The sequence below is a fragment of the Streptomyces atratus genome, from assembly GCF_014648655.1.
In the GTDB taxonomy this organism is placed as follows: domain Bacteria; phylum Actinomycetota; class Actinomycetes; order Streptomycetales; family Streptomycetaceae; genus Streptomyces; species Streptomyces atratus.
In genome coordinates this window covers 56,109-109,422 of the sequence record NZ_BMRN01000019.1, presented here as the reverse complement: position 1 = coordinate 109,422, position 53,314 = coordinate 56,109, and the positions used below count along the sequence as shown (strand labels likewise).

Genomic DNA, 53,314 nt, shown 5'->3' with positions numbered 1-53,314 from the left:
CCCCTTCCGTGGCTATCAAGAGTAACACGAGAACAGCTTCTCCTGAATGGCGTTTTCGCAGGTCAGGGCATATCTCGGGGCTTGACAACAGCAACACGAACGTGCTGCGGAAGGCTCACGGGAGACGGTATTCGCAGGTCGGAGCCGCTGTGCGGGCGAGGTGAAACGCGCACGTTACACACATCCGAACCCTTCTCCAAAGTGGCCGAACGTCCCGTTTTGCCGGATTCCGGATGATGAACTTTCCGTACTCCGTTCGGACATCGATCACCCGTACGGATGTAAGTGTGATGGATCAATGGAATTGATCAACCCCCGATGCGATCGGTTATGCGCGCGGAATGCGCCACGCTCCATGAATTGATCACCGGCGATATGTGAACGGTGCGTGTCGACCGGTTTCGGGATGCGCGGGTCCGCAAACCTCGGCCGGGTGCGGACCCCGAACGGCACCGGCCCCGGGAAGTGCCGATACGCGAAGGGGCGGGTCGGGTGCGGGGCGGGGTGGGCGGCTCGGTAGCCTAAGCCCGCTGACACACCCTTAGGGCGGCTTTACGTCGCCCGCCCCACCCGTCCGCAGTCCGAACGTTCAAGGAGTTGCCGCCGCCGTGAGCCGCAGCCTTCGACACGGCGCTCTCGCCGCCACAGCCATCGCGTTCTCGATCGCCTCGCTCTCCGCGTGCGGTGCGGGCAATGACGCCGCGACGCTCAAGATCAGGCCGGACACTGCTGCCACCACCTCCGGTGACATCAGCATCCAGAACGCGAACGTCATCACCCAGCCCGAGCGCAACGCCGAGGGCCCGGCCGTCGTCTCCGCGACGCTGTTCAACAACGGCACCAAGCAGCAGACCCTGGACTCCGTCACCCTGCCGGGTACGAGCGCCGCGGTGAAGCTGCACGCCGCCAAGGGCACCGGACCGGTCGTGGTCCCGGCCGGCGGCAGGGTGGTTCTCGGCGGCGAAGGCAATGCGTCCGCCGTGATCGAGAACAGCCGCGAGGCCGCGCAGGCCGGCAATGTGCAGCCCGTCGTCTTCAAGTTCAGCTCGACCGGCGAGATCCCGCTCGACGCGTTCGTGGTGCCGGCGACCAGCTACTTCCAGGGCTTCGGCCCGAGCTCGCTGCCGGTGGCGCAGTCGCCCGCGACCTCCACCACACCGTCCGGTACCGCCTCGCCGGCCGCGGGGGCCCCGGGCGCGTCGGATTCCGAGAGCGACACAGTCGCCCCGAGCGACGCCTCGTCCGCCTCGGCGCAGACCGACTGACCGTACGCGGGTACGCGGACGGCGTAGGGCGCTCCCCCGAGGGGAAGCGCCCTACGCCGTCGCACACGGGCCGGTTTACGGCTCGAACTTGTACCCCAGGCCCCGCACCGTCACCAGGAAGCGCGGTGCACCCGGGTCGGGCTCGATCTTGGCGCGCAGGCGCTTGACATGGACGTCGAGGGTCTTGGTGTCGCCCACGTAGTCCGCGCCCCAGACCCGGTCGATCAGCTGCATGCGGGTCAGGACCCGGCCCGCGTTGCGCAGCAGCATCTCCAGCAGGTCGAACTCCTTGAGCGGGAGGTCGACCTTGCCGCCGGAGACCGTGACGACATGGCGGTCCACGTCCATCCGGACCGGGCCCGCCTCCAGCGCGGCCGGCGTGACCTCCTCCGGCTCGCCGCGGCGGCGCAGCACCGCGCGGATGCGGGCGACGAGCTCCCGCGAGGAGAACGGCTTGGTGACGTAGTCGTCGGCCCCTATTTCCAGGCCGACGACCTTGTCGATCTCGCTGTCCTTGGCCGTGACCATGATCACGGGGACGTTGGACCGGCTGCGCAGCTGACGGCAGACCTCCGTACCGGGCAAGCCCGGCAGCATCAGGTCGAGCAGCACGAGGTCGGCGCCGTTGCGCTCGAACTCGTCAAGCCCGTCCGGGCCCGTGGCCGCGATGGCGACCTCGAAGCCCTCCTTGCGGAGCATGTAGGACAGGGCGTCGCTGAAGGATTCCTCATCCTCGACGACAAGCACTCGGGTCACGGAAGGACCTCCGGGGCAGGGAATGGTTCAAGGGTGTCGGGGTGAGCTGGTCCGTAGGGGCCCTCGTCGCCGTTGACGATGAGCGGTCCGCCCGAGCTGCGGTCCCGTTCCCGTACGGAGCCCGCTTCGGGCAGCCGCAGGGTGAAGGTGGAGCCCTGGCCCTCCGAGCTCCAGACCGTGACCTCCCCGCCGTGCGAGGCGGCCACGTGCTTGACGATGGCGAGGCCGAGGCCGGTGCCACCGGTGGCCCGTGAGCGGGCCGGGTCGACGCGGTAGAACCGTTCGAAGACCCGCTCGCGGTCCTTCTCCGAGATACCGATGCCCTGGTCGGTCACGGCTATCTCGATCTGGTCCCCGCCGGGTACGGACAGTCGCCTGGCGGCGATGCCCACTCGGGTACGGGCGGGGCTGTAGTTGACGGCGTTCTCGACGAGGTTGCCGAGCGCCGCTGCGAGCTGGCCGCGGTTGCCCCAGATTCGGAGCTCCGCGGTGCCGCCCGCCGCCATGGTGATCTGCTTCGAGCCGGCCTGCTGGCGGCAACGGTCGATGGCCTCGGCCACCAACTCGTCCACCCGGACCGGCTCGGCGTCCTCCAGCGGGTCGTCGTTCTGCACCCGGGAGAGGTCGATGATCTCCTGTACGAGGTTGGTCAGCCGGGTCGCCTCGATCTGCATCCGCCCCGCGAACCGCTCCACCGCCTCCGGGTCGTCGGAAGCGTCCATCACGGCCTCGGAGAGCAGCGAGAGCGCGCCGACCGGGGTCTTGAGCTCATGGCTGACGTTGGCGACGAAGTCGCGCCGTACCGCTTCTATGCGGCGGGCCTCGGTGAGGTCCTCGACCAGCAGGAGCACCAGACGGGAGCCCAGCGGGGCGACCCGGGCGGAGACCGCGAGGGCCTCGCCACGGCCCGTACCGCGCCGGGGGAGGTCCAGTTCGACCTGCCGTATCTCGCCGTCCCGGCGGGTGTCCCTGGCCATGTTCAGCATCCCGTCGACGGCGAGCCGCCCGCCCCTGACCAGGCCCAGCGCATAGGCGGCGGAGCTGGCCTTGACCACGCTGTCGCTCTCGTCGAGCACGACCGCGGAGGAGCTGAGCACGGACAGGACCGTGTCCACCCCCGGGGGCAGGGGGGCGTTGCTGTCGGGCCGCAGGGAGGTGCGCGTCGGCTTCTTCTGGTCGCGCTCGCTCCAGCGGAACGCCAGCATGGCAATCACGCCGGTACACGCACCGCCGATCGCCGCAGCTGCGGCGACTGCCGCGTTCACGTCCATACGTCAAGGTTATGCGGGTCCGGGAGGACTCTCCCAGCCATCCGAGTGCGGATCCGAACACTCGTCGCCCAGAGTTCACCGAGGAGCAAGGGTTGGTTCACTTGGGTGGCCGGAAGCCGACGCGTACGCCGCCCATGGTGGCAGCGTGGGGTTCATACCTGGCCCCGGCCTTAGTAAGGACTGGAGAGGGACTTCCATGCGTGACGCGTACCACGAGGAACTCGACTCGATCGGCGAGGGACTGGTCGAGATGGCCCGGCTCGTCGGGTCGGCGATCGGCCGGGCGACGACGTCCATGCTCGATGCCGATCTCAAGCTCGCGGAGAGCGTGATCGCCGCGGACCAGAAGGTCGACGACCTCCAGCACGACCTGGAGGCGCGGGCCATCGCCCTGCTCGCGCGCCAGCAGCCCGTGGCGACGGATCTGCGGATCGTGGTCACCTCGCTGCGGATGAGCGCCGATCTGGAGCGCTCGGGCGACCTCGCCCAGCATGTCGCCAAGCTGGCCCGGCTGCGGTTCCCGGAATCGGCGGTGCCGCAAGACCTGCACGCCACCATTCTGGAGATGGGGCAGCTGGCGCAGCGCCTGATGGCCAAGGCGGCCGAGGTGATCATCACCAAGGACGTCGATCTGGCGCTCCAGCTGGAGCAGGACGACGACGAGATGGATCTGCTGCACCGCACGCTGTTCCAGCACCTGATGGACGACCGCTGGAAGCACGGCATCGAGACGGCCGTCGACGTGACGCTGCTCGGCCGCTACTACGAGCGCTTCGCCGACCACGCGGTGTCGGTCGCCAAGCGTGTGGTCTACCTGGTGACGGGCGAGCACGCCGACGAGATCCAGCAGCAGACATCGGTGGAGGGCGCGTAGCGGCGTACGCCGTCGCATCCCGTCGCGCATATGTCTCTGCGCGTGTGCGCCGTTGATGCGCCCGCCCGGTTGGGCATGCAATGGGGTGGGGCGGCACGCCTTGTCCGTACGCCCCGGTCGTACGCGCGTCGTCGTGGCGTACGGCCCTGTCGTGCGCAATGAGGAGGAACCATGGCAGATTCCCCCACGACCGCCCCCCAGCAGGAGGCACCCGCTGAAGTGGTGCACCTGACCGTGCTCGGCGCCTGCGGCTGCGGCTCGGGCTGCGGATGCGGATGCCAGTCCGGGGCCCCGTGCCAGTGCGGTGGCTGCTGCGGCTGACCGGCGGGCCTGTACGGAGCCGGAAAGGCGCCCCGCGCGGAGCGGACTGCTCCGCGCGGGGCGCCCTTCGTGTGCCGCTGCGGTGTCGGGCGGCGTCCGCGCGTCCCCTAGGCGGCAGGCCCGGGCCCGGCATCGGCGTCGGCCCCGGGACCTACCGGGACGACATCCCCCGCGCCCCGGCCACTTCCCGTCACCGTCCGGACGCTCTCCGCCACCGGGCTGTCCTCCGGCGCCGCCGCCCCGTGCTCCCCCGGCAGATTCCGCATGAGCAGCCAGTACCCGAGCGCGGCCCCGGTACCCAGGACCGCACACGTCCCCCACAGCCACTGCGCCCCGAACCGGTCGATCACCACACCCGACATCAGCGGTGCGACCAGCGCCGCCGCGGACCAGGACATCGTGTACATGCCCTGGTAGCGGCCGCGGCCCTGGGCGGGCGAGAGCCGGACCACCAGACCGGTCTGGACGGGCGAGTTGACGATCTCGGCGACCGTCCAGACGCAAATGGTCAGCGCGTACACGGCGACCGAACCGGCGAACGCGGTGAGCCCGAATCCGTACCCCGCCAGCAGCGACGACACGATGAGCAGACGGCGCGGATCACGGTGCTGGATGAAGCGGGTGACCGGGATCTGGAGCACCACGATCAGCACACCGTTGACGGCGACGGCGGTGCCGAAGTCGGAGCTGGAGAACCCGTCCGCCCCCATGGCCACCGGCAGCCCCACGTACCCCTGCTGGAAGATCAGGGCGATGACGAAGGACAGCCCGACGACGCTCATGAACCGCCCGTCGCGCAGCACGGTGGAGAGCCGGACCTCGTCGGCGCCGGTGACCGCACGCCCGGCCGACGCAGACTTCTCCGGCCGTGACTCGGGCACCTTCATGAAGACGACGAAGGCGCAGACGAGCGTCATCGCGGCCTCGCCGAGGAACCCGGCGAGATAGCTGTACTCGGCGACGAACCCCGCCCCGGCCGACGAGACGGCGAAGCCGAGATTGATCGCCCAGTAGTTGAGCGAGAAGGCCCGCACCCTGTCCTCGGGCCGGACGATGTCGGCCATCATGGCCTGCACGGCGGGCCGCGAGGCGTTGCTGGCCATGCCGACGACGAAGGCGACGGCCGCGATCGCCACCGGATGGACCATGAACCCGAGCACGGCCACGGACACGGCGGTCGAGGTCTGCGCGATGAGCATGGTGGGCCGACGGCCGAGCCGGTCGGTCATCACCCCCGCCCCGAGCGAGGAGATGACCCCGCCGAGCCCGTGCAGCGCGGCGACCAGACCGGCGTACGAGGCGGAGTAGCCCCGGTCGAGGGTCAGGTAGAGCGCCATGAAGGTGGCGACGAACGCCCCGAGGCGGTTGACCAGCGTGCTGGTCCACAGCCACCAGAACTCCCTGGGGAGGCCGGACACGGATTCGCGTGCGGCCCGTCTGAGACCGTCGACAGACATATGGAATCCCCCCAGGGAAGTACAGAACGAACATCGACGGTAAGAGGCCCGTCGGCAATCCGAACGTTACGAATCCCGGATTCCGGTCCGCCAGTCAATTGACGTCGGCCGTCAATCGTCACGCCCCCGGCCCCTCACCCGCCCCGCCTGTCCGCCCTGTGACCGGCCGCGCAACGCCCGTACGGCTTCGATTACGCTCGGGCCCATGGCCGACGCACCGTACAAGCTGATCCTCCTCCGCCACGGCGAGAGCGAATGGAACGCGAAGAACCTGTTCACCGGTTGGGTGGACGTCAACCTCACGGAGAAGGGCGAGAAGGAGGCAGTCCGCGGCGGTGAGCTGCTCAAGGACGCCGGTCTGCTCCCCGACGTCCTGCACACCTCCCTCCAGAAGCGCGCCATCCGCACCGCGCAGCTCGCGCTGGAATCCGCGGACCGCCACTGGATCCCCGTCCACCGCTCCTGGCGGCTGAACGAGCGCCACTACGGCGCCCTGCAGGGCAAGGACAAGGCGCAGACGCTCGCCGAGTTCGGCGAGGAGCAGTTCATGCTCTGGCGCCGCTCGTACGACACCCCGCCGCCCGCCCTCGAGGACGGCACCGAGTTCTCCCAGAGCGACGACCCGCGCTACGCGACGATCCCGCCGGAGCTGCGCCCGCGCACCGAGTGCCTCAAGGACGTCGTCGTCCGCATGCTGCCGTACTGGTACGACGGCATCGTCCCGGACCTGCTGGCCGGCCGCACAGTCCTGGTCGCCGCGCACGGCAACAGCCTCCGCGCCCTGGTCAAGCACCTCGACGGCATCTCCGACGCCGACATCGCGGGCCTGAACATCCCGACCGGCATCCCGCTCGCCTACGAGCTGGACGCCGACTTCCGCCCGATCAAGCCGGGCGGCACGTACCTCGACCCGGACGCGGCGAAGGCCGCCATCGAGGCCGTGAAGAACCAGGGCAAGAAGAAGTAGTACGTCGGCAACAAGCCCTCTTCCTGCGGCTCCTCCGCAGGAAGAGGGCTTGTTGCCGCACTGGGCATTTCAAGACCTCTGCCCGACGCCCGGCGAGTCGTCGGCCCGGTTATCGATCGCAGGAAATCTCAGCCAGCCATTCCGGGGCGTAGCACTTGGCGAACGACCACTTCTGGTCCGAGTACTGGTCGTCCGTGCTGTCCGTGTACACCTCAAGCCTGCCCTGCGGCGTCAAGCGGTAGTACTCGCGGATCGAGTCTCCCTCCACGGTGGGATGGGTCACCTTCAGTTCTGCGCTCTCACCGCTCTCGAGGGCTCGCCGGAGGCAGACGATTTCCCGCACTGCCTGCTTCTGCATTTCCTCACCCTGATCCAGGCGCACCTCGCCACAACGTGAAAACTCGGTTCTGGACTCCCAGCGTTCCTTGACCGGATCGTTCACCATGCCGCAACCGGCAGCCAGCAAGGACATGGCCGCTACCGCGATGAGCCGCGCGCGGACCGAATCACCTGCCGCACAGCGGTGGTTGTCCCTTTTCCCACCTGTCACGCCCCGCCCCCTTCCGGCCGTTGGACGCGGCTCCGGAGAAACCGGTTCCGTGCGCGTGCGTGCCGGATCCGTGCCGGACCGAGCGTTCAGCCACGGTCGATCGGGGTGTGTGGCGACGCAGAGACCGTCGGCAGATCCGGCTCCCCTGTACGGCAGTTGAACTGACCGGACCGCTCCCGCTCCGCTCCCTCCGCACCCAACACCCGCTCGATGCGCGCCGCCAGCGTGTCCCACGGGCGGCACGCGACCACCGGCAGAGCGTGCAGGCGGGCCTGGCCGCCGAGCCATCGCGAGTACTCCGCGCTGACCTGCGCCCGATGCCTCTGTTCCCCGCTGTCGGGCTCCCGGGAGGCGTAGTTGGCGGCGATCCGGTCGGGGTCCTCCTCGTGCAGGAACACCGCCCGCACGCGGCGGCCCGCCGCCCGGCCCTCGTGGATCGCCGCCGCAGCGGCGGCCGGGGTGAGGTAGTCGCCCTCGATCACGGCGGGGACGTCGACGGTCAGGCGATTGCGTACGACTCCCGACACCGCGGGCTCCAGGGCCCTGGCGGTGGCGATCTGGAGGTCCAGCACCTGCTCGATGGTGAGTTGCGCGGTGTCGGGGATGTCATCGAAGTGGTGGAGAGCGGGGTGGTGTTCAGCCGTCGTCATGGCCTCCACGGCACTCACCACGTCGTCGAACTCGACCACGAACCCCTTGGTCTCATCGGCCAGTTGCGCGGCGACCCGGCTCTTGCCGACGCCCGACGCCCCACCGAGAAGCAATATGTCCCACGATGTTCCTGTCACGGGGCGAACGTATCGCGTGGGCTCCGCCTCGGCCGTATGCCCTGGCGCTACCGTGGCCCGAGCACCGGCCCGCGCATGGGCGGAGCCGATCGGACGGGCCGTGCGAAGAGAGCAAGGAGAGCGGGGAGAGCAATCATGGGCGAGCCCCTGAAGACCTTCGTCGGCGGTGCCGAAGTCGACGTGCCCAACAGCATTCCGGACATCCGGGCCACCCTGCCCGAAGAGAGACGTGAGGAGTTCGACCGCGCCATCAACGACGCCGGTGTGAGCGAGATCCAGGCGGTCATGCGGCACTGGATGCTGGAGGCCGTACCCGATCCGGAGGCCGAGAAGATCCTGGACCGGCTGGCGCAGGACGAGGCCGAGAGGCGGACCGTCGCTTGAGTTTCCGCATCTCCTACGCCCCGCCGGCCGACGACACCCTGGCCAAGATGCGCGACAGCGAGGTCTTCCGGGACGAGATGGCGCGCACCCTGGGCCTCGACCCGTACGGGCACGGGTCGTCGGCCGTCAAGAGCGAGCGCGACCGCCGCGAAGCGACGGTCGCCGGGGCGATCGTGCTCTATTACGTCTCCGGGTCCGTCCTGATCGTCACCGTGGTGAGGCTCGTCCCGCTGCCCTGAACCAGCACCGAAACGAGGTGATGCCCCGGGCAACCCGGGCGGTCCCGCCTCACTCCCCGGATTCGGCGGGGATGTCGATGGCCTTGCCGTTCTCGTCGACGGTGTGGGTCTCCCAGTACTTGTCCCACTTGTCGCCCACATGCTCGGGAACCTTGCCCTTCGGATACCGGGCGTATCCCTTCGGTGGTGCCTCGCCGTCGGGCACGCACGCCGATCCGGCCTCCCCGACGGCCAGGACCGGATACTCGCCGCCGCCGCACGCCGCGTCCTGCGTCGAGCAGCCCGCGGTCAGCAGCGCCACGGTCACGGAGGCCAGGGCGAGGCCCACCGCGGACCGGCTCGGACGGCGCCCGCTTCCCGCGGGCGCCGATCGGTCAAGTCGGTTGATACTGCGCATAGTTGGCTCCCCCTGGGTGGTTGGTACGACCAGCCTGCCCGGAGGGTGAAGCACCGCCCATGAGTACGAGTACTCACACGTGCCGGGTTGCATACCTGTCCCACGGACACGGCGCCGGCCAACCGGCGCAGGACCACCGCCACAAGGGAACGCGCAGAGCCGCGCCCGGCCCCTTACGCCAGCTTCGCGGCCTGGGCCTCGACCACTGCGGTCGGCAGCTCGAAGCCCTCGCCCTCGCCCCCGCCCATCGCAGCCAGGTTCATCGAGGAGAACGAGGCGAACGAGGGGCCCTGACGCATGGCCACGAGCTTGAACTGGATCTTCTCGCCGCCCTGTTCCACCTGTACCGTCCAGGCGGCCGCATCCTCCCCGCCCTTGACCTGCTCCTCGGTGATCTTGCTGACCTTCTGCTTCTCACCGGCAGCCGTGAAGTCGAACCCGCCCGCGCAGTCGGTGGCGGCGGTGCGCAGCGAGGCGACCGACTCCTCCGCGCCCTTGCCGTCGTACGAGCCGAGGGCCAGCTGCGTCGTCGTGATGTCGAACGCCGCCTTGAACGCGTCTTCGGCGTCCGCGCCGTCCTGCTCCATGCTGCCCTTCTTGGGCTCGCTGACGACCGTCCGCTTGGTGAACGCCGCGGGCTCACCGACCTGCGCCCCCATCAGCGCGTCGGCGAACGGGGCGCAGACCTCCTTCTCGACCTTGATGTCGTCGCCGGAGATCACGTCCTTGGCCGCAGCCTTGGCGATCTTGTGCCCCTTGACGTCGCCCTGGGCCAGCGCCGCCTTCTCCAGCTCGGCGGCGGTCAGCGCCTTGGCGGCCGGCTTCGCGGCGGCGGACTCCTTGCCCTTGGCATCCGCCCCCTTGCCACCGGAACCGGAGTCCGATCCGCCGCCGCAGGCGGTGGCGAGCAGGGCCAGGGACACCGCGGTGGCGGCAACAGCGGTACGGCGTATGGCGGTGGATCGCATGGTCCGGTCCGTCTCTCTGAGCTGGGTCTTCGGGTTTTGCTCACTCTATGAGCGGTAGTTGGTTTGACGATCAATCAACCAGGGCACGGAATGTGATCGTGATGGCGCCGTGATCATCCTGTGAAAGCGCTGTCCGTCGCCGCAAGCCGGATTGAATACCGACACAGAGGGCAATTCATCCCATGCAGCCAGATGACACAACCGCGTCCGTTCTCCGGTCGGTTGGCGTGGCGGAGGACCGTATCGCCGCAGTCGCGCCCCTTGCCGGAGGCACGTTCAACGCCGTCACCCGGGTGACTCTCACCGACGGCAGCGACTGGGTGGTGAAGATACCGCCGCCCACGACCGATGGAACCCTGATGAGCTACGAGCGCGATCTACTGGTCAACGAGGTCGAGTTCTACACCTGCGCGGGCGAGTCGGCGGCAGTCCCCCGCGTCCTGCACAGCCAACTCGATCCGGACGCGCCGACCGGCCCGTACGTGATCATGTCGGCCTGCCCGGGTCGGCCCTGGTACGACATCGCCGGGGCCGCGGGCGATCGCGTCCTGTCCGACGCCGAGGAGCGCCGGCTCAGGAACGAACTGGGGCGCATCGTCGCCCGGCTGCACTCCGTCACGGGCCCCGGCGGATTCGGCTATCCGAGCAGGGCGTTGGGCCCGTTGGCCCCGACCTGGCGGCAGGCGTTCACGGCGATGACGGACGCCGTACTCGCCGACGCGGACACCTACAGCGCCCGGCTGCCGCGCCCTGCAGCCAGTATCCGCGCGCTGATCGCCGCCGCCTCGCCCGTACTCGACGACGTCACCCGGCCCGCCCTGGTCCACTTCGACCTCTGGCAGGGCAACCTGCTCGTCGACGGGGAGCCCGGCGCGCGCACCATCGGCGGGATCATCGACGGTGAGCGGATGTTCTGGGGCGACCCGGTCGCCGACTTCGTATCGCTCGCCCTGTTCGCGAACATGGAGGAGGACGAGGACTTCCTCGCCGGGTACGGGAGCGAGCAGCCGTTGGTCTTCGACGCGTCCGTGCGGCTGCGGCTCGCGCTCTACCGCTGCCACCTCTACCTGATCATGCTGGTGGAGACCGTTCCGCGCCGCGCTCCCCAGGAGCACCTCGACAGGGTGTGGAAGGAAGTCGGTCCGCAGCTCGAATCGGCTCTGGGGGACGTGGAGTCGGCGCTGCGGGCAAGGGACTGACCACCCGCCCGCAGCGCCCGCCCCGTCAGCCGGCCAGCGCCCGCTGTGCCGCATAAGCACACCGGCGCAGGGAAAGGGCCTTACGCTGCCGAACCCGCCGACAACGGAAGGTCAGCCGGTGGGGCGTTGGGTCAGATGCGTGAACGCGTCCAGGTTCCGCGTGGACTCGCCGCGCGACACCCGCCACTCGTACTCCTTGCGGATCGCGCTCGCGAAGCCCAGCTCCAGCAAGGTGTTGAACGAGCCGTCGGCCGCTTCGAGGACCGTGCCGAGCAGCCGGTCCAGCTCCTGCGGGGTGACCACGGAGAGCGGCAGCTTGCCGACCAGATAGATGTCGCCGAGTCGGTCGATCGCGTAACTCACGCCGAAGAGGCGGAGGTTGCGCTCCAGCAGCCAGCGGTGCACCGCCGCGTCGTTCTCGTCCGGGTGACGGACGACGAAGGCATTGAGAGAGAGCGAGTGCTTGCCGACGCGCAGCGAGCAGGTGGTGGACAGCTTCCGCGTGCCGGGCAGCTTGACGACGTAGCTGCCGGGTTCGGGGCTCTCCCATTCGAGCTCGGCGTCCTTCAGGGTCGCCTCGATGATCTGCGCGACCTGCGCGACCTGCGTCGTCACCGCTTCATCGGGTACGTCAGCCATGGTGCGAGCGTACGCGACGGCGGTGTTCGTGCATCGCGGCCGTGTACACGTCGGCGGTCGCGGACGCGGCGGTGTCCCAACCGAAACCCCGGGCGTGCGCGGCAGCCGCCGCACCCATCCGGGAGACCAGCTCCGGCGCCTCGGCAAACCGCCCCAGCGCCTGCGCGTACGCCTGCGGGTCGTGCCCGGGTATCAGGAAGCCGCTGACCCCGTCCCGTACCGCCACCGGAAGACCGCCCACGGCCGCCGCGACGACCGGGGTGCCCGCCGCCTGGGCCTCGATGGCGACCAGGCCGAAGGACTCGCTGTACGAGGGCATGACCAGTACGGACGCGGCCCGGAACCAGTCGGCGAGCCGGTCCTGCCCGACCGGCGGTTGGAACCGTACGACATCGGCGATGCCCAGCCGCGCCGCCAGCTTCTGCAGCCCCTCCGGTTTGGCGAGCCCGCTGCCGCTCGGGCCGCCGACGACGGGTACGACCATCCGGCGACGCAGCGACGGGTCGCGGTCCAGCAGGACGGCGACGGCCCGCAGCAGCACGTCCGGGGCCTTCAGCGGCTGGATGCGGCCCGCGAAGAGCGGAATCAGGGCGTCCTTCGGCAGTCCGAGGCGCGCCCGGGCCGCGGCGCGCCCGTCGGCGGGGCGGAAGCGGTCGAGGTTGACCCCGGGGTGCACGACGGCGACGGACCCGGGATCGGCCTCGTAGAAGCGGATGAGCTCGTCCGCTTCCTCGGCGGTGTTCGCGATCAGCCGGTCGGCCGCGCTGACGATCTGGGTCTCGCCGATCACGCGGGCGGCGGGCTCGGGGGTGTCGCCCTCCGCGAGCGCCGCGTTCTTGACCTTCGCCATGGTGTGCATGGCGTGGACGAGCGGGACGCCCCAGCGCTGGGCGGCGAGCCAGCCGACATGACCGGAGAGCCAGTAGTGGGAGTGCACCAGGTCGTAGTAGCCGGGGCGCTGGCCGGCCCATGCCTGCATGACGCCGTGCGTGAAGGCACAGAGCTGGGCGGGCAGCTCCTCCTTGGCCAGACCCTCGTACGGCCCCGCGTCGACATGCCGGACCAGGACACCGGGCGCCAGCTCCACCGTCGGGGGCAGCCCGCCGGTGGTGGACCGGGTGAAGATCTCGACCTCGATGTTGATCGCGGCGAGTCGCTTGGCCAGCTCCACGATGTAGACGTTCATGCCGCCCGCGTCACCGGTGCCCGGCTGGTGCAGGGGCGAGGTGTGCACGGAGAGCATCGCGATGCGGCGAGGTTTGCGGTGACCGCCGGGGAAGGCGGCGGGGAACCTGAGGCGCGGCGCGACACGGCTGCTGCCGAGCCGGGAGACGTACTGACTCACGTCGTCCGGTCCTCCTCACTCAGGGCATCACACCGAAGGGACCAGAGCCCCTTCGGGGGCTGCAACAGCGGAATCTCTCCTTTCATTTCCGCTTTGCCAAATCATTGCAGTGCGGGGGCCGCATGCCGGGCCGGAAGTCCGGGCACCGGACCCGCCCCCCGGGCCGGGCGGGGGGCGGGCACCCGCGTAGCCTTCCGTCCCCGTTCCATCGTTACGCTCGCTGTCATGCGCCCCATCGGCACCGCGACCCGCGGGACCACCAACCCGAACCGGCTCCGCCGCATGGACCGCTGGATCGCCGCCACCCACGGTCCGGCCCTGCGTCGCGCCGACAACCCCGTCGCCGTCGACCTCGGGTACGGCGCCGCCCCCTGGACCGCCGTCGAGTTGCTGCAGCGCCTGCGCACCGCCGAGCCGCGCACGGCGGTGGTCGGCATCGAGATCGACCCGGAGCGGGTCGCGGCGGCGAAACCGTACGAGCGCGAGGGCCTCACCTTCCTGCACGGTGGCTTCGAGATCCCGCTCCCCGAGCGCCCCGACCTCATCCGGGCGGCGAATGTGCTGCGCCAGTACGACGAGGGCGAGGTCGCCGCGGTCTGGCAGCGGCTGTGCGCGCGCCTCGCGCCGGGCGGGCTGCTGGTGGAGGGCACCTGCGACGAGATCGGGCGCCGGCACGTATGGGTGGCGCTCGGCCCGGAGGGCCCGCGCACGGTGACGTTCGCGACCCGGCTCGCCTCCCTCGACCGCCCCTCCGACCTCGCGGAACGCCTCCCCAAGGCACTGATCCACCGCAATGTGCCGGGCGAGCCGATCCATGCGTTCCTGCGGGACTTCGACCGGGCGTGGGCCGCGGCGGCCCCGTACGCGTCACTGGGCGCCCGGCAGCGCTGGATCAAGGCGGTGCGGGCGCTGTCGGGCGACTGGCCGCTGACGGACGGGGTACGGCGGTGGCGCCAGGGTGAAGTCACGGTGAAGTGGACGGCCCTCCGGCCCGGCCGAGAGCCCGACACGTGCTGAACAGACCCGGCGCGCCCGCGTCCGCAGAGGCGGGCGGGAACGCGGACGGGGCATCATTCGTCAGGACGATGGGGAGCGATTCCCGGGACGCGGGGAGCGATCCCCGGGACGTCGGTCGACCCGTGTGACCGTCAGGACAGCAGGTGTGTGCCTCTGTTGCTTTTCGGTACGGCATGGCACGATCTCGTCATCGGCAACAAGTTACTGACGGTAAATCAGATTCATTCGGAGGGGGATCCAGTGAACCGACGTCACATTGCCGCAGCCGCGATCACTCTGGTCTGCGCGCTGACCGTACTCACCGCGCCGGTCCAGGCTTTCGCCGCGCCCGCACCCCCCTCCCCCTCGGCGACACAGCCCGACACCCGGTCCGGTTCCGGGCCGAAGGCACCGAAGAAGAGCCTCGAAGAGGTACGCGAGGAGATCGACACCCTCTACCGCAAGGCCGGGGCGGCCACCGACGCGTACAACCTCGCCGAGGAGCGGGCCAAGAAGCAGTCCGGTGAGATCGTGAAGCTGGCCAGGGCCATCGTCGAGGGCCAGTCGAAGATCGCCGAGCTCAAGAGTCAGGCGGGCGCCCAGGCCCGCGAGCAGTACCGCACCGGCGGACTGCCGCCCGGCGCCCAGCTGATGCTCAGCGACGACCCGCAGCTGTTCCTCGACGGGGTGAACCGGGTCAGGGAGGGCCAGCAGGCCGCCCAGGGCGTCCTCGGCGAACTGACCAGGACCCAGCAGGACCTGGAGACGTACACCCAGGACGCGAGCACCAACTGGGAGAAGCTCGAAGCCAACCGTCTCAAGCAGGCCGAGGCCAAGAAGAAGATCAACGCGCAGATCGCCGCGGCGAAGAAGCTGGAAGACCAGCTGGAGAAGAAGGAGCGGGCCCGCCTGCTCAAGCTGGAGCAGGCGGCCGAGTACAAGCTGCAGACGGCCTGGCTCAGCTCCGGCGCCCTGAAGGACATCAACCGCGAGGCGAGTGCGAGCGGCAGGAAGGCGGTGGCCTTCGCGGCCGAGCAGATCGGCAAGCCGTACGTCTGGGGGGCCGAGGGCCCCCGTTCGTACGACTGCTCGGGGCTGACGTCACAGGCCTGGGCTGCGGCGGGCCGGCCCATCCCGCGCACCTCGCAGGAGCAGTGGCGGCTGCTGCCCCACATCGCCATCAAGGACATGCGCCCCGGCGACCTGATCATCTACCACGGTGACGCCAGCCACGTGGGCATCTACATCGGCGACGGCGCCATCATCCACTCCCCCCGCCCCGGCCGGAACGTCACGCTGGCGGGCGCGGGCTCGATGCAGATCCTCGGCGTGGTCCGCCCGGACAAGTAGGGGGCTGCCCGGACCGGCAGATCCAGCCCGTCCGGCGATCGAGGACGAAGCGCCCGCCGGGGACGCCCCACGGCACCCCCACACCCCCGGCGCCCCTGCGTCCTCACGGGAGTGACCCGCACCACCCACCCCCACCATCCCGCGTGACCTTTGTCATGCCCCGGCACCCGCCCCACCCCCGCACATCTCGCCGGATCCGTGACCTGACGCGGCTTATGGCGGTGCATATGACAGTGGGCAATTACGGAATGCCGTTCCGTTCCCCCACCGCGGACCGCTATGGTCCCCGTCTGGCGGATCGTCGATCGTCGTTCCGCCGCGCCCTCGGGGGGAGGGAAGGAAACCCGAACCGATGCCCGCACCCGTACCGCAGCAGCGCGCCGTTTCCGCTGCGGAGACCTCCCACGGCGCCGACCTGACCCTCCTGGTGATCGAGAACGACCCGGCGGGCACCTTCACCGTCCCCGAGCTCCCTGCCGCAGCCGGCACGCGGGTCCGTATCCGCACCGCCCGCAACCTGACCGAGGCGGGCCGGCTCCTCACCGACGACGTCGACTGCATCCTGCTGGACCTGGCCCTGCCGACCGGCAGCGAGGCCCGCTCCGCCCCCGCCGAAGGGGCCGACGAGCTCGCCGCCCTCAAGCACGTCCTGCGGATCGCCCCACGCCACGCCGTCCTCGCCCTCACGGCGGAGGACGACGCCGAGCTGGCCGCCGAGGCGGTACGGGTCGGCGCCCAGGACTACCTCTTCCGCGGCGAACTCGACGGACGGCTGCTCAGCCGCGCCATCAGTTACGCCGTCGAACGCAAGCGCGCCGATGTCGCCCAGCACCAGCTCACCGAGTCGCGGCTGCGCGCCCAGGAGAACGCCCGCCTCGAACGCGGCCTGCTCCCCACCCCGCTGCTCGAAGGCTCCGATCTGCGCTTCGCGGCCCGCTACCGCCCCGGCCGCAGCCGCGCACTGCTCGGCGGGGACTTCTACGACACGGTCCGTACGCCCGACGGCACCGTCCACGCGATGATCGGCGACGTCTGCGGGCACGGCCCGGACGAAGCGGCGCTCGGCGTCGAACTGCGCATCGCATGGCGGGCGTTGACGCTGGCCGGGCTCTGCGGCGACGAACTGCTCTCCACGCTCCAGCAGGTCCTGGAGCACGAGCGGGAGAGCGAGGAGATCTTCGCGACGCTCTGCACCGTCGACATCGCCCCCGACGGCCGGCGCGCCGGCCTCTGCCTGGCGGGCCACCCCGCCCCGCTGCTCGCCCGGCACGGAGGGGCCGCCCTTCTGCCGTACGAGGACGGTGGCCCGGCCCTGGGTCTGCTGCCGCGTAACGCCCTTCCCCAAGCTCTTCGAGCAGGGGATACCCCATGGCCTCGCCGTCAGGTGGATCTCGGCGGCTCCTGGAGCCTGATGATGTACACGGACGGGCTGATCGAGGGACGCGTGGGGCCGGACTGCACTCAGCGGCTCGGCCAGGACGGCATGGTCGCGATGATCAACCGCCAGCTGGCTCAGGGGCTCACCGGCGAGGATCTCCTGGAGGCCGCGGTCACCCAGGTGCGGGAGCTGAACGGCGGCGAACTGACCGACGACGTCGCGGTCCTGCTGCTCGACCGCGACCAGGAACACATCCGCCGACAGGGCCTGAACGCCAACCGGGGCCGGAGCATCCCGCGCCCCCGCCCCGAATCGGCATCACCCACGGCCCCGGCAAACCCTGCGAGCGCTCAGCGCCCGCCGTTGTAGGGCCCGTACGGCCCGTCGCTGCTGGAACCACCGCGCCGGCCGCCGCCACCCGAGACCGCCCTCAGCGCGGGCCGTACGTCCACCAGGAAGACGATGGACGCGACCGCGCCCGCAAGCTGCAGGAACAGCATCGGCACGAAGAGATTCACGGCGACGGTGATACCGAGGATGATCAGCCAGAAGGACTTCTTCTGCTTGTCCGCGGCCCGGTAGGCGTCCTCACGGGCCGTCGCGGCCAAGAACAGTGCGACCACGGCCAGGACGAGCATGACCATGTAGAGCAGCCAGACGAGTGTGCTGAATCCTGTGAGCAACATGGTGCACCGCCTAATAAGTGGATGAGCGCCTCGCGGCCAAGGTACCGGGACAACGCGCCGGGCACCCCGAAGGGTGCCCGCCCCGCGCCCCGGTACACACTCCGGCTGTGAGCCGAAGCCCTACTTCGCGGTCGGCGGAGTGGTCTTCTTCGCGGCGGGCTTGCGCGCGGGCGCCTTCTTGGCGGGCGCGGCCGGGGCCTTGCTCTCCGGCTTGACGGTCTTCGGGGCGGGCGACGCCTTTGCCGGCCCCGGCTTGGCGGCAGGCTCCGTCCTCGCGGTGCCCGTCGGCCTGGACTCCTTGCGCGGCTCGACGACGACGGCGATCTCGACGATCTCGTCGGCCGTCTCACCACGCCAGGTCCGCACGGTCTGCTCGCCGCGCTCGGCGACCTTCTCGTACGTCTCCCGGGCCCGCACCGCGTACTCCGCGGCCACGCCCAGACTGCGCAGCGCCAGGTCCTGGGCGCTCTCGCCCAGCTTCCGCAGATCGCTGTCGAACGACCCGATCACCTCGGTGACCTTGGCCTGCACGGTGGCCTGCGCCTCCTTGGCCTGCGAGGTCACCTTCTCCTGCACGGCCTTGGGGTCGGTGTTGCGCACGGCCTCGATACGCTCCGGCGCCTCGGCACGCAGCTGCTCGATCAGCGCCGGGACCTTGCGCGCCTGCTCGACGGCGATATCGGCCGTACCGGCGGCGAAGTAGAGGGGGGTCGGGTCGGTGAGGGTCTTGCGCAGGTCATCGGTGATGGCCATGACTGTGGTCCTCCCGGATCATCAGACTCAGTGTGAGGGTTTTGAAGGCTTTGAAGCTGTGTCGGCATCGCTGCCGCCGGCCGTGCGGGGGCCGTCGGCACCGGGGCGGCCGTCCGCACCGGCCCCCGATCCGAACTCGCCGCCGGTCTCCGATCCGGCTTCGGAGCCGGATCCCGCTCCGGGCTCGAAACCGTTCTCCTTGCGGAAGGAGTCGTAGATCTGCAGCAGAACATTCTTCTGCCGCTCGTTCATGGACGGATCGGCCAGGATCACCGCCCGGGTCTCCAGCTCGTCCCGCTCCCGCTCATCCAGAATCCCGGCCCGTACGTAAAGGGTCTCGGCGGAGATCCGCAGCGCCTTCGCGACCTGCTGCAACACCTCGGCGCTCGGCTTGCGCAGCCCGCGCTCGATCTGGCTGAGGTAGGGATTGGACACCCCGGCGGCATCGGCGAGCTGCCGCAGCGACAGCTGCGCATTGCGCCGCTGCTCGCGCAGATACTCACCGAGATTGCCGACGTTGAGTGATGCCATATGCCGATGGTGCGCCACCCTTGCTAACTTTTGCAAGCACATGCTTGCAAAAGTGCGCCACACCACTCGCATGGCCCTCTGTGCCTGAGCACGACAGGTGTCGTATGTGCAGGACACCTGTCGTGTCCCGTCTCACGCGATCACAACGGCCCACCCTTTTCGGGCCGCAACTGCGCGCTCAGCCGACGGCAGCGCCGAACCATTCGGGCAGCCGGCTGAGCAGATCCTGCTGCTCTTCACCGACCCACGCCACGTGGCCGTCCGGCCGCAGCAGTACCGCGGGTACGTCCAGTTCCTCGCCGACGTCGACGACGTGGTCGACCCGATCCGCCCAGCCCGCCACCGAGAGCCGGCCGGTCCGGTCGAGCAGCAGTCCGCGGCCGCCGTGCATCAGCTCGTAGAGGCGCCCCCGCTTCAGCTTCACGTCCCGCATCCGCCGGCCGAGCAGATCATGGCCCTCGCCGAAGTCGTAGCGGACCCCGACAGCGGTGATCATCTCGGTCACGTACCGGTTCACCTCCTCGAAGTCCATCAGCTTGGAGAACAGCTCCCGCAGCGCGGTCGCACCCGGATCGGTCCCCAGCAGCGTGATCTGCGCACGGGTGTTGTCCAACACGCGGGCGCCCACCGGGTGCCGTTCGGCGTGGTAGCTGTCCAGCAGCCCCTCCGGAGCCCAGCCGTTGACCGCGGCGGCCAGCTTCCAGCCGAGGTTGAACGCGTCCTGGACGCCGAGGTTGAGCCCCTGCCCGCCGGTCGGCGGGTGGATGTGCGCCGCGTCGCCGGCCAGCAGCACCCGGCCGACCCGGTAGCGCTCGACCTGCCGGGTGGCGTCGCCGAACCGGGACAGCCAGCGCGGCGAGTGCACGCCGAAGTCGGTGCCCGCGACCGCCCGCAGCTGCTGCTTGAACTCCTCGAGGGTCGGCGCGGTCGCACGGTCCTCGGCCACGCCGTCGGCGGGCACGATGACGCGGTACGTCCCGTCCCCGTTGGGGACGGTGCCGAACCGCAGCTGGGTCTTGCGGACTTCCGCGACGACGGCGTCAACCGTCACCGGATCCACGGTCATCTCCATGTCGCCCAGCAGCGTCTCGACCGTGGCGGGCTCGCCGGGGAAACCGACGCCGAGCAGCTTGCGCACCGCACTGCGGCCGCCGTCGCACCCGACGAGGTAGCGCGAGCGCAGGTGTGTGCCGTCCGCCAGCTCGACAGTCACCCCGGCCCCGGCCGCGTCATCGGATTGACTCAGCCCGACCACTTCGCAGCCGCGTCGGATCTCGGCACCGAGTTCGAGCACACGCTCATTGAGCAGCCGCTCGGTGACCGGCTGCAGGGTGGAGAGGCCGTACGGGTGCGCCGTGTCCAACCGGTCCGGCCACGGCTTCATGATGCCGCCGAAGAAACCGCCGGCCTGGAACTTCTCACTGACCGCGAGGAACCGGTCCAGCAGACCGCGCTGGTCCATCATCTCGACGCTGCGTGTGTGCAGGCCGCGCCCGCGGGACTCCCCGGTCGGCTCGGCCAGCTTCTCCAGCACGACCACGTGCACTCCGGCCAGCCGCAACTCGGCGGCCAGCATCAAGCCGGTCGGTCCGCCGCCGACCACGATCACGTCAATCATCAGAACGCCCATTCAACGAGATTGGATTTCGGCCAGCTGCTCCGCGCAGTCCGGCGGCACGCACACCCGCATCTCCGCGCCGAGTCCCCGTAACCGCACCGCGAGTCCCACCGGCGGATCGACGTACCCCGTGACCCGTACATCGACAACGGCACGCGTACTTCGCGAATCTCTGATTTCCGCAGGTTCTGGCCTCGGCCGACGATTCTGCGGCACGACCCGGGCCTTGCCGCAAGCCCCCCGGTGCGCTATACGTTGAGAGTGGCAAGGAGTGGGCAACCTCCTTGCCTTTGCCTTTTTTTGTCCGCTGTGGACGGACAAGCTCCTCCCGAAGCGGTGACGCGCCGCGTAAGGCGATGCCGGAGGGCTGACAGGAGTTCCGGCCGACCCGCGAATCCGACGACGGTTGTCGTGCCCGGTCACAGCCCTCTCGGCCATCGGCCGCACTCGATCACCGGCCCCTGGATGCGCAGCGCGCCCGTCACGCCCGCCGAGCGCATGGACGAATTCGCCACTCTCCTCAGGTTGAGCGGGACAGGTCATCCACCGAGGGGTGGTGCGCCGAGGTCCGTCTCGCGGTCGGCTGCTCGTCGCCGGGCACCTTCAGCAGTCGCTTCACCGCGCCGGCCGGTGTGCCGCCGGCGCCTGTCGTCGCCCCGCGACGCGCGCGACGGCGGGGTCCCGTCGTGTGCCGCGGAACAGGTGACCATACCGATCAGGATTCGAGAAGCGCCGGGCCCCGAGCCGCAGCTAGCGTGACCGCCATGGACATCGCCCCTCACGCGAGCTTCCTCCCGCACGACGACCCGGACGCATCCCCGGCCCTCTGTCGCAACCACCCGGCGGCGGTCCCGGTGGGCTCTCCTTCTCTTGCGGGCCGGGCTCGGTCAAGGCGAACGGCCAACGGCGAAATCCACAACCGAAGCGATCGGGCTGTCGAATTCAGCACTTCCCGTTCGTCTTCGAGCCAGACGATCCCGACCGGACCCACGACTTCAGGAGTGATCATGACCGGCTCTTCCACCCAGGGAATCAAGACCGTGCTGCATCCCGTTTCCGACCTGGCGAGGGCCAAGGAGGTGTACGCCGCCCTGCTCGGCGTACCGCCGCAGGCCGACGAGTCCTACTACGTGGGCTTCGAGGCCGCGGGCCAGCACATCGGACTGGTGCCGGGCGGTGCACAGCAGGGCATGACCTCACCGGTGGCCTACTGGCACGTGCCGGACATCGAGGCGAAGCTGGCCGAGGTGACCGCCGCGGGTGCCACCGTGAAGGAGCCCGCACACGACGTCGGTGGCGGCCGCCTGGTGGCCACCGTCACCGACCCCGACGGCAACGTCCTCGGGCTGCTTCAGGACCGATGACTGCCGCCCCCCGCTCCCGCGATCGGCGTCGTCGCGACACCGAGCATCGGCTCACCCACGACATCGACACCTGGGTGGCCAGTGCCTCGGCGGACGGTGCGCCGTACCTGGTACCGCTGTCCTTCGACTGGGACGGCGAGTCGCTGCTGATGGCCACGCCGACGGACAGCCCGACCGGCAGGAACCTGGCCGCCACCCGAACCGTTCGGCTGGGGCTGGGCCACACCCGCGACGTGTCCATGATCGAGGGCGAAGTCGAGGTCCTCGGGATCGACGCGCTGCCGGCAGCAGCGGGTGACCGGTTCGCCGCGCGCACCGGCTTCGTTCCCCAAGCTCTCAACTTCGTTCGAGCAGGGGAGACCCCATTGCGCAGGCCACCCCGTACCGCTGGTTCCGCATCTCCCCGCGCCGCATCCAGGCCTGGCGCGAGGTGAACGAGCTGCCCGACCGCGAGCTGATGCGCGACGGCCGCTGGTTGGCCTGACGCCTCGGCACGCACGCCGCGTGGCCGGGGCCCAGAGGCTCCACGGGCCGAAGCGAAGAACAACCACACGTACGCTCGAAGCCGGTCAGATCGAGCCGGGCGACGCCGACGGAGACCGGACCGCGAAGGCGGCCCCGCCCAACAGATGGAGACACGATGAGCATGGCCACGAGGACGGACACGCAGTCGCCTGCGCTGCACGTTGCCGACAGCCACGATCTGATCCGCGTGCACGGCGCGCGCGAGAACAACCTCAAGGACGTCAGCATCGAGATCCCGAAGCGCCGGCTGACGGTGTTCACCGGAGTCTCCGGCTCGGGCAAGAGCTCGCTGGTGTTCGACACGATCGCCGCGGAGTCGCAGCGGATGATCAACGAGACCTACAGCGCCTTCGTGCAGGGCTTCATGCCGACGCCGGCGCGGCCCGAGGTCGACGTACTCGACGGGCTGACGACCGCGATCATCGTCGACCAGCAGCGGATGGGTGCCGACCCCCGCTCCACGGTCGGCACCGCCACCGACGCCAACGCGATGCTGCGCATCCTCTTCAGCCGGCTCGGAAAGCCGCACATCGGCCCGCCCAGTGCGTACGCCTTCAACGTCCCCTCGGTCCGGGCGAGCGGTGCCATCACCGTCGAGCGCGGGGCCAAGAAGGCGGTGAAAGCGACCTTCAACCGCACCGGCGGCATGTGTACGCGCTGCGAGGGCCGGGGCACCGTCTCCGACATCGACCTCACCCAGCTCTACGACGACTCCAAGTCGCTCGCCGAGGGCGCGTTCACCATCCCCGGCTGGAAGTCGGACAGCTTCTGGACCGTGCGGGTCTACGCCGAGTCGGGCCTCCTCGACCCTGACAAGCCGATCCGCAAGTACACCGAGAAGGAGATGCAGGACTTCCTCCACCGGGAGCCGACCAAGGTGAAGGTCGAGGGTGTGAACCTCACCTACGAGGGGCTGATCCCCAAGATCCAGAAGTCGTTCCTGTCCAAGGACAAGGAGGCGATGCAGCCGCACATCCGGGCGTTCGTGGAGCGTGCCGTCACGTTCACCACCTGCCCCGAGTGCGATGGCACCCGGCTCAGCGAGGGAGCCCGGTCGTCGAAGATCGAGCGGATCGGCATCGCCGACGCCTGCGCGATGCAGATCAGCGATCTGGCCGAATGGGTCCGCGGCCTCAAGGAGCCTTCGGTGGCGCCGCTGCTCGCCGCGCTCCAGCACACCCTGGATTCGTTCACGGAGATCGGGCTCGGCTACCTCTCGCTCGAGCGGCCGGCAGGCACGCTGTCGGGTGGCGAGGCACAGCGCGTCAAGATGATCCGGCACCTCGGCTCCTCGCTCACCGACGTCACCTACGTCTTCGACGAGCCGACGATCGGGCTGCACCCCCATGACATCCAGCGGATGAACGGCCTGCTGCTGCGGCTGCGGGACAAGGGCAACACGGTGCTCGTCGTGGAGCACAAGCCGGAGACGATCGCGATCGCCGACCACGTGGTCGACCTCGGCCCCGGCGCCGGTACGGGGGGCGGCACCGTCTGCTTCGAGGGCACCCTGGAGGGGCTGCGGGCCAGCGGCACCGTCACCGGCCGCCATCTCGACGACCGGGCCGCTGTCAAGGAGACGGTGCGCAAGCCCACCGGCACCCTGGAGATCCGCGGCGCGACAGCGAACAACCTGCAGAACGTCGACGTCGACATCCCGCTCGGGGCGCTTGTCGTCGTCACCGGCGTCGCCGGCTCCGGCAAGAGCTCGCTCGTGCACGGATCGCTGCCCCGGCAGATGGGGGCCGAGAATGTGGTCTCGATCGACCAGGGCGCGATCCGCGGCTCGCGACGGAGCAATCCGGCGACGTACACCGGACTGCTCGACCCGATCCGCAAGGCGTTCGCGAAGGCCAACGGCGTGAAGCCGGCTCTGTTCAGCGCCAACTCCGAGGGCGCCTGCCCCACCTGCAACGGCGCCGGCGTCATCTACACCGACCTGGCAATGATGGCCGGCGTCTCCAGCCCCTGCGAGGAGTGCGAGGGGAAGCGGTTCCAGGCGTCGGTGCTCGAATACCACCTCGCCGGTCGCGACATCAGCGAGGTGCTCGCGATGTCGGTGACCGAGGCCGGGGAGTTCTTCGGCGCCGGCGAGGCGCACACGCCGGCCGCGCACAAGATCCTCGAACGGCTCGCCGACGTCGGGCTCGGCTACCTCACCCTCGGCCAGCCGCTGACCACGCTGTCCGGCGGCGAGCGGCAGCGGCTCAAGCTGGCCACGCACATGGCCGGGAAGGGCGGCGTCTACGTCCTCGACGAGCCGACCACGGGCCTCCACCTCGCCGACGTCGAGCACCTGCTCGGACTGCTCGACCGGCTCGTCGACTCGGGCAAGTCGGTCATCGTCATCGAGCATCACCAGGCGGTCATGGCGCACGCCGACTGGATCGTCGACCTCGGCCCCGGAGCCGGCCACGACGGCGGCCGGATCGTCTTCGAGGGCACACCCGCCGACCTCGTCGCCGCCCGCTCCACCCTCACCGGCGAGCACCTCGCGGCCTACGTCGGCACCTGACCTAGGCTCTCGCGGACGCCGTGGGACGAGTTCTCTCATCTGTTTCGGCTCGTCCCACCCGGCCGATGGCGAGACGTGTTCGAGCAGGACGAGCAGGACCGACCGCCTTGGGGGAGCACCCGAGGGCTTCGGCCATGACTGCCTCGGACGCGGGCCTCGCGGTCGTCGTCACTGAGCAGGTCGCTCGGCTCGTCCTCGGTCAACTCCGGCTCCAGGGCGTCGCCATGCTTCATCACCGGCCTCGGGAGCTGTGTGAAACTGGTCAGGTGAGACGGCAGAACCTCGACGACCTCGTCCGGCTGCGGCGGGCCCGCGACCGGATGGACCGTGACTACGGCGAGCCGCTCGACGTCACGGCGCTGGCGCGTGACGCCCTGATGTCGCCGGGCCATTTCTCCCGCAGCTTCCGCGCCGCTTTCGGCGAGTCGCCGTACAGCTACCTGATGACCCGCCGCATCGAGCGGGCCAAAGCGCTGCTGCGGCGCGGCGACCTCACGGTGACCGAGGTCTGCTTCGCGGTCGGCTGTACGTCGCTGGGGTCGTTCAGCTCGCGCTTCACCCAGTTGGTCGGCGAGAGCCCGAGCGCCTACCGGGCCCGGAGCCATGACCATGGCGCCGCCATCCCGGCATGCATGGCCAAGATCCACACGCGGCCGGTCAGGAACGGTGGAGCGAGCCCCGCCACCGAGCCGTAGCGTGAACGGCATGGAGATCAGCCTTTCCCAATGCTTCATCGCCGTCGACGATCACGACAAGGCGATCGCCTTCTACCGCGATGTGCTCGGCCTTGAGGTACGCAACGACGTCGGGTTCGAGGGGATGCGCTGGGTGACCGTCGGAGCGCCCTCGCAGCCGGACGTGAACATCGTCCTGGAACCGCCCGCCGCCGACCCGAACGCCTCACCGGCCGACAAACAGGCCATGGCGGAGCTGATGGCCAAGGGCATGCTGCGCGGCGTGATCTTCGCGACGGACGACTGCGACGCCACCTTCGAGCGCATCAGCGCCGCGGGCGGCGAGGCGCTGCAGGAGCCGATGGACCAGCCCTACGGCGTCCGCGACTGCGCGTTCCGCGACCCCGCAGGCAACCTGTTGCGCTTCAACCAGCCCCTCGGGAAGTGAGCCCTGGGCGGGACCCTGTGCGGTGGGCGCCCGATCGGTTGCGACGGCCGTCGCGACGGCTCAGCGGTGGTCCGCCCATTTCCGCCCGGCCGACCGCGCGGACAGCCCGACAGGATCTCAACTCTGGGTAATGTATGCGGAAATATCCCCATGCCGGAGACGGGTCCCCATGGATGACGACGACGGCATCCACGCCGCGGACGCAAGCGCAGGCGACGGCGCAGCCCCCACCCCCAGCCGCACGCGTGGCGGCCGCGGGGCCTCGGTGGTGCCGAAGACCGCCGTGATCGCGGGTGGAGGCGCGCTGGCGGTCTGGGAGCCCGCTTTCACGCTCGGCGCCTACAACGTCATCTTCTACTACCAGCTGCTCACCCTCTGGGCGGTGTCGACGGCCGTACTGCTGGCCGGTCTGCTGATGCGCGAACGCGGGCCGCGGCACGGCTGGGTGTACTGGGCCTGCCTGGCCCTGCCCAGCGCGTGGCTCGGTTTGGCCGCCATCGTGCCGCGCAGCGGCAACTGGCAGGGCGAGGCGCTCTTCGTGGTGGGCGGCGTCATCAGCATCATCGGCACCCCCCTGCTGACCTGGGTGCTCCTGCAACTCCTGCTGTTCGGGGAATCGGAGCTCTCCGTACGCCAGCGAAGGATGGTCATCGGCGTCGTCGCGGTCGTCGGTGGGCTCGCCTTTGTGCTCGGCAAGTTCAACGATGTCTTTCTCACCTGCGGGGACTTCGACATCAGCGGCAACAGCGTCCCTTCCGGGTGCAGGCCGGGCCACGCCTCCCCGCTCGGCTGACACGGGCTCGGTTGCGCTCCCGCCGCACCTGGGCAAAACCGGGGCGAGCGGTGGGACCACCGCGCTAGGTTGCCACCATGGCTGAATTCGTACTGGTGCCAGGCGCGTGGCTCGGATCGCGGGCGTGGGACGAGGTGGTGCCGCAGTTGCGTACGGCCGGGCACGGCGCCCACCCGGTGACGCTGTCCGGCCTCGCAGAGAAGCAGGGCGTGCAGACAGGGCAGCAGACCCACGTCCGGGACATCGTCGACGAGGTGGAGCGCCACGATCTCCACGACGTCGTCCTGGTCGGGCACAGCTACTCGGGCATCCCGGTCGGCCAGGCCGCCGAACGCATCGGTGACCGGCTGGCCCGTGTGGTGTTCGTCGACTCCGAGATTCCGGTCGACGGCGAATCGTTCGCCTCCGGCTGGTGGGCCGGCCGCGAGGCGCTGGAGGCCTCGATCGCCGGGAACGGCGGCTTCTGGGCACCGCTCACCGCCCCCGACTTCGACGGCCAGGGCCTCACCGACGAGCAGATCGCCCGGATCGTGGGCGGCTCGACACCGCATCCGGGCACCACGCTGACCGAGCCGGCCGTACTGGCACGCCCGCTCGGCGAGCTTCCGGCGACCTACATCAAATGCCTGCTCGACGGCGACGAGCCGAACGGCGACGTGGCCAAGCTGCTGGCCGGCAGCGAGCATTGGGAACTGGTGGAGATGGACACCGGCCACTGGCCGATGTTCTCCCAGCCGCGCGAGCTGGCACGGATCCTGCACCGGTCGGCCGTGGAATCCTGAGCCCCGGACCGGGGTGACATGCCCCGGATCAGGTGGCAGCCCGGCCCCGGGTGGCACGCCCGGGGCCGGGGTGGCACGCCCGGGGCCGGGGTGGCACGCCCGGGGCCGGGGTGGCACGCCCCGTCCTCATCCGCGGCGGCGCTTGGGCCCGGGCGGCGGCCCGTATGCCTGCACCAGGGCGTTGCGCACGGCAACGCGTCCGGCCGCCCGGAACGCCCCCGGGTGGGAGTCGACTTCATGCACCTTGATGCGCTGCAGGACGACCGCCACCGCGACGACGGTCCCGGACTCGCGGTCGGCGAGGTCGGCCAGCTCCTCGCGCACACCCTGGATGAAGCCCTCGTGGAACGAGGCGAGTTCGTCCGCCGGCCGGCCCTTGACCGACGCGGTGTCGGCGGTCTCGAACGCGACCCCTTCCTCCCAGGGTTCGAAGTCCGCGACGACCTGCGCGTAGTCGGAGGGACAGCTGGTCTGACGGACGTACGACGCCTGGACTCCGCGGAGCGGGTGGGGCGGGAAGGCTCTCGTTCCGGGCGCCGGCTCGGAGGTCATCGCCTCACGGTAGCCGGGCCCCGCCGGTCCCGGAATGCCGTGACCGTGACCGGCAACAATGAATGTGGTGATCCGGCCCGCCAACAGCCATGCTGCCCCCATGACTTCCTCATCGATCGACTCAGCCCCGGACTCCGCTCCTGCCCCCGGTTCCGGCACCTTCGAACTGGGCGGCACCGTCACCATCCCCCGGCTCGGCTTCGGCGCGATGCAGTTGCCGGGGCGGTGGAGCGGGCCCGCCGGTGACACCGCGACCGCTGTGGCCGTGGCGCGGCGCGCCGTCGAACTCGGAGCGCGGTACATCGACACCGCCGCCTTCTACTTCTCCGACACCCACCGCGCCAACGACCTCCTGCGCGAGGCCCTGTATCCGTACCCCACGGACGTCACCATCGCCACCAAGGTCGGCCCGCTGCGGGACGAGACCGGCGAGATGTACGCCGAGGCCCGTCCCGATCAGCTGCGCGGGGAGGTGGAACGGAATCTGGAGGACCTCGGGGTCGACGTCCTCGACCTGGTGCATCTGCGCGTGGGGCGGCTGGGTTCGGATGCCGCCGAGTCGCTCGGCGAGCGGTTCGCCGTGCTGGCCGCGCTGCGCGAGGAAGGGCTGATCCGGCAACTCGGCGTCAGCAATGTGACGGCCGGGCAGCTCGCGGAGGCCCGGTCGATCGCACCGGTCGCTGCCGTGCAGAACCGGTTCGGTGTGCTCGACCAGGCGGACGCCGCGCTCGTCGACGAGTGCGCGGACGCCGGTATCGCGTACATGCCGTTCTTCGCGCTCGGCGGCGGACACACCGATCTCGGCGGCGAGAACCTGCGGAAGGTCGCGGAGCGGCACGGTGCGACCGCGTTCCAGATCGCCATCGCATGGGGGCTGGCCCGCTCGCCCTCCATCGTGCAGATCCCCGGCACCGCTTCGCTCGCCCACCTCGAGGAGAACATGGCCGCCGGCCGACTGATCCTCGACGAGGCCGACATGGCACTGCTCGGGCGTCGCGAGTAACCGGACCGGGAAGGGCCGACGGGCTCGCTCTTCCCGCGCTGACCGCGCTCGGCGTGTCGGGGGCGGGGGACGGCGATGCCGGACTCGCATCCGGACTGTTCAACACCACGCAGCAGACGGCATGGCCATCGGCGTCGCGGTGCTGTCCACGCCGGCGGCCGCCCCGCACCGACACCCGGCTCCCGGACGGCCTCGGCCGCGCCGAGGCCGTCCGGGGGCTACCACCTGGCCTTCGCCGTCGGTACGGGGCTCCTCATGGCCGCGTTCGTCATCGCGTTCGCGGTGCTGCGGCGCCCCGAGCGCGAGCCCGACGCCTGAGCCCACACCCGTACACCCCACCCCCGGGCCGGGGGCGCGAAGGAGGAATCCGCCGTCGGGTGTTCCTTCGCCCGGGGGCGCTGCACGGAACCGGAGAAGCGGAGGGCGAAGCCGAAGGGATCCTTCGCCGGTGCCGTTGCCGCACTGGAGGCGGCCGGCAGGTGCGTGACCGCTCCGACCGGGAGACGTTCGTCTACGCGACGCTCGAGAAGAGCGGATGGACCTTGAACGTCACCGGCGGCGGGCCCCCGCCGACGCACAGCGATTCGATCGTGTTCACGGGCAGCGCCGAAGACTGCCGCCCGTCCGGACGGCCCCGGACACCGACGCGGGCACCGCCCGTCCACTGCTGCCGCCCGTCACTCCTCCCCGAGCCCCGACCGCAGCTGTGCGAAGGCGAGTTCGGCGGCCTCGACCGCACCGCCGTACGCCTGGTCCGCGCTCTCCCCCGCGTCGATCCGCCGCCAGTTCTCCAGGCCCAGGATGCGCTGTACGGCGATGATCTGGCCCGCGGCCAGCCTGTCCTGCACCCGGTCGCCCAGCGCACGGGCGAGCGCCGCCTCCGAGCGGACCTGGTAGGCGTACATACGGGCCACCAGGGACGGCGTCCCGTACAGCAGCCGCATGAACGCCAGCACCTGAGGCGCATCGCAGAGCCCGGTCACCGGGTCGCGCCGCTCCAGGCCGTCCAGGAAATGACGGCGCAGGGCGTCCAGGGGGGACTCGGTGTCCGCGCGGGCTGCGACGACACGGGCCGCTTCGTCCTCGTGGTCGGCGAACCGGTGCAGGGCCAGGTCCTCCTTGGTCGGGAAGTACCGGAACAGCGTCGGCTTGGAGATGTCCGCGGCGGCCGCCACCTCCGCCACCGAGACCTTGTCGAAGCCCCGCTCCAGGAACATCGCGATCGCGGCATCGGAGACCGCCTGGTACGTCAGCTGCTTCTTCCGCTCACGCAGGCTCATCGGCGCATGGGCCGCAGAAGCTGCGGGGGCCGTATGCACCGCCTCCCCGGGCCAGGGTTTCTCTCCGCTCATGACCATGAAGCGTACGCCTTGACCTCAACCGGACTTGACGTCCGAGGGCGGTCGGACGGGCGCCGGACGAGCCGGCCGCCGACAGCCGGAACGGTGTGGTCCAGATGCGTGCGGTGCTGGTCGGGGAGCTGGGCGGTCCGCAGGTGCTGGTGGCAGCGGAGCTGCCCGAACCGGTGGCGGGTCCGGGTGAGGTGGTGATCGAGGTGAGCCACGTTGACATCGGCTTCGTGGAGACCCGGATCCGTTCGGGTGGGTTCAGGGAGTACTTCCCGGTCCGAACGCCGTACGTGCCGGGGTCGGCGGCGAGGCCGGCCCGGCGGCCTTCCCGCTGTCGGCCGACGGCGGCCGGTTCTCCGCCCGCGGGGCCCCGACCGGCGGCTTCGCCCCCGTCGACCCGCAGGAGGCGGCACGGCGCTCCATCTCGCTGTCCGGCGTCGCCGAAGTCCAGCTGACGGACACGGAACACACGTACGACTGGCCGGGCAGGCACTGGCCGAGGTGGCGGCCGGGCGGCTGCGTCCGGTGATCGGCCAGGTATACCCGCCGGCGCAGGCCGCGCAGGCTCAGCTCGGTCGCGATCGTGCTCCACAAGCTGACGAACCACGCCTCGGACTGCTGCACCTTCGTTCGCCGCAAAGGTGGTTGGATCCGGACAGTTGTTTGACGACAGCCCTAGAACACATCCGGGCACCAGGCCCGCCGCGCCGCCCGGAACATCCCCTCCGCCAGTGCCACCGCACCCGGCGTGAGTTCCTCGATGCGCCCCAGGGCCGCCAGCCGGGCCGGGGACTCGTCGCCCAGGTAGAGCGTCCCCAACTCCCTCACGTCCAGGGCGAGGTCGGCGGCGGCCGTGGTGGGGGTGCAGGTGGCGCCGGACGGGGAGGCGTCGAGGTGGTAGCGGCCGGTGGTCAGGCCCGTGGCGTCGTGGATGTCCAGGGTCAGTGCGCCGGGTACCGCGTAGGTGCGGGCCTCCAGGGCGCGTACGACGTCCAGGACGCGTATCCACAGCCAGTCCGCCTGGGTCACGATGCGGGCCGCGCGCGGGTCCGGGAGGAGGAGTGGCAGCAGGTCGTCGGGGGCGCGGTGACCGGTGCGGACCGTGGTGATCCAGTCGATCGAGCAGACGAAGTGCCACAGCGCGCGCTCCGCGGCCGGGGTGACGGCGATCTGGCCGAGCACCGTGGCCCGGTTCAGCGGCTGCTTGGCGTCGCCCCAGTTGTCGTCGGCGCGGTAGACGATCAGGCCGTCGGGCTCGCCGTCCGCGTTGCTGTAGACGGCGTAGAAGGGCTCCGTCCAGGTCTCGGGGCCGGACAGGTTCTCGCCGGTGTTCAGTTCCCACCAGCGCGTGTCGCGGCTGACCGCGCCGTGCTGCCGGGCACGCAGCCGCTCGTGGAGGGCCGGGCCCAGTTTGCGTACGTCCGCGCCGCTCACCAGGTCGATCCGGCCGCCGTCCTGCGCGCAGGGCCCCGACCAGCGCGGGTCGAGGCCCGTCCGCGGCACGTCGATCTCCCACTCGGTGGTCCACGCCGCCGGGCCGAAGCCGTACCGCCCGTAGATCGGGTACTCGGCGGCGATCAGCGTGGCGACCACGTCGCCGCGCTCCTTCGCCGCCGCCAGGTCCGTGGCCATCATCCGGCTGAGCAGCCCGCGACGGCGGTGCGTGGGAGACACCGTGACGTTGGAGACCGCGTCGGCCTGCACCGAAGCGCCGCCGACGACCGTGAGCTCCTGCGCGAACGAACGGAACGTGGCCACGCACCGCCCGCCGTCGAACGCACCCTGCGTACGGGCCAGGTCGGTGTGCGGGAGGCGGTCGGCGACCTCCTCAGCCGTCACCACCGGCGGGCGCAGAAAGCCGGTGTTCAGGGCCTGCCGCCAGCCGGGGAACTCGGATTCGGTGATCGTACGGACGTCAAGGCGCATACACCCCACGCTAGATACCGGCTCACCGAATGTCGCCCGGTTTTCCCGCCGGCGCGGAATCCGGTCAGAAGGCTGCCCGGATCTCGCCGACCTCGCCGCCGCCGCCCAGCAGCGGCGTGCGTCCGATCCGGGAGACCACCGGGGCGTCGATGCCGAGCAGGCGCAACGACTGCGCCAGCACCGGGCCGAGTGCCCGCGTCGCACCGTCGTCGATCTTGAAGGCCAGTGCCCGGCCGTCCGCCAGCGCCACCGCCTGCACCGCCTCCGCGCCCATCTTGGAGAGCGTGCCCGGCACTTCCCGCATCAGCCAGGTGTCGGGGCGGCGCGTTCCGGCCACGTACTCGGGGTGGGCCCGCATCGCGTCCCCGACCCGGCGCTCCGCCGACCCCGGCTCCGCCAGCACGAACGAACGGAAGGCCCGCGCCAGGCCCACCAGACTGATCGCCATCAGCGGAGCCCCGCACCCGTCCGTACCCACCGCCGCGACCGGCTCTCCCGCAGCCTCCTCGACCACCTGGTGGACCAGTTGCTGGAGCGGGTGCGACGGGTCGAGGTACGAGGCCCGGTCCCAGCCGTTCACCGCGCACACCGCGAGCATCGCCGCGTGCTTGCCGGAGCAGTTCATGGTGATCCGGTCCCGGACGTGACCCGCTGCGAGGTACGCCTCCGCCTCCGCCGGATCCAGCGGCAGATCGGGCGGGGTCTGCAGATCGCCGGGCGTCAGTCCGTGCTCGGCGAGCATCGTGCGCACGAGTTCGAGGTGGAAGTCCTCGCCCGAGTGGCTCGCGGCGGCCAGTGCCAGTCGCTCCCCGGACAGATCGAGCCCGGCCCGCAGCACCGCCGCGGCCTGCATCGGCTTGTTGGAGGAGCGCGGGAAGACCGGCGCCGCCGGGTCGCCCAGCACCCGCTCCACACTGCCGTCGGCGGCGAGTACGACCAGCGAGCCCCGGTGCCGGCCCTCCACGAAGCCGGACCGTACGACCTCGGCCAGGACGGGGTGGGCGGGGGATATGGCGCAGGGAGCGGCGAGGACGGCGCTGGAGGTCATGGTGGCCTTCCGGGGACGGGCGGACCCGCCCTCGGAAGGATCGCTTCAGGCGAGCAGGTCGTCTACTTGTGCTTCACCATCACGGTACCTGCGGGCGATCTCCGCACTGCAATCGTCAGCGGTCCGTTGCAACTGGTGACGGCGTCGGGAGACCTGCTGTTCGTAGCGGACCAGGCGCCCCATCGCGGCGTGCAGCTCTTCGTCCGTACGGGCGTCGAGGTCGGAGAGTTCGACCTCGGCGAGCGTCTCGGCCGCCAGCCGGCGGTACTCGTCGCTGCGCGGTGTGGTGAGCGTGACGTGCCGGGCGGAGGAGCGGTGCCGGGACGGGGTGTCGGCGAGGATCTCCGAGAGCCGGTCCACCACGGGTGTCTCCGGGTCCAGCCTCCGGGCCAGCTCGGCCCGCAGGATGTCGATCCGCCCCTGGACCAGCCGCCGCACATAGCTGAGGTCGGCCTCGTCGCGCTGCGACTCGCGGCGCAGGGTGCGCAGCTCCGGCAGCCGCAGGCCGTCCAGCTCGGACTGCGGTCCCGCGGACGGGCCGTCCACGAGACCGTGACCGGTTCGCTGCACGGGTGGGCGCATGGTGCGGATGCTGGTACTGGTGCCGGTGCGCATGCCCGGCACGGCACCGGGGGACTGCCCGGTTCCATAGGTACTCATGCTGTTGTCCATCCCCTCGACCGGTGCGTCGGCACACCGCCTTCCGAGCATGGTGCCACTCCCATGAGGCCTGCGTGGATGCTCTGTACCCGTTCAGCCCAAGATAGGTTGGTCTGTATGCGTGCAGTGGTACAGAGGGTGGACGGTGCGAGCGTCACGGTGTCCGACGGCGCGGGTGCGTCGGGCGGGCCCGAGGTGGTCGGCGAAATCGTCGGCGAGGGACTGTGTGTGCTGGTGGGAGTCACCCACGGGGACACCGCGGAGAAGGCGGCGCAGCTCGCCCGCAAGCTCTGGTCGGTCCGCATCCTGGAGGGCGAGAAGTCCTGCTCCGACGTGAATGCACCGCTTCTGGTGATTTCGCAGTTCACTCTCTACGGGGACGCCCGGAAGGGGCGCAGGCCCACCTGGAACGCCGCGGCGCCCGGCGAGATCGCCGAACCGCTGGTCGACGAGGTGGTGGCACAGCTGCGGGCGCTGGGGGCGCAGGTGGAGACGGGCCGGTTCGGGGCGGACATGCGGGTCTCGCTCACGAACCATGGCCCGTTCACCGTCATCGTCGAGGTCTGAGCCGGGTCGGGTCCGAGTCGGGTCTGGACCAGGTCGACCAGTCGGCGCAGACGGTCACGCGTAGGGAATCTACGCACGGCTACGGCTCCACGACCGTCTCCTGGGCTGCGGCCGTGTCCCCCGCGAGCAGCTCCGCGTCCACCGCGACGTTCCGCTTGACCAGGGCCAACGCGATCGGTCCCAGTTCGTGGTGGCGGGCGGACGTGGTGATGAAGCCCAGCTGACGGCCCTCGGCGCCGTCCGCGGCGAGCCGTACCGGTGTGCCGTGCCCGGGCAGGACGACCTCGCTGCCGTCGAGGTGCAGGAAGACCAGCCGCCGCGGCGGCTTGCCCAGGTTCTGCACCCGGGCCACGGTCTCCTGACCGCGGTAGCAGCCCTTCTGGAGGTGGACGGCGGTGCCGATCCAGCCCAGCTCGTGCGGGATGGTGCGGTGGTCGGTCTCGAAGCCGAGGCGCGGACGGTGCGCCTCGACGCGCAGCGCCTCGTACGCCAGGATGCCGGCCACGGGGCCGTGCCCGGCCGCGTACTTCTCCAGGTCGGCGCGGGGCAGGAACAGATCCCGGCCGTACGCCGTCTCCCGTACCGTCACGTCGTCCGGGACCTCCGCGATGGAGCCGGCCGGCAGGTACACCACGGCGAAGTCCTCGGTGCGGTCGGCGACTTCGACCCGGTAGAAGAACTTCATGGATTCCAGATAGGCGACGAGGTCGCCCTGCGTGCCCGGTTCGGCATGCATCCACACGGTCTCGCCGTCGTCGACGAGATAGAGGGCGTGCTCGATGTGCCCGTTCGCGGTGAGGATCAGGGCCTCGGTGGCCTCTCCCGGGGCGAGTTCGCTGACATGCTGGGTGAGCAGGAGATGCAGCCAGGTCAGCCGGTCGCTGCCGGTGACGGTGACGACGGCGCGGTGCGAGAGGTCGACGAGGCCGGAGCCGTCGGCGAGGGCGCGCTGCTCGCGGAACAGGTCACCGTAGTGCGCGGCGACGCCTTCGTCGCGGCCTTCGGCGGGGACGGCGCCGGGCAGGGACAGCAAGGGGCTCTTCATGTGACCAGCGTACGACGCGATTTAAGGCGGCCCTCCGGCTGCCGGCCGGCCTAAGGCTTGGGGTCGGCCGCGTCGGCCGTCCGGGCCGCACCCTCGGAAGCCGCCTTTGCCGTGCAGTCGGCGCAGCGGCCGAAGATCGCGAAGTGCTTCATGTCCGTCTCGAAACCGAAGGTGCCCTGCAGCTTCGCGGTGAACTCGGCGACGACATCGACATCGGCCTCGATGACGTTCGTACAGTCGCGGCAGACCAGATGGATGTGGTGGTGGCGGTCGGCCAGGTGGTACGTCGGTGCCCCGTGGCCCAGATGGGCGTGGCTGACCAGCTCCAGCTCCTCCAGGAGCTCGAGCGTCCGGTAGACGGTGGAGATGTTCACGCCGGACGCGGTCCTGCGCACCTCGGAGAGGATGTCGTCGGGCGTCGCGTGTTCCAGCGTGTCGACGGCTTCCAGGACAAGCTGCCGCTGCGGCGTCAGACGATAGCCGCGCTGCCGGAGATCGGTCTTCCAGTCGGTGCTCACCACAGGCCCAGTGTAGGACCGGGTGAGCACCTGTCCGCAGCTTTGCGCGAGGGGAAACCCGTGAACGGGCCGGACTACTTGAAGAAGGCGATGCCGTCGTCCGGCAGGTCGCCGAGGCTCTTCGCCATCGCCTCGACCTCTTCCGGGGTGACCGTCTTCTTCAGATGCGCCGACATGTACGGGCGCAGCTCCACCTCGGGGGTGGCCTTCTCGCCGACCCACATCAGGTCGCTCTTCACATAGCCGTAGAGACGCTTGCCACCGCTGTACGGGCCGGAGGCCGCGGTCCGGGCCACCGCGTCGGTGACCAGGTCGATCTGCGGCTTCTTGTCGGCCAGCTCGCCGTACCAGATCTCGATGACGCCCTGGTCGCGGACCATGACGACCTCGACCTTGCGGTCCTTGTCGATGCGCCAGTAGCCGGACTCGGACTCCAGCGGCTTGACCTTCTTGCCCTCGGAGTCGAGCACCCAGGTGTGCGAGACGTACTCCAGGAAGTCCCGGCCGTCGTGGCTGAAGGAGACTTCCTGGCCGAAGTTGCACTGCTCGGCGCCGGGGAAGTCGGAGACACCGGCGCCCGCCCAGTTGCCGAGGAGGAAGGCCAGCGGGACGAGGTCCGGGTGGAGGTCGGACGGGATCTCGATCATGAGCGGCTCAGACGATCTGTGAGGTGGGGGCGGGTGACTGCGGACGTGACACATCGGGCATGAGTGTCACGTTCGTGACGGGGGGTACCCGCGCGGACGGAGGCCAGGGCAGCCAGGGTCAGCGCTGACCCTGGTACAGCTTCTTCACGGTCACGCCGGCGAAGGCGATAACGCCGACGCAGACCAGGACCAGCAGGGCGGAGAAGAATGCCTCAAGCACGGGAACTCCTTGGAACGAGCGGTGTGGCAGCAATAGGGGGCCGGGCCCCAGCCTAATGGGTTGGGGCCCGGCCCGTCGGTTCGGGGTTTGCCCGGGGAGCGCCGAAGGGCAGGTCAGCCCAGCAGCTGGTTCTGCAGGATCAGCGTCTGGTGGAACGGAACGCTCTCCGTGCCCTCCTTGCCCTCGCGGGACTGGACGACGAGGGCGAGCGTGTCGCCGGCGACCAGGTAACCCTGGCGGACCTGCGCCTCGCCGTACGGCTTCGCCTCGTCGTACGCGTACGACGCGGTGCGCTCCACCTTGCCCGCGCCGTTCCAGCCTTCGTCGAGGACCATCCCGGACGTCTCGGACGTCCCGACGAGCGGCACCCCGGAGGGGGTGTCGTGGACGATCGCGTCCCTGAAGTACTGCGCGAAGGCCGTCGAATTGAACTGCACGAGATAGATCCGGGACGACGTGCCGTCGGGCATCGTCCAGCCGCGGGCGGCGACGTGCCGCGGAGCAGAGTCCTTCAGTATGTGTGTGATGTCGGAGCGCTTGCCCTTCACATACTCGGAGAGGTACTGCTCCGTGCTCACCCAGCCGCCATCGAGCTTCTTGTCCACGGTTGCTCCGGCCGGGGCGGGCAGCAGCAGACGCCGCAGGTCGGCGTGGTGGATCTCGGCGACATTGCCGTCGCTGTACGGGCGGGGCGAGCCGGCCGGGAGCGCGGGCAGGCTGAGCTCGGGGTAGTCCCAGCGGCCGTCGCTCTCGGTCGCCAGACCGGGCACGTCGGTGCGCTCCATCGAGGTGATACCGAAGGCCGTACCGGCGCCGAGGCCGCCGAGAACCAGGGCCGCGACAGTCCACCGGGCGACGGCCCGCAGGACGCGCCCGGGCTGCTCGGGCACCGGCGGCGGGGCCGACGGAGGCTCGGGCGCCTGCGGTACGGGGGTGGCCTCGGAGGGCGCGGCAGGCTCGGTCCCGGCGGGCGCGGCGGACGCTTCTGTCGTCTGCTCGGTCATACGTACTCCCCCGGAGACGTGATGTGGTTGAGCTGGTCCTTCAGCAATTCGGCGACGGCCGCCCGGTCGAAGGGCACGGTGCCGGATGCCGAGACACTGATGCTCAGCTCGCCGTCGTACGCCATGCACTCCATGGACACGATGGGGTCCTCGCCGCCTTCACTGTCCTTGCGCAGGAGGAAGCACTTGGCGTTCCTCGTGTGCCCCTGGATCTTCGGCCCCTGGCGGAAGATGCCGATGGTCTCGAAGAGGCCCGACCTGACGTTGTAGAGGTTCCGGACCGCCTTCTTGTCCTTCATCCGCATGATCTGTGTTTCCACCAGCAGGTCGTTGCCGTCCGGAACATAGGAACGGACGGCCGTGCCCTCGATACGGAGCTCGTCGATCCGCTTCTCGTAGTCCCGGCGTTCCTTGCCCGCGAGACCGCGGGCGCTCTCCTTCACCGCGGCTGCCGCCTTGCTGCCGCTCTGCTCACCGTCGTTGCCCATCTCTCCGATGTCGGGGCCGAGCCGGTAGCCGATCGGGACCGGCAGCAGCAACTTGCTGAGCTCGGTCGAGGCCCTGCCCCGGGCCACGTCACCGGCCGGGTCCTTGCCCGGCTTGCGCTCGGGCTCCTGCCAGAGGACGGTCCTGACGCTATGGTCCGCGCTGTCCACCGTGCTGCTGGTGTACGCGGCCGCACCTCCGACCGCGGCGATCACCAGCACGACGGGGAGCGCTGTGCGGATCACCCGGCGTGCCCGGCCGGGGGCGGCCGGGGAAAGCGGGGCCGCGGGCCCGGGCGTGTCGGCGCTCTCGTCGGGCGTCGTCACCTGCGTGGTCACGTCGTTCACAGGCGCTCCAGCTGTCGCTCTGCCAGCGTCCGGATGTCCTTCTTGCTGATCGGTACGGTGTCGTAGATGCCGATGTCGGCCATGATGTCGCCGCGGTACACGATGGCCCTGGCCTGGTAGGTCGGCAGATAGCCCGGTTTCCGCTCGACCTCGTAGAGGTAGTAGCGGCCGTTGCCGCTTCCCTTGAGCGGATCGCCGTCGTTACCCGCACCGAACTCGGTGCCGGGCATGTACGAACGCTGGCCCTGGGCCAAGGCCTGGGCTTCCTGCACGACGCCCGAGCGGAACTGCACGAGATAGGTCTCGGCGGTGCGGTACTGCCCGCGCTTCCAGGCAGCGCCCGCGATCCGGCGCATGCCGGACTCCAGGAAGTACTCGTACTGGGGGCCCTTGTACTTGAAGGCGCGGGAGGAGTACTCGTCCACGCCCAGCCAGCCGTCGCGGAAGACCGGCACCGCCTTGTCGTCGCCCCAGCCCACGGGGTCGTCGCTCCAGCCTGCGGGCCTGTCGGCGAGCAGCTTGCGCAGGTCGCCGTCCGTCCTGAGCCGACGGTCCTGGGACGCGGGCAGCGGGTCGGGGACCTTGTCCGCGGGCAGCGCCTTCGCCGGGTACGCCAGATCGGGCTGCGACAGGGCGGGCAGCGGGGTCGGGGCGCGTCCGGCCTGCACGTCGTAGCCCACGGCGGTGCCACCTGCGATGCCGAGCACCGCGGCAGCGGCGATCAGCAGCGCCGTACGCCCGCGCGGGCGCTTCACGACGGGCGCGGCGACCGGTGCGGCCCCCGGATCGGTCACGGGCGCCGACTCGGGAACGGGCCGGGGCTGAGGCTCGGGCTGGGGTCCGGCCTCGAGCACCGACTCCGGCACCGGCTCCGGCTCCGGTGTCTCTCCCGCCGGCGACGGCTCTACGGCACCGGCCGGTATCTCCTTCGCTGCGAGCGGCCCGGCCTGCCCGTCAGAAATAGTGTCTTTCGGTTCCAATTGGGGTCCCCCCACGAGACCAGAGGCGCTGATTCCGTTATCCGCGCACACACCTGACTGCCACCGAGGAGACGAGGTTGCCCACCCGACGATTACAGTTCGGCATATGCCGAAGAAGCTCGTGATCAAGGTGACTGCCGGTGCCGACTCAGCCGAGCGCTGCTCGCAGGCGTTCACGGTGGCCGCGGTCGCCGTCGCCAGCGGCGTGGAGGTCTCGCTCTGGCTGACCGGTGAATCCTCGTGGTTTGCTCTGCCGGGGCGCGCCGCGGAGTTCGAACTGCCGCATGCCGCGCCGCTGCCGGATCTGATCGAATCGATCCAGGCGGGCGGGCAGATCACTCTGTGCACGCAGTGCGCGGCCCGTCGCGACATCACCGAGCAGGACGTCCTGGAGGGCGTACGGATCGCGGGCGCCCAGGTCTTCGTCAGCGAGATCATGGCCGACGGCGTCCAGGCCCTCGTCTACTGACGCACCCGCGCCGTACCCGCTACCGCCGCTTCTTGCCGTCGAGCTCGTCCCACCACTCGTCGGACTGCGGGTCGCCCGACGGATCGTCCCACCAGCGGTCCTCCGGGCCCCGGCGGTTGGCGAACATGGCCGCGAGGGGCGGGATCACCATGGCGACGAGGCACATCGCTATCGCGGCGGGCATCGAAAACAGCCTGACAAAGGACCAGGCCGACACGAAGAGGACGATGCAGGCGCCCATCATGAGGAAATAGCCGCGACGGCGTCGGGCGTACATGACTCAAGCGTAGGCCCGCTTCCGCCCACGCGAACGGCGCGAAGGGCCGTACCCCGCTTGTGAAGGCGTCCAACCCCCGGGGTACGGCCCTTCGGCCGGTAAGGCGTCGCGGGAGCTCCGGGCCGGTCCGACGGACACAGTCCGGCGCTGCGGCTCGAAGCCCGCGAAGCGGCACGAGGCCGCGTTCGCAACTAGACGGCGATCGCGACCTCGGAGAGGCCACCGGTCTGCGCCACGACAGTGCGGTCGGCGCTGCCGCCCGGGACGAGGGCGCGCAGCGTCCACGTGCCCTCGGCCGCGTAGAAGCGGAACTGTCCGGTCGCCGAGGTCGGGACCTCCGCGGTGAACTCACCGGTCGAGTCCAGCAGACGTACGTAACCGGTGACGGGCTCGCCGTCGCGCGTCACGCTGCCTTGGATGGTGGTCTCACCGGGCTTGATGGTCGAAGCGTCGGGGCCGCCGGCCTTTGCTCCACACATGGTGTTCTGTCCTTCTGGGTCGGGGGTCGTGCTGGTCCGGGTCGTGCGGAGTTACTTGTTGGCGCCGAGCTCGATCGGCACACCCACGAGGGAGCCGTACTCGGTCCACGAACCGTCGTAGTTCTTGACGTTCTCCTGGCCGAGCAGCTCGTGCAGCACGAACCAGGTGAGCGCGGAGCGCTCGCCGATACGGCAGTACGCGATGGTGTCCTTCGCCAGGTCGACCTGCTCGTCCTCGTAGAGGGCCTTGAGCTCGTCGTCCGACTTGAAGGTGCCGTCGTCGTTGGCGTTCTTCGACCACGGGATGTTGCGGGCGCTCGGCACGTGGCCGGGGCGCTGGGACTGCTCCTGCGGAAGGTGCGCCGGGGCGAGCAGCTTGCCGCTGAACTCGTCGGGCGAACGCACGTCGACCAGGTTCTGGCTGCCGATCGCCTTCACGACCTCGTCGCGGTAGGCGCGGATCGACTCGTCCTGCGGCTGGGCCTTGTACTCGGTGGCCGGGCGCGACGGAATCCGGTCGCCGTCGACCAGGTCGCGGGAGTCGAGCTCCCACTTCTTGCGGCCGCCGTCGAGCAGGCGGACGTCCTGGTGACCGTAGAGCTTGAAGTACCAGAACGCGTAGGAGGCGAACCAATTGTTGTTGCCGCCGTAGAGGACGACGGTGGTGTCGTTGCCGATGCCCTTCTCGGACAGCAGCTTCTCGAAACCGGCCTGGTCGATGAAGTCACGGCGGACCGGGTCCTGGAGGTCCTTGGTCCAGTCGATCCGGATCGCGTTCTTGATGTGGTTCTTCTCGTACGCCGAGGTGTCCTCGTCGACCTCGACGAGAGCGATCTTCGGGTCGTCGAGGTGGGCCTCGACCCAGTCGGCGTCTACCAGGACGTCACTGCGGCTCATTCTGTTCTCCTCCGGGGCAGTTTGCGGCGAGACGGTACGAGATACGCGGAATGTACGGCGGCACAGGGTGCGGCACACGTGCACAGGCGATCGGGATGGGCCCTGACATCGGTCGAAGGGCCGGGGAATGCGGGGTGCCGAAGGCTCCCGCTCAGACAGTGCGACAGAGCATGGCGGCGACGCGGCACAGGTCCACTGCCCGCCGCTTCGTGAGATCCGCCCGTCCCCACTGTGGGAGACCGCCAATAGAGCACTGCATGGGACCGATCGTAGGGAGGTGCAGGCGGGCATGTCACCGCCGTGTCGTATCGTGAGACACGATCATCCGTGATGCGAGACGCGGATGCCGTTACGGCTTCCCCCGCGCCGGTCCCTCACCGTCGGCGCGCGTCAGCCATCTGCGGATCGGACGCGGCCGTCTCAATATGTGGCGCGCCGGGTCGTCGAAACCCCCATGTGCCGGTCGGTCCTATCCGGCGAGCTGTACGTCCGTGCCCGTCACGGAGATCTCCAGGCCGTCGGCGGTCGGCTGGATCCTCCGCAGCTTCAGACCGCTGGGCAGACCGCCGACCTCCCGCTCGAAGTCGGTCTTCTCGCGCACCAGACCCTCCAGCCCCGAGATGCCCTCGCCCGGCACCTTGTCCGCGTGCACCTTGATCGTGTGGCCGTCGACCAGGGTGACGGTGGAGAGCACACTGCGCGAGAGCGGGTTGCCGAGGATGTCGACCGTGCCGGTCACCTTCACCTTGCCGTTGCCGCCGTACTCGACGGCGACGCCGTCGCTGGCGACCTCGGTCAGGTCCTCGTACGAGATGACGGCGGTGCCGGTGGCACGGGCGGCGGTGGCGCTGGAGTAGCCGTCGGCGAGCTTCACCTCGTGCAGCGCGGCGTTCATCCGGCTGATCCGGATCCTGCGGCCGTTGGCGTCGGTCTCGATGCCGGTGATCTCGACGTCGACCTCGTCGAGCCGGCCTCCGGCGACCTGCGTCAGGAATGGGAATCCCTTGATGGAGACGTCCGTCGAGCCGATCGTGGCGCCGGTGACCTGGACCCGCCCCTCGACCTCCGACTCGGCGAAGTACACCGCCACCCGGTCGACGGCGACGAAGATCCCGCCCAGAACCACCACTATGACCAGCAGTATTCGCAGTGCACGCATGCTCGCTCTTCCCCCACCCTGCATCCGGCCGGACCCCTGGCGCCCATGCGTCCACTGTGAATGCACAGCGCGCCCGGAGTGATCGACGAGCGTGCACCCCTCTTCGGTTCCTGGGGGGCGATACTGTTCCGCGCTACGAGATCGCGCGGCCGATCAGATAGACGGCGGGGGCCGCGGCGGTGAGCGGCAGTGCCACACCGGCCGTCATATGGACGAACCGTGACGGGTAGTCGTAGCTCGCCACCCGCAACCCGATCAGTGCGCAACCGCCCGCCGCGAGGCCGAGCAGCGCACCCTTCGTACCGAAGTCGGTGAACGCCCCCGCCACCGCACCGGCGCCCGCGGCAGCGAGCAGCGCCACCACGACCGAGGCAGGTCCGGGCAGCGGCAGCGCGCGGACGAGCACGGCGACCGCGACGGCCACCCCGCCCACCGTCACCGCGTCCGGGACCGCCGCGAGATGTCCTGCGGCCAGGACGGAGAGGGCGGCCGACGCGACGGTGGCCATCAGCCCTTGCATCCGCTCGTCGGCGCTCGCGTGGCTGCGCAGTTGGAGGACCACGGTGAGCAGGACCCAGATGCCGAGGGTGCCGAGGATGGCGGCCGGTCCGTTCTCGCGGCCCGCGGCGAGCAGTGCGATGTCGGCGACGAAGCCGCCGGCGAACGCGAGCGCGATGCCCTGCCGGGCCGGCCACATACCGTTGAGCCGGAACCAGCCGGCCGCGGTCACGGCCTGGAGCAGCACCAGGGGTACGACCAGGGCGTAGGGCCCGATCGCGGCGCCGAGGGCGAGCAGCAGCCCGAGTCCCGCGGTGATCCCGGCGGGCTGCATACCCGGCGCGATGATCGGCGAACGGCCCTCGGCGCGGGCGCGCTGGGCATCGGTGATGCGGCTGTTGCCCAGGGTGGTGGGCGCGCTGTAACCGGCGGCGTCGTGCGCGGACCCGGTGGCGGCCGAAGCCGCGTCGGCGGGTGCGGCCGCCCGGACCGGCTCGGCGGCGACGGGCGCGACCGGGGCCTCGGGAGGCAGCGGGTAGGAGCCGGAGGCGGCCTGCGGCTGCGGATGCGGCGGCAGATAACCGGTCTCGGCGGTGGCCGGAGCGGGCTGCTGCACGGGCTGGGCGGGCTGAGCAGGCCGGATGGCCGGCTGGTACTGGGTGTCCCAGGTCTGGCCCTCCCAGGTCTGGGTGACACCGGGATCCTGCGGGCCGTGTCCAGCAGGCGCGGCGGGCTCCTGCATGTGCCCGGCCGGCCACGCGGGCCCGGGGTTCGCCCGGGGTGCCCGGTTCGGGTTGTACGGGCCGTGCGCCTGTTGCGGGGCTCCGTACGGGGACTGCTGACCGTACGACTGCTGACCGTAGGACTGGTCGCCGTGCGACTGCTGACCATAGGACTCGCCACCGTGCGACTGCTGACCATAGGACTGGTCGCCGTGCGACTGCTGACCATAGGACTCGCCACCGTGCGACTGCTGACCATAGGACTGGTCGCCGTAGGACTGCTGACCGTAGGACTGATTTCCGTACGACTGCGCGCCGGAGGACCGGTCGCCGTACGCCTGCTCCCCGTACGCCTGCGAGGGCTGCTGCTGTCCGTACGGCTGCGCAGGCTGCGGCTCCTGGCCGTTCAGCGGGTCGTACCCGTAACCCGGGTCCTGTCCGTACGGATGCTGCTGATCGTTGTTGCTCATGTTCTGCGGTTCACCCTCCTGCGAACGGCGGGAGCACCTCGACCGTGCCGCCCTCGGCAAGGCGTACGGTCTCATGACTGCGGGTCCCCACGGGGGCACCGTCGATGAGGAACGAGCACCTTTGCAGCACTCGGGTGAGCTCACCGGGGTGCCGCTCACGCACCGCATCGAGCGCCTCGGCGAGGGTCGCGGCTGTGTACGGCTCCTCCGCGGCCTTGGCGGCGGCCTTGGCGGCGGCCCAGTAGCGGATCGTTCCCGCAGGCATGGCGGCGTTCCTCTCGTCTCGCATCAGCTGTCCATCATGAATCACCGCGCCACCGCCCAGTCGCCGATGCGGGTGAGCAAGTTCTCGTCGGCGGCGTTCTCGGCATGGCCCATGCCGCGTTCCAGCCACAGCTCGGCGCCGTCACCCGCCGCGTCCGCCAGCATCCTGGGGTGGTCCAGCGGGAAGTACGGGTCCTGGTCGCCGTGCACGATCAGCAGCGGGGCCGGGGCGATCAGCCCGGCCGCCTCGACCGGCGGGAGCGGCACCGGATTCCAGTCGTTCCGGTCGATCCGGGTGCGGAACCCGTAGCGGCCGACCACCCGGCCGACCGGCCGGGTGACCACCCAGTGCAGGCGGCGCATCGGAGCCGTGCCCCGGTAGTACCAGCGGGCAGGAGCGCTCACGGCCACCACCGCATCCGCGTGCGCCTCCATGCGCCCCTCGCGCTCCGTAACGCCACCGGCTTCCGCGCCGGCCGTTGATCGTCCCGTGTACAGCGCCCCGTGCCGCAGCACCACGGAACCGCCCATCGAGAACCCGACGGTCACGATCCGCCGGTGTCCGAGCGCCCGCGCCCACTCCACCGCAGCCGCCAGGTCCAGCACCTCGCGGTCGCCCACCGTCGACCGCCCGCCGGACCCGCCGTGCCCCCGGAAGGAGAACGTGATCACGGCCGCGCGCTGGGCGAACACCCCCGCGGCACGCCGCACCGCGGGCCGGTCCACCGATCCGGTGAAAGCGTGCGCGACCACGATCGCAGTACTGTCGAAGGATGTTTCCGCAGCAGCCCCGGCATCTGCCGTACACGGCTCGTACACCGCCTCGATACGGACCCCGTCATCGGTCCGCAATGTGGTGCGCAGTGGACCCGGCGTGATCAAGGGAACAGAAGAACTCGGAAATCGCCCCTCGGACACTGAACTCATGTGAGCTATTCTGCTGGGAAGAGGATCCGGGCAATGCAGCCCCCGGGTCCTTTTGTGCTTTCCAAGCGTTGTTACGGCGACGTTTCCACAAGCTCAGCGGCCCCAGGGCGCGGGACCGCACCCGTAAAACCCGTATGACGAATGTCGCACGGCAAACAGTGCGAAAGCCAGCACGAAACGTACGAAGAAGTGCCGCATACTCCCCCGGGCCCGAGCCCGGGAGTGCCCCTCTCGCAGGGAACGAGGAGGACCGACGTAATGGGCGAGCGAACCGTGCACGATCATCGACCGACGACCCAGGCAGGTGGGCGGCGATGAGTTCACTGCTGCTCCTGACGAATGCCCTTCAACCGTCGACGGAGGTGCTTCCGGCCCTCGGTCTCCTGCTGCACAGCGTGCGGGTGGCCCCCGCCGAGGGACCCGCTCTCGTCGACACCCCGGGTGCCGACGTCATCCTGGTCGACGGCCGCCGCGACCTGCCGCAGGTGCGGTCGCTGTGCCAGCTGCTGCGGTCCACCGGACCGGGCTGTCCGCTGATACTCGTCGTGACGGAGGGCGGTCTCGCGGCCGTCACCGCCGACTGGGGCATCGACGACGTGCTGCTGGACACGGCTGGACCGGCCGAGGTCGAGGCCCGGCTGCGGCTCGCCACCGGCCGGCAGCAGCTCACCTCCGACGACTCCCCGATGGAGATCCGCAACGGTGATCTCTCGGTCGACGAGGCGACGTACAGCGCAAAACTGAAAGGCCGGGTCCTCGACCTGACCTTCAAGGAATTCGAACTGCTCAAGTACCTCGCACAGCACCCGGGCCGGGTCTTCACCCGCGCCCAGCTGCTGCAGGAGGTCTGGGGCTACGACTACTTCGGCGGTACCCGGACGGTCGACGTCCATGTCCGGCGGCTGCGCGCCAAGCTCGGCCCCGAGCACGAGTCGCTGATCGGCACGGTCCGCAACGTCGGCTACCGCTTCGTCGCACCGGAGAAGGTGGAGCGTGCCGCAGAGGAGGCCAAGGCGCAGGCCGCGGCGAAGGCGGCCGCCGAACCGGTAATCCGTACGGAGCAGTCGCGCGTGGCCGAGGTCGTCGAAGAAGCCCCGGTACGGCCTGCCAACCGGTAGGTCCATCCGCGTAGACTGCCGCGCGTGGCCAAGGTGACGCGGGACGATGTGGCGAGACTGGCGGGTACGTCGACCGCGGTCGTCAGCTATGTCATCAACAACGGACCCAGGCCGGTCGCCCCGGCCACGCGCGAGCGGGTACTCGCCGCGATCAAGGAGCTGGGCTACCGGCCCGACCGGGTTGCCCAGGCCATGGCCTCGCGGCGGACCGACCTCATAGGGATGATCGTGCCGGACGCCCGGCAGCCGTTCTTCGCGGAGATGGCGCACGCGGTCGAACAGGCTGCCGCCGAGCGCGGAAAAATGGTGCTCGTCGGCAACTCCGACTACCGCGACGAGCGCGAGGTCCACTATCTGCGGGCCTTTCTCGGCATGCGGGTCTCCGGGCTGATCCTGGTCAGCCAGGGCCCCAGTGAGCGGGCGGCGGCCGAGATCGAGGCATGGGACGCGCGGGTCGTGCTGCTGCACGAGCGGCCCGAGGCGATCGATGACGTCGCGGTCGTCACGGACGACATCGGCGGCGCTCAGCTCGCCACCCGGCACCTGCTGGAACACGGCAACGAGTACGTGGCGTGCCTCGGCGGCATGGAGTCGACCCCGGCGGTCGGCGACCCGGTCGCCGACCACGTCGAGGGCTGGCGCCGTGCGATGCACGAGTCGGGGCGCTCGACGGAGGGCCGGCTCTTCCAGGCCCCGTACAACCGTTACGACGCCTATCAGGTGGCGCTGAAGCTGCTCGCGGATCCGGACAGGCCGCCGGCGATCTTCTGCTCGACGGACGACCAGGCCATCGGTGTACTGCGGGCCGCGCGCGAGCTGCGGATCGATGTGCCCGGGGATCTCGCGGTGGCGGGCTTCGACGACGTGAAGGAAGCCGGTCTGACCGATCCGCCGCTGACGACGGTCTTCTCGGACCGCCCGGCGATGGCACGGGCGGCCGTGGACCTGGTGCTCGACGACTCGTTGCGGGTGTCGGGGTCGCGGCGGGAGCGGCTGAAGCAGTTCCCGTCGGCGCTGGTGGTGCGGCGGTCGTGCGGCTGCGGGGAGTCCACGGCCGGGGCGCGATAGGCCCGGCGGGCCGTAGCTGCGTACCTCTTGTCCCTGCCGGGCCGTACCCCGTACTTCCCGACGGGCCGCACTCCCTTTATATGGGGCATACGAGGTTCTACCGGGCTTCTCAGCGGGTGCTCAGGCTTCTCTCATCTTCGCCGGACACGCTCTTTGACATGACAGAGAGCCAGCGCCCGAGCGGCGAGTACCCGATGTACCCCTCGTACGGCAACGGTGACGCGTCCTACCCGCCGCCGCCGTCCCACCAGCCCGCGCAGCCGATCGCGACGGGCCCCGGAACCACCGTGTGGCCCGGCTGGGGCAGCGGCGCCGACGGGCACGGCGGAGGCGGGGACGGCGGTTACGGCTCCGGCCTCCCGCAGCCCGGACCCGAGCCTGCCTCGTCCCGGCGCCGGGCCCGGCGGCCGGTGGCCCTCCTGGTGGCCGTGGCGATCGCGGCGGGGGTCGTCGGCGGCGGCACCGCCACCGTCATCGGCCGGCTCACCGGCAACGACACGACCAGCACGAGCAGCGGCGTCGTCCCGGGCACCACCGTCTCGCAGAGCAGCAAGGGCAGCGTCGCCGGTGTCGCCGAGGCCGTCTCGCCGATGATCGTCGAGGTCAACGCGACCTCGCCGGCGGGCACGTCCACCGGGTCCGGAGTGGTCATCACGTCCGACGGCGAGGTCGTCACCAACAACCACGTCATCTCCGGCGCCTCGTCGATCAAGGTGACGCTCAGCACCGGCAAGACGTACAACGCGAAGGTCGTCGGCACCGACGCCGACAAGGACCTCGCACTCATCAAGCTCCAGGGTGCGAGCGGGCTGAAGACGGCCACGCTGGGCGACTCCTCGGCGGTCTCGGTCGGAGACCAGGTCGTCGCGATCGGCTCGCCCGAGGGCCTCACCGGCACCGTCACCAGCGGCATCGTCTCCGCGCTCGACCGCGATGTCACGGTCGCCAAGGACGACAGCAGCGGGCAGGGACAGGGCGGGTGGGGCGGCGGCGAGCAGTGGCCGTTCGAGTTCGGCGGCCGGCAGTTCAACGGCGACACCGGCAACTCCACGACCACGTACAAGGCCATCCAGACCGACGCCTCGCTCAACCCCGGTAACTCCGGTGGCGCGCTCATCAATATGAACGGCGAGGTCATCGGCATCAACTCCGCTATGTACTCGGCGAGTTCGTCCGACGGATCCAGCAGCGCCGGCGCGGGCAGCGTGGGCCTCGGCTTCGCGATCCCGGTGAACACGCTCAAGGCCGATCTCGACACCCTGCGGGCCGGCACCAGCTCCTGAGGAGACAGTCATGCACCACCCGACCGACACCCCCACCGGCCCGGCCGACCTGGCCCTGCCCCTCGCCCTCGTGACGGAACTCGCCACGGAACCGGCCGCGCGCCGCGCCTCCGGGCCCCGCCGCGCCCCGGAGCTCCGCACAGCCGCGGGCCGCAAGCGCCGGGCCGCGCGACGACGTGGCGCGGCCGTGCGAGGCTGAGAGCACGGCAGGCCCCGCGGCCCGCCCCGGCAGCCCGGAACGAGAAGAGGACAACGAGCGATGAGCCCCGCCGAAGACGATCCACAACGCATCCTGATCGTCGACGACGAGCCCGCCGTGCGTGAGGCACTGCAGCGCAGTCTCGCGTTCGAGGGGTACGGCACCGAGGTCGCCGTCGACGGTCTCGACGCCCTCGCCAGGGCCGAGTCGTACGCCCCCGACCTCATCGTCCTCGACATCCAGATGCCGCGGATGGACGGACTGACGGCTGCCCGCCGGCTCCGCTCCGCAGGCACCACCACACCCATCCTGATGCTCACCGCCCGCGACACCGTCGGCGACCGGGTCACCGGTCTCGACGCGGGCGCCGACGACTATCTGGTCAAGCCGTTCGAACTGGACGAGCTCTTCGCCCGCATCCGTGCCCTGCTGCGCCGCAGCTCGTACGCGGCCGCGGCGGGCGGCGGCATCCCGGACGACGATGTGCTGGACTTCGCCGATCTGCGGATGAACCTCGCCACCCGCGAGGTCACCAGGGGCACGCGCCGGGTCGAGCTGACCCGTACCGAGTTCACCCTGCTGGAAATGTTCCTGGCGCACCCGCGGCAGGTGCTGACCCGCGAGCAGATCCTCAAGGCGGTGTGGGGCTTCGACTTCGAACCGAGCTCCAACTCCCTGGACGTGTACGTGATGTACCTGCGCCGCAAGACGGAGGCGGGCGGCGAACCGCGGCTCGTGCACACGGTGCGGGGGGTCGGTTACGCGCTCCGCTCCGGCGGCGGTGACGGATGACCGAGCCCCTGCGCCGGTTCCGCGCCCTGCCACTGCGAACCCGGCTCGCGCTGCTGGTGGCGACGGCGGTGGCGGTCGCGGTGGCGGCGGTCGCAACGGCCTGCTGGTTCGTGACGAAGGCGCAGCTGGACCAGCAGATGGACAACTCGCTGCGCAGTTCGCAGGTCGACGGGAGGTACCTGACGAAGCTGTACTCCTACTGCCGCGGCACCACCCCGCTGCCGCCCGATTCGTTCACCGGGTACACCGTTCAGCTCGTCGACTCCCAGGGCACGGTGTGCATCACCCCCAACGCGTCGGCACTCTCCGTGAGCCCTGCCGACATCGCGGTGGCCGACGGTCAGCAGCCCTACGCCCTGCACTCGGCGAAGGCCGAGGACGGGACGAGGATGCGCGTCTACACCTACCCGCTGTTGCCGTCCGCTTCCACTCCCGGTGGGACGTCGGGCAACATCGCCGTTTCCATCGCCCGCCCGATGAGCGAGATCGACAAGCCGCTCTCGACCCTCGCCTGGGTCCTCCTGATCGTCTCCGGCGTCGGCGCGATCGGCGCCGGCGCGGCCGGTCTCTGGGTCGCCCGCACCGGTCTGCGCCCCGTCGACGAGCTCACCGAGACGGTCGAGCACGTCGCCCGCACCGAGGACCTCACCGTCCGCATCCCGGTCGAGGGCGAGGACGAGATCGCCCGGCTGTCCCGTTCCTTCAACTCGATGACCGCTTCCCTCGCCAGCTCCCGCGACCGTCAGGCCCAGCTGATCGCGGATGCCGGCCACGAACTGCGGACACCGCTGACGTCCCTCCGTACCAACATCGAACTCCTCGCCCGCAGCGACGACACCGGCCGGGCCATCCCGCCGGACGACCGCAGGGCCCTGATGACGTCGGTCAAGGCGCAGATGACCGAGCTGGCCTCGCTCATCGGCGACCTCCAGGAACTGGCCCGCCCCGACGCGGCGAACCCCGGACCGCTCCAGGTCGTCGCTCTGCACGACATCGCGGACACGGCCCTGGAACGCGCCCGTCTGCGCGGCCCCGAGCTGACGATCAGGGCGGACCTGACGCCTTGGTACGTACGGGCCGAGCCGGCCGCGCTGGAGCGAGCGGTGGTCAACGTCCTGGACAACGCGGTCAAGTTCAGCCCGCCCCGCGGCACGATCGAGGTCGCACTGCGCGACGGCGAACTGACGGTACGGGACCACGGCCCCGGCATCCCCGCCGAGGAGCTCCCCCACGTCTTCGAACGCTTCTGGCGTTCCCCGTCCGCCCGCCAGCTCCCCGGTTCGGGCCTGGGCCTGTCGATCGTCGCCCGCACCGTCCAGCAATCGGGCGGCGAGGTCACCCTGCGCCCGGCACCGGACGGCACGGGCACGGTCGCCTCGATCCGGCTGCCGGGGGCGCCACAGCCGCCGCCGGGGCTGTGATCGCGGGGCGGTCGGGCCCGTCCCGCGATCAGAGACGGCGCCGGAACTCGGCAGCGAACTGCGGGACGCCTCCCGCGTCCAGCCTGTCCAGCAGCCCGTGCAGGTCGCGGGGCTCCCGCCGGTAGGAGCCCACCTGCGCACGCAGGACGGAGTTCATCTCCACCGGGGCGAGATCGAGCATGTCCAGCAGAAAGTCATCGGGGCGCATTACCTCGATCTCGTACGGATCCGACGCCTCGGCCGGGAAATCCGTCACGTTCAACGTGACGACGGCATGCGCCTGCCCCCGGACCGCCGCCGCCAGCACATGCCGGTCCTTGGGGTCGTTCGCCATGGCGGGTATGAGCGCCTCGTATCCCGACACGAGACTGTCGGGAAACGTGCCTGCCATCGCTTCGACGATTCCCTTGGCCTTCAAGGCCCCGATCCGCTCGCCGACGTTCCTGGTCAGCTCATCCAGGATGTCGGTGGACCAGAGCGGTTCGTAGAGCTCGACCTCGGCGAGTCTCAGTAATGTGTCCCTGAGGTAGTTCGGGAAAAGGACGCAGGTGTCCAGGACGACGCGCTGCACATCGCTCCAGTCGGCTCGGGCGGATTCAGCTGGTCAGTTGTCGTAGAGACCGGCATCCTCGGTCAGCCCGACCAGTTCGTCCAGTCCTTGACGACGCTGCGATCGCCTCTTCTCCTTGTAGTCGAGTACGTCGGCCAGCAGCACTCTGCGGTGCCTTCCCGGCCGCGAGAAGGGGATCCCACCCTCATCGAGGATCTTGACGAACGTCGGCCGGCTGACTCCCAGGAGGTCGGCAGCCTCTTGCGTGGTCAGTGTGGTGTTCACCGGTGCGACCGTCACGGCCTTGCCCTCCGACAGGGCCCGCACCACCACCATGAGCGCCTCGTAGACCTCCGGGGGCAATGTGCGCGTGGCGCCGTCGGGGCCGCGCAGCAGGGCTGGCTCCGCGGCTTGCGGAGTCCGCTCCAGGAAGGCGCAGAGCTCGGCGATCTCCGCGCGGTGCTCGGGCAGGAGAGTGCGGTCTTCAGTAGTGCCGTGCATGGCTCTGTCTCCTTTGAGAGTAGACCCAGCATCGC

The 53,314-nt window shown here is 70.3% G+C and carries 60 protein-coding genes and 1 pseudogene; 26 read left to right on the top strand and 35 right to left on the bottom strand.

Going from position 1 to position 53,314, the window contains the following annotated elements; translation table 11 throughout:
* The first annotated feature begins 608 nt into the window (after positions 1-608).
* A complete protein-coding gene (locus IEZ15_RS26750) occupies positions 609-1,265 on the top strand; it encodes a copper chaperone PCu(A)C domain-containing protein (protein ID WP_189279710.1) in 657 nt (218 codons plus the stop codon).
* A gap of 75 nt (positions 1,266-1,340) precedes the next feature.
* Here the strand turns inward: IEZ15_RS26750 and phoP are convergent, their stop codons facing one another.
* Both phoP and phoR read right to left on the bottom strand, forming a co-directional pair.
* Positions 1,341-2,012 carry a two-component system response regulator PhoP gene (phoP, locus tag IEZ15_RS26745; RefSeq protein ID WP_470916301.1) on the bottom strand — a complete coding sequence of 224 codons (672 nt, stop codon included), beginning with the start codon at positions 2,010-2,012 and terminating at the stop codon, positions 1,341-1,343.
* Positions 2,013-2,017: 5 nt separating this feature from the next.
* Positions 2,018-3,292, bottom strand: a complete 1,275-nt coding sequence (gene phoR / locus IEZ15_RS26740) for a two-component system sensor histidine kinase PhoR (RefSeq protein WP_189279709.1) — start codon at positions 3,290-3,292, stop codon at positions 2,018-2,020.
* Positions 3,293-3,488: 196 nt separating this feature from the next.
* Here phoR and phoU point away from each other — a divergent pair, with 196 nt between their 5' ends.
* Positions 3,489-4,166: a phosphate signaling complex protein PhoU gene (gene phoU / locus IEZ15_RS26735; protein ID WP_189279708.1), complete on the top strand. Its 678-nt coding sequence runs from the start codon at positions 3,489-3,491 to the stop codon at positions 4,164-4,166.
* Positions 4,167-4,594: 428 nt separating this feature from the next.
* Here phoU and IEZ15_RS26730 read toward each other — a convergent pair whose 3' ends face one another.
* On the bottom strand, positions 4,595-5,944 hold the full coding sequence (locus IEZ15_RS26730) for an MDR family MFS transporter (protein ID WP_189279707.1): 1,350 nt from the start codon (positions 5,942-5,944) through the stop codon (positions 4,595-4,597).
* A 205-nt stretch (positions 5,945-6,149) separates the two neighbouring features.
* Here IEZ15_RS26730 and IEZ15_RS26725 point away from each other — a divergent pair, with 205 nt between their 5' ends.
* Positions 6,150-6,911, top strand: coding sequence for a phosphoglyceromutase (locus IEZ15_RS26725; RefSeq protein ID WP_114245786.1), 762 nt, complete (start codon positions 6,150-6,152; stop codon positions 6,909-6,911).
* 109 nt (positions 6,912-7,020) lie between these two features.
* Here IEZ15_RS26725 and IEZ15_RS26720 read toward each other — a convergent pair whose 3' ends face one another.
* Both IEZ15_RS26720 and IEZ15_RS26715 read right to left on the bottom strand, forming a co-directional pair.
* Complete coding sequence (locus IEZ15_RS26720; RefSeq protein ID WP_189279706.1) at positions 7,021-7,461, bottom strand: hypothetical protein; 441 nt, start codon at positions 7,459-7,461, stop codon at positions 7,021-7,023.
* 86 nt (positions 7,462-7,547) lie between these two features.
* On the bottom strand, positions 7,548-8,249 hold the full coding sequence (locus IEZ15_RS26715; protein WP_189279705.1) for an AAA family ATPase: 702 nt from the start codon (positions 8,247-8,249) through the stop codon (positions 7,548-7,550).
* 135 nt (positions 8,250-8,384) lie between these two features.
* Between IEZ15_RS26715 and IEZ15_RS26710 the strand changes: the two genes are divergently transcribed.
* Complete coding sequence (locus IEZ15_RS26710; protein ID WP_114245784.1) at positions 8,385-8,633, top strand: hypothetical protein; 249 nt, start codon at positions 8,385-8,387, stop codon at positions 8,631-8,633.
* Positions 8,630-8,872, top strand: coding sequence for a hypothetical protein (locus tag IEZ15_RS26705; protein WP_114245783.1), 243 nt, complete (start codon positions 8,630-8,632; stop codon positions 8,870-8,872). Before IEZ15_RS26710 ends, IEZ15_RS26705 begins: the two co-directional genes overlap by 4 nt.
* Positions 8,873-8,921: 49 nt before the next feature.
* Here the strand turns inward: IEZ15_RS26705 and IEZ15_RS26700 are convergent, their stop codons facing one another.
* Entirely contained in the window at positions 8,922-9,269 is a 348-nt protein-coding gene (locus IEZ15_RS26700) for an SCO0607 family lipoprotein (RefSeq protein ID WP_189279704.1), read from the bottom strand.
* A 173-nt stretch (positions 9,270-9,442) separates the two neighbouring features.
* Positions 9,443-10,237, bottom strand: coding sequence for a hypothetical protein (locus tag IEZ15_RS26695; protein WP_189279703.1), 795 nt, complete (start codon positions 10,235-10,237; stop codon positions 9,443-9,445).
* A gap of 182 nt (positions 10,238-10,419) precedes the next feature.
* Here IEZ15_RS26695 and IEZ15_RS26690 point away from each other — a divergent pair, with 182 nt between their 5' ends.
* Entirely contained in the window at positions 10,420-11,436 is a 1,017-nt protein-coding gene (locus tag IEZ15_RS26690; protein WP_189279702.1) for a phosphotransferase family protein, read from the top strand.
* Positions 11,437-11,547: 111 nt separating this feature from the next.
* Here IEZ15_RS26690 and IEZ15_RS26685 read toward each other — a convergent pair whose 3' ends face one another.
* The gene (locus IEZ15_RS26685) at positions 11,548-12,075 is read right to left on the bottom strand and encodes a type III secretion system chaperone family protein (RefSeq protein WP_189279701.1); all 528 of its coding nucleotides are present in this window, start codon (positions 12,073-12,075) and stop codon (positions 11,548-11,550) included.
* Entirely contained in the window at positions 12,068-13,420 is a 1,353-nt protein-coding gene (gene mshA, locus IEZ15_RS26680) for a D-inositol-3-phosphate glycosyltransferase (protein ID WP_189279700.1), read from the bottom strand. The genes IEZ15_RS26685 and mshA overlap by 8 nt, the downstream gene beginning before the upstream one ends.
* A 225-nt stretch (positions 13,421-13,645) precedes the next feature.
* On the opposite strand from mshA, the gene IEZ15_RS26675 reads away from it, so the two are divergent.
* From IEZ15_RS26675 to IEZ15_RS26665, 3 genes are all read left to right on the top strand, one after another.
* A complete protein-coding gene (locus IEZ15_RS26675) occupies positions 13,646-14,437 on the top strand; it encodes a class I SAM-dependent methyltransferase (RefSeq protein ID WP_189279699.1) in 792 nt (263 codons plus the stop codon).
* Positions 14,438-14,677: 240 nt separating this feature from the next.
* Entirely contained in the window at positions 14,678-15,766 is a 1,089-nt protein-coding gene (locus IEZ15_RS26670; protein ID WP_189279698.1) for a C40 family peptidase, read from the top strand.
* A 352-nt stretch (positions 15,767-16,118) separates the two neighbouring features.
* Positions 16,119-17,513, top strand: a complete 1,395-nt coding sequence (locus IEZ15_RS26665) for a PP2C family protein-serine/threonine phosphatase (protein WP_189279697.1) — start codon at positions 16,119-16,121, stop codon at positions 17,511-17,513.
* Here IEZ15_RS26665 and IEZ15_RS26660 read toward each other — a convergent pair.
* From IEZ15_RS26660 to rox, 4 genes are all read right to left on the bottom strand, one after another.
* Positions 17,495-17,830, bottom strand: a complete 336-nt coding sequence (locus tag IEZ15_RS26660; RefSeq protein WP_093899684.1) for a DUF2516 family protein — start codon at positions 17,828-17,830, stop codon at positions 17,495-17,497. The two genes, IEZ15_RS26665 and IEZ15_RS26660, sit on opposite strands and share 19 nt — an antisense overlap.
* 120 nt (positions 17,831-17,950) lie before the next feature.
* On the bottom strand, positions 17,951-18,583 hold the full coding sequence (locus tag IEZ15_RS26655; protein WP_189279696.1) for a hypothetical protein: 633 nt from the start codon (positions 18,581-18,583) through the stop codon (positions 17,951-17,953).
* A 27-nt stretch (positions 18,584-18,610) separates the two neighbouring features.
* A complete protein-coding gene (locus IEZ15_RS26650) occupies positions 18,611-19,114 on the bottom strand; it encodes a helix-turn-helix domain-containing protein (protein WP_189279695.1) in 504 nt (167 codons plus the stop codon).
* Between the two features lie 178 nt (positions 19,115-19,292).
* Entirely contained in the window at positions 19,293-20,732 is a 1,440-nt protein-coding gene (rox, locus tag IEZ15_RS26645) for a rifampin monooxygenase (RefSeq protein WP_189279694.1), read from the bottom strand.
* A 1,007-nt stretch (positions 20,733-21,739) separates the two neighbouring features.
* Here rox and IEZ15_RS26640 point away from each other — a divergent pair.
* The 7 genes and pseudogenes from IEZ15_RS26640 (at position 21,740) to IEZ15_RS26610 (ending at position 27,833) form a co-directional block, all read left to right on the top strand.
* A complete protein-coding gene (locus IEZ15_RS26640) occupies positions 21,740-22,096 on the top strand; it encodes a VOC family protein (RefSeq protein ID WP_114245771.1) in 357 nt (118 codons plus the stop codon).
* Positions 22,093-22,580 (top strand): annotated as a pseudogene (locus IEZ15_RS26635) (pyridoxamine 5'-phosphate oxidase family protein). The gene IEZ15_RS26640 and the pseudogene IEZ15_RS26635 overlap by 4 nt, the downstream one beginning before the upstream one ends.
* 156 nt (positions 22,581-22,736) lie before the next feature.
* Positions 22,737-25,136 (top strand): ATP-binding cassette domain-containing protein, encoded by a 2,400-nt coding sequence (locus IEZ15_RS26630; RefSeq protein WP_189279693.1) that lies wholly within the window; start codon positions 22,737-22,739, stop codon positions 25,134-25,136.
* 224 nt (positions 25,137-25,360) lie between these two features.
* Positions 25,361-25,831, top strand: coding sequence for a helix-turn-helix transcriptional regulator (locus IEZ15_RS26625; protein ID WP_114249192.1), 471 nt, complete (start codon positions 25,361-25,363; stop codon positions 25,829-25,831).
* Between the two features lie 10 nt (positions 25,832-25,841).
* Complete coding sequence (locus IEZ15_RS26620) at positions 25,842-26,258, top strand: VOC family protein (protein ID WP_189279692.1); 417 nt, start codon at positions 25,842-25,844, stop codon at positions 26,256-26,258.
* A 169-nt stretch (positions 26,259-26,427) separates the two neighbouring features.
* Positions 26,428-27,051, top strand: coding sequence for a hypothetical protein (locus IEZ15_RS26615; protein WP_189279691.1), 624 nt, complete (start codon positions 26,428-26,430; stop codon positions 27,049-27,051).
* A gap of 77 nt (positions 27,052-27,128) precedes the next feature.
* A complete protein-coding gene (locus IEZ15_RS26610; protein ID WP_189279690.1) occupies positions 27,129-27,833 on the top strand; it encodes an alpha/beta fold hydrolase in 705 nt (234 codons plus the stop codon).
* Between the two features lie 126 nt (positions 27,834-27,959).
* Here IEZ15_RS26610 and IEZ15_RS26605 read toward each other — a convergent pair whose 3' ends face one another.
* A complete protein-coding gene (locus tag IEZ15_RS26605) occupies positions 27,960-28,385 on the bottom strand; it encodes a hypothetical protein (RefSeq protein ID WP_189279689.1) in 426 nt (141 codons plus the stop codon).
* A 100-nt stretch (positions 28,386-28,485) separates the two neighbouring features.
* Here IEZ15_RS26605 and IEZ15_RS26600 point away from each other — a divergent pair, with 100 nt between their 5' ends.
* Positions 28,486-29,388 carry an oxidoreductase gene (locus tag IEZ15_RS26600; RefSeq protein ID WP_189279688.1) on the top strand — a complete coding sequence of 301 codons (903 nt, stop codon included), beginning with the start codon at positions 28,486-28,488 and terminating at the stop codon, positions 29,386-29,388.
* A gap of 75 nt (positions 29,389-29,463) precedes the next feature.
* A complete protein-coding gene (locus tag IEZ15_RS26595) occupies positions 29,464-29,706 on the top strand; it encodes a hypothetical protein (RefSeq protein ID WP_189279687.1) in 243 nt (80 codons plus the stop codon).
* A gap of 359 nt (positions 29,707-30,065) precedes the next feature.
* Here the strand turns inward: IEZ15_RS26595 and IEZ15_RS26590 are convergent, their stop codons facing one another.
* The 5 genes from IEZ15_RS26590 to IEZ15_RS26570 all read right to left on the bottom strand — a co-directional run bounded on the left by IEZ15_RS26590 (position 30,066) and on the right by IEZ15_RS26570 (position 34,371).
* Positions 30,066-30,746 (bottom strand): TetR/AcrR family transcriptional regulator, encoded by a 681-nt coding sequence (locus IEZ15_RS26590; RefSeq protein ID WP_114245765.1) that lies wholly within the window; start codon positions 30,744-30,746, stop codon positions 30,066-30,068.
* Positions 30,747-30,995: 249 nt separating this feature from the next.
* Positions 30,996-31,376 (bottom strand): hypothetical protein, encoded by a 381-nt coding sequence (locus tag IEZ15_RS26585; protein WP_189279686.1) that lies wholly within the window; start codon positions 31,374-31,376, stop codon positions 30,996-30,998.
* 36 nt (positions 31,377-31,412) lie between these two features.
* The gene (locus IEZ15_RS26580) at positions 31,413-32,663 is read right to left on the bottom strand and encodes a GNAT family N-acetyltransferase (RefSeq protein WP_189279685.1); all 1,251 of its coding nucleotides are present in this window, start codon (positions 32,661-32,663) and stop codon (positions 31,413-31,415) included.
* 64 nt (positions 32,664-32,727) lie between these two features.
* On the bottom strand, positions 32,728-33,711 hold the full coding sequence (locus IEZ15_RS26575; protein WP_189279684.1) for an asparaginase: 984 nt from the start codon (positions 33,709-33,711) through the stop codon (positions 32,728-32,730).
* 45 nt (positions 33,712-33,756) lie between these two features.
* Positions 33,757-34,371, bottom strand: a complete 615-nt coding sequence (locus IEZ15_RS26570) for an RsiG family protein (protein ID WP_114249189.1) — start codon at positions 34,369-34,371, stop codon at positions 33,757-33,759.
* A gap of 117 nt (positions 34,372-34,488) precedes the next feature.
* Here IEZ15_RS26570 and dtd point away from each other — a divergent pair, with 117 nt between their 5' ends.
* Positions 34,489-34,938, top strand: coding sequence for a D-aminoacyl-tRNA deacylase (gene dtd, locus IEZ15_RS26565; RefSeq protein WP_093899698.1), 450 nt, complete (start codon positions 34,489-34,491; stop codon positions 34,936-34,938).
* 79 nt (positions 34,939-35,017) lie between these two features.
* Here the strand turns inward: dtd and ygfZ are convergent, their stop codons facing one another.
* The 6 genes from ygfZ to IEZ15_RS26535 all read right to left on the bottom strand — a co-directional run bounded on the left by ygfZ (position 35,018) and on the right by IEZ15_RS26535 (position 39,999).
* Positions 35,018-35,983, bottom strand: coding sequence for a CAF17-like 4Fe-4S cluster assembly/insertion protein YgfZ (ygfZ, locus tag IEZ15_RS26560; protein WP_189279683.1), 966 nt, complete (start codon positions 35,981-35,983; stop codon positions 35,018-35,020).
* 50 nt (positions 35,984-36,033) lie between these two features.
* On the bottom strand, positions 36,034-36,504 hold the full coding sequence (locus IEZ15_RS26555; RefSeq protein WP_189279682.1) for a Fur family transcriptional regulator: 471 nt from the start codon (positions 36,502-36,504) through the stop codon (positions 36,034-36,036).
* Between the two features lie 71 nt (positions 36,505-36,575).
* Positions 36,576-37,148 carry a heme-binding beta-barrel domain-containing protein gene (locus tag IEZ15_RS26550; RefSeq protein ID WP_114245760.1) on the bottom strand — a complete coding sequence of 191 codons (573 nt, stop codon included), beginning with the start codon at positions 37,146-37,148 and terminating at the stop codon, positions 36,576-36,578.
* 333 nt (positions 37,149-37,481) lie between these two features.
* Complete coding sequence (locus tag IEZ15_RS26545; RefSeq protein WP_189279681.1) at positions 37,482-38,372, bottom strand: hypothetical protein; 891 nt, start codon at positions 38,370-38,372, stop codon at positions 37,482-37,484.
* The gene (locus IEZ15_RS26540) at positions 38,369-39,205 is read right to left on the bottom strand and encodes a hypothetical protein (RefSeq protein ID WP_308427446.1); all 837 of its coding nucleotides are present in this window, start codon (positions 39,203-39,205) and stop codon (positions 38,369-38,371) included. The genes IEZ15_RS26545 and IEZ15_RS26540 overlap by 4 nt, the downstream gene beginning before the upstream one ends.
* Positions 39,202-39,999: a hypothetical protein gene (locus IEZ15_RS26535; RefSeq protein WP_189279680.1), complete on the bottom strand. Its 798-nt coding sequence runs from the start codon at positions 39,997-39,999 to the stop codon at positions 39,202-39,204. The genes IEZ15_RS26540 and IEZ15_RS26535 overlap by 4 nt, the downstream gene beginning before the upstream one ends.
* A gap of 292 nt (positions 40,000-40,291) precedes the next feature.
* Here IEZ15_RS26535 and IEZ15_RS26530 point away from each other — a divergent pair, with 292 nt between their 5' ends.
* Positions 40,292-40,654: a DsrE family protein gene (locus tag IEZ15_RS26530; RefSeq protein WP_093540233.1), complete on the top strand. Its 363-nt coding sequence runs from the start codon at positions 40,292-40,294 to the stop codon at positions 40,652-40,654.
* 19 nt (positions 40,655-40,673) lie between these two features.
* Here IEZ15_RS26530 and IEZ15_RS26525 read toward each other — a convergent pair whose 3' ends face one another.
* The 8 genes from IEZ15_RS26525 to IEZ15_RS26495 all read right to left on the bottom strand — a co-directional run bounded on the left by IEZ15_RS26525 (position 40,674) and on the right by IEZ15_RS26495 (position 46,347).
* The gene (locus IEZ15_RS26525) at positions 40,674-40,931 is read right to left on the bottom strand and encodes a DUF3099 domain-containing protein (protein ID WP_114245756.1); all 258 of its coding nucleotides are present in this window, start codon (positions 40,929-40,931) and stop codon (positions 40,674-40,676) included.
* 191 nt (positions 40,932-41,122) lie between these two features.
* Positions 41,123-41,410, bottom strand: coding sequence for a DUF1416 domain-containing protein (locus tag IEZ15_RS26520; RefSeq protein WP_018490348.1), 288 nt, complete (start codon positions 41,408-41,410; stop codon positions 41,123-41,125).
* A 51-nt stretch (positions 41,411-41,461) separates the two neighbouring features.
* On the bottom strand, positions 41,462-42,307 hold the full coding sequence (locus tag IEZ15_RS26515; RefSeq protein ID WP_114245755.1) for a sulfurtransferase: 846 nt from the start codon (positions 42,305-42,307) through the stop codon (positions 41,462-41,464).
* A gap of 151 nt (positions 42,308-42,458) precedes the next feature.
* Complete coding sequence (locus IEZ15_RS47200; protein ID WP_353962445.1) at positions 42,459-42,566, bottom strand: putative leader peptide; 108 nt, start codon at positions 42,564-42,566, stop codon at positions 42,459-42,461.
* A 210-nt stretch (positions 42,567-42,776) separates the two neighbouring features.
* Positions 42,777-43,466: an LmeA family phospholipid-binding protein gene (locus tag IEZ15_RS26510; RefSeq protein WP_189279679.1), complete on the bottom strand. Its 690-nt coding sequence runs from the start codon at positions 43,464-43,466 to the stop codon at positions 42,777-42,779.
* A 133-nt stretch (positions 43,467-43,599) separates the two neighbouring features.
* Entirely contained in the window at positions 43,600-45,156 is a 1,557-nt protein-coding gene (locus tag IEZ15_RS26505; protein WP_189279678.1) for a hypothetical protein, read from the bottom strand.
* A gap of 10 nt (positions 45,157-45,166) precedes the next feature.
* Positions 45,167-45,421 carry a MoaD/ThiS family protein gene (locus tag IEZ15_RS26500; RefSeq protein WP_114245752.1) on the bottom strand — a complete coding sequence of 85 codons (255 nt, stop codon included), beginning with the start codon at positions 45,419-45,421 and terminating at the stop codon, positions 45,167-45,169.
* Positions 45,422-45,462: 41 nt separating this feature from the next.
* The gene (locus tag IEZ15_RS26495) at positions 45,463-46,347 is read right to left on the bottom strand and encodes an alpha/beta hydrolase family protein (protein WP_189279677.1); all 885 of its coding nucleotides are present in this window, start codon (positions 46,345-46,347) and stop codon (positions 45,463-45,465) included.
* 314 nt (positions 46,348-46,661) lie between these two features.
* Here IEZ15_RS26495 and IEZ15_RS26490 point away from each other — a divergent pair, with 314 nt between their 5' ends.
* From IEZ15_RS26490 to IEZ15_RS26465, 6 genes are all read left to right on the top strand, one after another.
* Positions 46,662-47,465 carry a response regulator transcription factor gene (locus IEZ15_RS26490; protein WP_114245750.1) on the top strand — a complete coding sequence of 268 codons (804 nt, stop codon included), beginning with the start codon at positions 46,662-46,664 and terminating at the stop codon, positions 47,463-47,465.
* A 24-nt stretch (positions 47,466-47,489) separates the two neighbouring features.
* Entirely contained in the window at positions 47,490-48,533 is a 1,044-nt protein-coding gene (locus IEZ15_RS26485; protein WP_114245749.1) for a LacI family DNA-binding transcriptional regulator, read from the top strand.
* Positions 48,534-48,691: 158 nt separating this feature from the next.
* The gene (locus tag IEZ15_RS26480; RefSeq protein ID WP_189279676.1) at positions 48,692-49,816 is read left to right on the top strand and encodes a S1C family serine protease; all 1,125 of its coding nucleotides are present in this window, start codon (positions 48,692-48,694) and stop codon (positions 49,814-49,816) included.
* A gap of 10 nt (positions 49,817-49,826) precedes the next feature.
* Positions 49,827-50,015, top strand: a complete 189-nt coding sequence (locus IEZ15_RS26475; protein WP_114245747.1) for a hypothetical protein — start codon at positions 49,827-49,829, stop codon at positions 50,013-50,015.
* 60 nt (positions 50,016-50,075) lie between these two features.
* Positions 50,076-50,807 (top strand): response regulator transcription factor, encoded by a 732-nt coding sequence (locus IEZ15_RS26470; protein ID WP_114245746.1) that lies wholly within the window; start codon positions 50,076-50,078, stop codon positions 50,805-50,807.
* A complete protein-coding gene (locus tag IEZ15_RS26465; RefSeq protein WP_114245745.1) occupies positions 50,804-52,228 on the top strand; it encodes a sensor histidine kinase in 1,425 nt (474 codons plus the stop codon). The genes IEZ15_RS26470 and IEZ15_RS26465 overlap by 4 nt, the downstream gene beginning before the upstream one ends.
* A gap of 28 nt (positions 52,229-52,256) precedes the next feature.
* Here the strand turns inward: IEZ15_RS26465 and IEZ15_RS26460 are convergent, their stop codons facing one another.
* Both IEZ15_RS26460 and IEZ15_RS26455 read right to left on the bottom strand, forming a co-directional pair.
* Positions 52,257-52,799, bottom strand: coding sequence for a PIN domain-containing protein (locus IEZ15_RS26460; RefSeq protein ID WP_189279675.1), 543 nt, complete (start codon positions 52,797-52,799; stop codon positions 52,257-52,259).
* A 33-nt stretch (positions 52,800-52,832) separates the two neighbouring features.
* Entirely contained in the window at positions 52,833-53,279 is a 447-nt protein-coding gene (locus IEZ15_RS26455) for a helix-turn-helix domain-containing protein (protein ID WP_189279674.1), read from the bottom strand.
* Positions 53,280-53,314: the final 35 nt, after the last annotated feature.

Bases quoted from the DNA above. Each gene is read 5' to 3' on its own strand.
- IEZ15_RS26475 (WP_114245747.1), top strand. From the start codon at position 49,827: ATGCACCACCCGACCGACACCCCCACCGGCCCGGCCGACCTGGCCCTG.
- IEZ15_RS26500 (WP_114245752.1), bottom strand. From the start codon at position 45,421: ATGCCTGCGGGAACGATCCGCTACTGGGCCGCCGCCAAGGCCGCCGCC.
- dtd (WP_093899698.1), top strand. From the start codon at position 34,489: ATGCGTGCAGTGGTACAGAGGGTGGACGGTGCGAGCGTCACGGTGTCC.
- IEZ15_RS26675 (WP_189279699.1), top strand. From the start codon at position 13,646: ATGCGCCCCATCGGCACCGCGACCCGCGGGACCACCAACCCGAACCGG.
- IEZ15_RS26575 (WP_189279684.1), bottom strand. From the start codon at position 33,711: ATGACCTCCAGCGCCGTCCTCGCCGCTCCCTGCGCCATATCCCCCGCC.
- IEZ15_RS26725 (WP_114245786.1), top strand. From the start codon at position 6,150: ATGGCCGACGCACCGTACAAGCTGATCCTCCTCCGCCACGGCGAGAGC.
- IEZ15_RS26590 (WP_114245765.1), bottom strand. From the start codon at position 30,746: ATGGTCATGAGCGGAGAGAAACCCTGGCCCGGGGAGGCGGTGCATACG.
- IEZ15_RS26690 (WP_189279702.1), top strand. From the start codon at position 10,420: ATGCAGCCAGATGACACAACCGCGTCCGTTCTCCGGTCGGTTGGCGTG.
- IEZ15_RS26625 (WP_114249192.1), top strand. From the start codon at position 25,361: ATGCTTCATCACCGGCCTCGGGAGCTGTGTGAAACTGGTCAGGTGAGA.
- IEZ15_RS26480 (WP_189279676.1), top strand. From the start codon at position 48,692: ATGACAGAGAGCCAGCGCCCGAGCGGCGAGTACCCGATGTACCCCTCG.
- IEZ15_RS26530 (WP_093540233.1), top strand. From the start codon at position 40,292: ATGCCGAAGAAGCTCGTGATCAAGGTGACTGCCGGTGCCGACTCAGCC.
- IEZ15_RS26515 (WP_114245755.1), bottom strand. From the start codon at position 42,307: ATGAGCCGCAGTGACGTCCTGGTAGACGCCGACTGGGTCGAGGCCCAC.
- IEZ15_RS26520 (WP_018490348.1), bottom strand. From the start codon at position 41,410: ATGTGTGGAGCAAAGGCCGGCGGCCCCGACGCTTCGACCATCAAGCCC.
- IEZ15_RS26505 (WP_189279678.1), bottom strand. From the start codon at position 45,156: ATGAGCAACAACGATCAGCAGCATCCGTACGGACAGGACCCGGGTTAC.
- IEZ15_RS26510 (WP_189279679.1), bottom strand. From the start codon at position 43,466: ATGCGTGCACTGCGAATACTGCTGGTCATAGTGGTGGTTCTGGGCGGG.
- IEZ15_RS26570 (WP_114249189.1), bottom strand. From the start codon at position 34,371: ATGAGTACCTATGGAACCGGGCAGTCCCCCGGTGCCGTGCCGGGCATG.
- phoU (WP_189279708.1), top strand. From the start codon at position 3,489: ATGCGTGACGCGTACCACGAGGAACTCGACTCGATCGGCGAGGGACTG.
- IEZ15_RS26610 (WP_189279690.1), top strand. From the start codon at position 27,129: ATGGCTGAATTCGTACTGGTGCCAGGCGCGTGGCTCGGATCGCGGGCG.
- IEZ15_RS26495 (WP_189279677.1), bottom strand. From the start codon at position 46,347: ATGAGTTCAGTGTCCGAGGGGCGATTTCCGAGTTCTTCTGTTCCCTTG.
- IEZ15_RS26465 (WP_114245745.1), top strand. From the start codon at position 50,804: ATGACCGAGCCCCTGCGCCGGTTCCGCGCCCTGCCACTGCGAACCCGG.
- IEZ15_RS26620 (WP_189279692.1), top strand. From the start codon at position 25,842: ATGGAGATCAGCCTTTCCCAATGCTTCATCGCCGTCGACGATCACGAC.
- IEZ15_RS26700 (WP_189279704.1), bottom strand. From the start codon at position 9,269: ATGCGCAGTATCAACCGACTTGACCGATCGGCGCCCGCGGGAAGCGGG.
- IEZ15_RS26730 (WP_189279707.1), bottom strand. From the start codon at position 5,944: ATGTCTGTCGACGGTCTCAGACGGGCCGCACGCGAATCCGTGTCCGGC.
- IEZ15_RS26600 (WP_189279688.1), top strand. From the start codon at position 28,486: ATGACTTCCTCATCGATCGACTCAGCCCCGGACTCCGCTCCTGCCCCC.
- IEZ15_RS26685 (WP_189279701.1), bottom strand. From the start codon at position 12,075: ATGGCTGACGTACCCGATGAAGCGGTGACGACGCAGGTCGCGCAGGTC.
- IEZ15_RS26545 (WP_189279681.1), bottom strand. From the start codon at position 38,372: ATGACCGAGCAGACGACAGAAGCGTCCGCCGCGCCCGCCGGGACCGAG.
- IEZ15_RS26490 (WP_114245750.1), top strand. From the start codon at position 46,662: ATGAGTTCACTGCTGCTCCTGACGAATGCCCTTCAACCGTCGACGGAG.
- IEZ15_RS26615 (WP_189279691.1), top strand. From the start codon at position 26,428: ATGGATGACGACGACGGCATCCACGCCGCGGACGCAAGCGCAGGCGAC.
- phoR (WP_189279709.1), bottom strand. From the start codon at position 3,292: ATGGACGTGAACGCGGCAGTCGCCGCAGCTGCGGCGATCGGCGGTGCG.
- IEZ15_RS26640 (WP_114245771.1), top strand. From the start codon at position 21,740: ATGACCGGCTCTTCCACCCAGGGAATCAAGACCGTGCTGCATCCCGTT.
- IEZ15_RS26660 (WP_093899684.1), bottom strand. From the start codon at position 17,830: ATGTTGCTCACAGGATTCAGCACACTCGTCTGGCTGCTCTACATGGTC.
- IEZ15_RS26525 (WP_114245756.1), bottom strand. From the start codon at position 40,931: ATGTACGCCCGACGCCGTCGCGGCTATTTCCTCATGATGGGCGCCTGC.
- IEZ15_RS26580 (WP_189279685.1), bottom strand. From the start codon at position 32,663: ATGCGCCTTGACGTCCGTACGATCACCGAATCCGAGTTCCCCGGCTGG.
- IEZ15_RS26710 (WP_114245784.1), top strand. From the start codon at position 8,385: ATGGGCGAGCCCCTGAAGACCTTCGTCGGCGGTGCCGAAGTCGACGTG.
- IEZ15_RS26655 (WP_189279696.1), bottom strand. From the start codon at position 18,583: ATGGCCATCACCGATGACCTGCGCAAGACCCTCACCGACCCGACCCCC.
- IEZ15_RS26470 (WP_114245746.1), top strand. From the start codon at position 50,076: ATGAGCCCCGCCGAAGACGATCCACAACGCATCCTGATCGTCGACGAC.
- IEZ15_RS26695 (WP_189279703.1), bottom strand. From the start codon at position 10,237: ATGCGATCCACCGCCATACGCCGTACCGCTGTTGCCGCCACCGCGGTG.
- IEZ15_RS47200 (WP_353962445.1), bottom strand. From the start codon at position 42,566: ATGCAGTGCTCTATTGGCGGTCTCCCACAGTGGGGACGGGCGGATCTC.
- IEZ15_RS26550 (WP_114245760.1), bottom strand. From the start codon at position 37,148: ATGATCGAGATCCCGTCCGACCTCCACCCGGACCTCGTCCCGCTGGCC.
- IEZ15_RS26605 (WP_189279689.1), bottom strand. From the start codon at position 28,385: ATGACCTCCGAGCCGGCGCCCGGAACGAGAGCCTTCCCGCCCCACCCG.
- IEZ15_RS26595 (WP_189279687.1), top strand. From the start codon at position 29,464: ATGCCGGACTCGCATCCGGACTGTTCAACACCACGCAGCAGACGGCAT.
- IEZ15_RS26455 (WP_189279674.1), bottom strand. From the start codon at position 53,279: ATGCACGGCACTACTGAAGACCGCACTCTCCTGCCCGAGCACCGCGCG.
- ygfZ (WP_189279683.1), bottom strand. From the start codon at position 35,983: ATGAAGAGCCCCTTGCTGTCCCTGCCCGGCGCCGTCCCCGCCGAAGGC.
- rox (WP_189279694.1), bottom strand. From the start codon at position 20,732: ATGATTGACGTGATCGTGGTCGGCGGCGGACCGACCGGCTTGATGCTG.
- IEZ15_RS26630 (WP_189279693.1), top strand. From the start codon at position 22,737: ATGAGCATGGCCACGAGGACGGACACGCAGTCGCCTGCGCTGCACGTT.
- IEZ15_RS26665 (WP_189279697.1), top strand. From the start codon at position 16,119: ATGCCCGCACCCGTACCGCAGCAGCGCGCCGTTTCCGCTGCGGAGACC.
- IEZ15_RS26650 (WP_189279695.1), bottom strand. From the start codon at position 19,114: ATGGCATCACTCAACGTCGGCAATCTCGGTGAGTATCTGCGCGAGCAG.